This window comes from Modestobacter italicus, from assembly GCF_019799965.1.
GTDB lineage: Bacteria > Actinomycetota > Actinomycetes > Mycobacteriales > Geodermatophilaceae > Modestobacter > Modestobacter italicus_A.
In genome coordinates, this window is the sequence record NZ_JABGCJ010000011.1 from 1 (window position 1) to 47126 (window position 47126).

The following is a 47126-nucleotide window of genomic DNA, read 5'->3' on the forward strand; positions in this document are numbered from 1 at the left end:
GTGGTGCTGCTGGCGCCTTCGAGGGCGGTGAGGTCGGCGGTGATGGTCAGGTTCGCGGCCACCGCCGGCAGGCCGGAGTCGGCAGGGCGGCGGATCAGCACGGACAGCACGTGCGCGCGTAGTGCGCCGATGGGCCGTGGGTCGCCGTCGGCTTTGAGCATGCGGGCGAGTTGGTCGAGCAGGTCGTGGCACTCGGCGGCTTCGTCGGTGGGCAGGTCCGCGGCCAGGGTCGAGCGCCCGTCGACCGGTGAGGGGTGGACGCGTACGTCGGCGGTCTTGTCCGCTTCGGCTCGGCGTTCGTCGGCTGCGGCGGCATCGAGTTCGAGCATCAGGGCGGTGGCGCGCTTCTCCAGCCGGGACACCGACAGATCGCGGGCTCCAGGCAGCAGCGCGGCCTCGACCTGGCCGGCGACGGTGGGGTTGGTGTGGGTGAGGGTGTCGGCCAGTGCCTGGCCGCGGCGCTCGTCGAGGTCGCCGGCCTTCAGGGCGGCGAAGGTGGCCGGCAGCTTGGTCGACCAGGTCAGTGCCCGGCGCAGCCGCAGCGCGGCGGTGCCTCGACCGAGGTTGAGCACCGTGGCGAGCTCGGCGAGGAAGAACTCTCTGATCTCGCCGTCACCGGTGTGGCTGGTCCAGCCCGGTCGGCGGGCGCCGGGGGAGTCGGCCGGTGGATCGTCGGTGGCGGGCCGGTGGCCGGCGAGCGCGAGGATCAGTTCGGCTTCTTCGGCGGCGAGCCTGGCCCGCCGCCGTTGCATGCGGTCCAGGTCGGTGGCCAGCTGCTCGTCCGACCACGACGCGGGTTCGGCAGCCAGACGGGTGAGGGCATGAGGGCGGCCCAGGTACACGATGTCGATGACCGGCTCGAAGGGGCCTGGTGGCACCGCGGTCGTCGTCACGCATCGAACATACGTACGGGGTACGACAGTTTCTGGGCTGCCGGCCCCGGCTGCTGCTCAGCATCGCCAGAGCCTCCGGACCTGCCCGGAGACGGCGCGGTCATCGACAGTCGAGCCGTTCTCCCGTCCGAGGGGCGCTGCGGTTCGGGCAGAGTCGGACTGCAGGAGCCAGCCGCCGTGCGGACGGTCTGCCCGCGGTACGCGGAGCTCCGCTGTTCCTGACTCGGCCGTGGACTGGGCCCTGACTTCGCCCCGGTCCAGGCCCCAGCTCAGTCTTCGCTGGGTTCCGGTCCCGGTTCGTGGTCTCGGGCGGATTCTCGTCCGGTTCCGGTTCCGGTTCCGGTTCCGGTTCCGGATCCGGATCCGGCCCGGGCCCCGCCTCAGGCGGACCCGGCGTCGTCGACGTCTCGCCCCGGACCGCTGGCGAGGAGCGCCGCAGACCGGACGAGACCACCGTCCGGTGCGCCGGCCTCCCTCACCGGCGCCCCGCCGGGTGGTGCGAGGGAGCGAGGCCGGCGGCGCGTCAGTCGCGGCGGCCGGCGTCGACGAGGCGCAGGACGAGCACGCCCTCCTCGTCGGAGGCGTCCAGGTCGACCTCGGCGTCGAAGCCCCAGTCGTGGTCGCCGGCCGGGTCGTCCAGGATCTGCCGGACCCGCCACAGCCGCGGGTCGGTCTTGTCCACGACGAGCAGCGCCGGGCCGCGGGCGTCGGCGCCCGTGCCCAGCTCGGTGTGCTCGGCGAAGTAGGCCTGCACGACCTCGCCCCAGCGGTCGGCGTCCCAGCCTGCCGCGGAGTCCAGCTCGCCGAGGTCGTACCAGCGGCGCCGGGCGATGAGCTCGACCCGGCGGAACAGCGCGTTGCGGATCATCGCGGTGAACGCCCGCTCATTGCCGGTCAGCGGCCTCGGTCGCGCGGGCACCGAGACGGGCGCGTCCAGCGGCTGGTCCGCGCTGGTCAGCTGCTCCCACTCGTCCAGCAGCGAGGAGTCGACCTGGCGCACGAGCTCGCCGAGCCACTCGACGATGTCGGTGACCTCCTCGGTGCGGGCCTCGGTGGGCACGCCGGAGCGCAGCGCCTTGAACGCGTCGGACAGGTAGCGCAGCACCGCACCCTCGGAGCGGGTCAGCCCGTAGTGGTTGACCAGCTCGCGGAAGGTCATCGCCTGCTCCCACATGTCCCGGACGACGGACTTGGGGGACAGCTGCGCGTCGCGCGCCCACGGGTTGCCGGCGGAGTAGACCTCGAACGCGTGGTCGAGCAGCTCCTTGAGCGGCTGGGGGTAGGTGATCTCCTCCAGCAGCTCCATCCGCTCCTCGTACTCGATCCCCTCGGCCTTCATCTGCGCCACGGCCTCGCCCTTGGCCTTGTTCAGCTGTGCGGCGATGATCTGGCGCGGGTCGTCCAGGGTCGCCTCGATCACCGAGACGACGTCGAGTGCGTAGGTGTCGTTGCCCTCGGCGTCCGGGCCGGGGGACAGCAGGTCGATGGCGGCGAGCGCGAAGGTCGACAGCGGCTGGTTGAGCTGGAAGTCCGGCGGCAGGTCCAGGGTCAGCCGGTAGCGCCGGCCGTCGGGCTCGGGGACGTCGAGCCGCTCGATGACGCCGGCGGTGACCAGCGACCGGGCGATCCCGATGACCTCACGGATGTGCCGCAGCTGCCGGGGGCGGGGCTCGTGGTTGTCGGTCAGCAGGTGCCGCATCGCCGCCACCGGGTCGCCAGGGCGGGCCAGCACGTTGAGCACCATCCCGGTCGAGACGCGGAAGTGGCTGGTCAGCGGCTCGGGGTCGGCGTTGATCAGCCGCTGCTGGGTCGACTCGCTCCACGGCACCATGCCCTCGGGCACCTTGCGGCGGACCAGCTTGCGACGCTTCTTCGGGTCGTCGGCGACCTTGGCGAACTGCTTGAGGTTCTCCACCTCGTGCTCGGGCGCCTGGACGACGACGGTGCCGGCGGTGTCGTAGCCCGCCCGTCCGGCGCGGCCGGCGATCTGGTGGAACTCGCGGGCGTTGAGCAGCCGCATCCGGGTGCCGTCGTACTTGCTCAGCGCGGAGAACACCACCGTGCGGATCGGCACGTTGATGCCCACACCCAGGGTGTCGGTGCCGCAGATGACCTTGAGCAGACCGGCCTGGGCCAGCTGCTCGACCAGCCGCCGGTACTTGGGCAGCATCCCGGCGTGGTGCACGCCGATGCCGTGCCGCACCAGCCGGGACAGCGTCGTCCCGAAGGCGGAGGAGAAGCGGAAGCCGCCGATCATGTCGGCGATCGCCTGCTTCTCCTCCTTGGTGGAGACGTTGACGCTCATCAGGGCCTGGGCCCGCTCCAGCGCCGAGGCCTGGGTGAAGTGGACGACGTAGACCGGCGCCTGCTTGGTGTCCAGCAGCTCCTGGATCGTCTCGTGCATCGGGGTGGTCGCGTAGTAGTGGTGCAGTGGCACCGGCCGCTCGGCGTTGGCGACCAGCGCGGTCGGGCGGCCGGTGCGCCGGGTGAGGTCCTCCCGCAGCGCGGTGACGTCGCCGAGGGTCGCGGACATGAGCAGGAACTGCGCCTTCGGCAGCTCGATCAGCGGCACCTGCCAGGCCCAGCCGCGGTCGGGGTCGCCGTAGAAGTGGAACTCGTCCATCACGACGAGGCCGATGTCGGCGTCCGGGCCCTCGCGGAGCGCGATGTTGGCCAGCACCTCGGCGGTGCAGGCGATGATCGGGGCGTCGGCGTTGACCGACGCGTCGCCGGTGAGCATCCCGACGTTCTGGGCGCCGAAGACCCCGCACAGGGCGAAGAACTTCTCGCTCACCAGCGCCTTGATCGGGGCGGTGTAGAAGCTCACCTGGTCGTTGGCCAGCGCCGCGTACTGCGCGCCGGTGGCGACGAGTGACTTGCCCGAGCCCGTCGGGGTGGCGAGTACGACGTTCGCGCCGCTGACCAGCTCGATCAGCGCCTCCTCCTGCGCCGGGTAGAGGACCGTCCCGCTCTCGCCCGCCCACTCCGCGAAGTGGGTGAACAGCGCGTCGGGGTCGCCGGCCAGCGACTGCAGCTCGGTCAGGTCGTCCGGGTCGCCGATCAGCGACCGGGCGCCGGGGGCGGGCAGCGCGGCGGCGGGGGAGTCGGCCGGAGTGGCGTCGGTGCCGGCAGGAGAGAGCGTCATCGTGAGCGACAGCGTGCCTGACGCCGCAGACCTTCCCGCGCCGACGCCCGGACCGAAGGGCGAGCCGCGTCCAGGTCACGATCCGGTCACGGAGTGTTGAGGAACGTGTGAAGTGGACCGTTGGGGGAGACTAGGTGAACGGAAGATGAACGAGAGGTGGATGGAACATGCGTACAGAGTGCCCTGAGTGCCGCTGGGTGTCGGTGGTCGACGGTTCGGGTCGGCGTCGGATGGAGATGCGCTGGGACAACCCCGGCGCCTCGGTGGTGAGCCTGCCCGGTGCCCGTGCCGGCATGGCCTCCCGGGCTGCCTGAGCGGCTCGGGTTCAGCGCCGTGACGCCCGGGTAGGCGGGGGCGACGCGGCACCGGACCGGTGTGCTGGACAGCACCGGTCGCGCGAGCAGAGCGCTGAGGGTGTCGCGACCGGACCACGCAGGAGGAAGCACCGTGTCGTCACCCCGCCCCGAGTCCCAGCCCGAGCAGCAGCAAACCCCGCCCGGCACGCTCGGGAAGATGGACCCCAAGCCCGACCACGGCGAGGAGAGCTACCGCGGCTCCGGAAAGCTGACCGGGAAGCGCGCGGTCATCACCGGCGGCGACAGCGGCATCGGCCGCGCCGTCGCCATCGCCTTCGCCCGCGAGGGCGCCGACGTCCTGATCGCCTACCTCGACGAGCACGAGGACGCGCGGGAGACGGCGAAGTACGTCGAGGACGCCGGCCGCAAGTGCGTGCTCGTGCCCGGGGACCTCTCCGACCGGGCCCACCAGAAGACGATCATCCCCAAGGCGCTCGAGGAGCTGGGCGGGATCGACATCCTGGTCAACAACGCCGCCTTCCAGATGACCCACGAGACGATCGAGGAGATCTCGGACGAGGAGTGGGACCACACCGTCGCGCTGAACCTGACCGCGATGTTCACCCTCTGCAAGGACGCCATCCCGCACATGCAGCCGGGGTCGGCGATCGTGAACTCCTCGTCGGTGAACTCCGACATGCCTCGCCCGAACCTCGCGCCCTACGCGATGACCAAGGCCGGCATCGCCAACTTCACCGCCAGCCTGGCGCAGCTGTACGGGAGCAAGGGCATCCGGGCCAACAGCGTGGCCCCGGGACCGGTCTGGACCCCGCTCATCCCCGCCACCATGCCCGCGGAGAAGGTGGCCAGCTTCGGGTCCGAGGTGCCCCTGGGGCGGGCCGCGCAGCCGGCCGAGCTGGCCCCGGTCTACGTGCTGCTGGCCAGTGACGAGGCCAGCTACGTCTCCGGTGCGCGGATCGCCGTGACCGGCGGCAACCCTATCCTCTGATGGTCTTCGTCTGGGGCTGGGGCGGTGGCGGGCCGCGCCGGCGGCGGGGTGGCTGGGGTCGCCCCGGGCGCGGGTTCGGCCCCGGCTACGGGCGTGGCTACGGGCCGCCACCCGGCTACGGAGGCCACGGGCCCGGCTACGGCCGGGGGTACGGCCGGCGCGACAGCGACTCGTGCCTGCGCAACCTGTTCTTCCTCAACACCGGGTGCTGCCTGGCGCAGGCGATCGGCTGCGGCATGGACCTGTTCCTGGTCGCGCCGTCGACCATGCGCCGGGTGCGGTCCGATGCCAGGGGTGGTCGACTGGCCGACCGGCTGATCGCCGCGGTACGCGTGTACCAGCGTGAGGTCAGCCCCCGCCGGCAGCCGTGCTGCCACTTCACGCCCACCTGCTCGGCCTATGCGATCGAGGCGCTGGAGCGGCACGGGGCGCTGCGGGGCAGCTGGCTCACGGCGCGCCGGCTGGTCCGGTGCCGGCCCGGCGGTCGACGCGGCGCTGACCCGGTGCCCGACTGACGGGTCCCCGGCCGAACGGGCAGTTCCGGTCGCTGATGCCGGCGCGTCGGCGCCTGCCGGCGACCGGAACTGCTCACTCGCAGGGGGAGGTGCCCTCCATCGGGCCTGGCGTCGCCGGTCAGCCCGGGCGCCGCCAGGTCCCCGTCAGCGTCTCCGCGACCCGGGCGACGTCGGACGGGCGCACCCGGCAGCACCCACCCACCAGCCGGGCACCGGCGGACAGCCACGCGCTGACGTCGCCGACCCCCGGCTGCCCGGTCCACCTCCGGGCAGCGGCGTCCCAGCGCTCACCGCTGTTCGGGTAGGCCACCGCCAGCTTCCCGCTCGCCTGCGCCGCAGCCGACACGGCCGCGGGAACCCCGGCGGGGTCGGTGCAGTTGACGCCGACGGCGACCACCGCGTCGACGTCCCGGGCCATCGCGCAGACGTCGTCCAGCCGTTCGCCCCGCCGGGTGCGCGGAACGTTGTCCGCGCCGCGAACCGCGGTCAGCGACAGCCAGGCGGGGACGCCGAACCCGTCGAGTTCGGCCAGCAGCGCCTCCATCTCCGCGGCCGCGGGCAGCGTCTCGCAGGCCAGCACGTCGGCGCCGGCCTCGGCAAGCACGGCCAGCCGCGGCCGGTGGAACGCCCGCAGCTCGGCGACCGTCACGTCGTCCAGGTAGTCGCCGGTGTACTCCGACCCGTCCGCCAGGAACGCGCCGTACGGGCCGACCGAGGCGGCGACCCAGCCGTCGCGACCGGCCTGCGCCAGCCCGACGCGGGCCAGCCGGACCGACCGGGTCATCAGCGCCCGGGCCCCGGCGGCGTCGATGCCGGCGGCGGCGAAGCAGGGGAAGGTCGCCTGGTAGCTGGCGGTGGTGAGCACCTGGGCGCCGGCGGTGGCGAAGGCGGCGTGCGCGGCGACGACCGCCGCCGGGTCGTCGCGCAGCAGCCGCGCCGACCAGAGCGCCGAGGTCACGTCGTGCCCGCGCGACTCCAGCTCGGTGGACAGGCCGCCGTCCAGGACGACGGGCCCGTCGGCCAGCGCGGCGGCGAGGGTGGTCATCCCCCGATGGTCCGCCGGGTCAGCGGGCGGACCGCGCCCGCCGGTCGGCGGCCACGAACGCCACCGCGACGGCCAGCGGCGCAGCGGCCGCCACGCCGGTCACGGCCAGCACGTCGGCGAGGTCGGCCGTCGCGTGAGCGGAGGAGGAGAGCAGCGCCCAGCCGACCGCGGCCAGCGGCACGGTGACCAGGCCGGTGCCCAGCGCCAGCCGGACCCGGGCCGCCCGTCCGGCCCGCGACGCCAGCGCGCCGGCCAGCACGGCCGGGACGACCGGCACCAGGCAGCGGAGGAGCGTGTCGGTGGGGCGCTGGCCAGTACCGGCGAAGGAGGCCAGCGACAGGTCGGCGGACACCGTGACCAGCGCCGCGCCGGCCAGCAGCGCCCACCACAGCCGGGCGCCCGCGGTGCCGAGGACCTGGGCGGGCCGGGTCGCCCGCCCGGCGGCCCAGACGCAGAGCGCCGTGCACATCAGCAGGAAGGTGACCAGCGACTGCGGGACGTCGGTGACCCCGCCGGCGTCCCGGCCCGGCAGCTGCCACGGCTGGCGGGCCAGCAGCACGAGCAGGACGGTGAGCCCGGCGCCGACGGCGACCATGCCGGCCAGCCGGGGCGTGCGGGGGGCGGTCTCCGCGGCCACCCGGGCGTCGAGCTCCTCGGCCCGGCGCATCAGGTCGGCCATCACCGACCCGGCCGCCGGCACGTGCTCGGCGCGGCGCTCGTCCACCCGGTCGGCGCCGGCCGGACCAGGCTCGGGCACGGTCGCCACGTGGTTGTCGGTCACCAGGTGCAGCCGGGTGGAGGCGTCCTGTGTCACTCCCCGAGCGTCACACGCAGTGACCGGTTCGGCGAGGCGAGCGGGCCGCGTTCACCGCACCGGGCGACGGGGCGTCACCGGCGGGACCGTCGGTTCACCCGGCCGGGGGCGCCGGGTGCTCAGGCGGGGGACGGGGCAGCGCCGCGGGTACGCGGTGCGCGGGTGACCGCCCAGGCGATCAGGAACGGCACCCCGCCGAAGAGGGCCGCGGTGTAGAGCCCGTCGACGACCGTGCCCAGGTCGTGGTCGCTGTCGGCCAGCGGCCGGCCCAGCGCGAACAGCGGCAGCACGAGCACCGCCAGGCCCAGCGTGGCCCGCCGGTGCGCCACCGGCCCCCCGCGGCGGGCGACCAGCCCCACCAGCAGCGTGGGCAGAAAGGTGAACGCCCATGCGAACACCGGGATGATCGGGCCCTCGTCGCCGAGTGCGGCCAGGTAGAGGTCGTTCCACACCAACGCGAACGCCGAGACGACGGCCAGCCCGCACCACGCCGACGCGGTGGCGGCACCCAGCCGGTGCGGGCGGGCCAGCACCGCCGCGACGGCCAGGCACACCAGCGCGGAGACGACCAGCAGGACGAGCAGCGACTGCGGGACGTCGGCGACCTGCCAGCCCGAGGTGATCCGCCGCGGCGCCGGCCACTCCCGGCTGCCGACCACCACCGCCAGCACGGTGAGCAGGACCACCACGGCTGCCAGCCCGGTGGAGCCGGTACCGGACGATCTCGGCTCGGGAGCGGTCATGGCGGGCAGCGTGCCACGGCGATGAGCGCAAGTCGGTCGTCGACGCCCGGGCGATCCGGGAGACTGTCCCGGTGCCCGGGGACGACGCGTTCGGTGACCTGCCGGTGAGTGACCGCCTGGTCGTCCCGGCCGGGGCGCTGTCGTGGCGGTTCTCCCGGTCCTCGGGGCCCGGCGGGCAAGGGGTCAACACCGCCGACTCCCGTGTCGAGCTCGCGGTCTCGCCGCTGCAGCTGCCCGGGCTCACCGAGACCCAGCGTCGCCGGCTGACCGAGCGGCTGGGCGACCGGCTGGTCGACGGCGTGCTGACCATCGCCGCCAGTGAGCACCGCCAGCAGCTGCGCAACCGGGAGGCCGCCCGGGCCCGGCTGGCCGCCGTGCTGCGCGCCGCGATCGCCCCGCCACCGCCGTCCCGGCGCAAGACCAAGCCCTCCCGCGGCTCGCAGGAGCGGCGGATCCAGGCGAAGAAGCAGCGCGGGGACACCAAGCGGCTGCGCGGCCGGTGGGACTGAGCGCACCGGCCTGGGCAGCTGCGCCGCGGTCGGTGCGGGCCGTCGTCGGCGGGTACGTGCTGCTGCTCGGTCTCGGCACCGCCGTGCACGTCGTCCACCTGGTCGTCGGTGGGCTGGACCCCTACCCGGGACTGCCGGCCTGGCTGACCGGCTACTTCGTCAGCCTCACCGTGCTCGACCCGTTGGCCGCGCTGCTGCTGTGGCGCGGGCGGCGCTGCGGCGTACTGCTCACCGGAGCGGTGTTCGTCACCGACGCCGCTGCCAACGGCTGGGCCAACTACGCGCTGGACGCGACCGGCGGGATCACCGTGGGCCGGGTCGGGCAGGCGATGATCACCGCAGCGGCGCTGGTGTTCCTCGCGCTCGCCCCACGGCTGTGGCGGCGCGCGGGCCCACCCGCGGGCTGAGGCGTCAGCGGCGGCGGGCCACGCGGATCCCGACCAGCACGCCCATCAGCGTCCAGAACGACCCCACGCCCACGCCGGCCAGCACGACCCAGAACGGGACCCGCATCTCGTCGGTCGCCACCTGCACCAGTCGCTGCTCGGTCTGCTGTTCCATGGGCGCGAGCCTGGCCGAGCCGCCGCCGGCTCGCCAGCCCCCTCCGCCGGCCATCAGCCCGACCGCCGGCGCATCGGCAGCAGCAACACGGGAACGGGCCGCGCGCCGCCGTCGTGGTCGGGGAGCTCGTGCTCTGCGTCGCGGGCGCGCGCAGAGCACGAGCGTCGTCGACGAACCCCCACCCGCGCCGCCATGTGCTCGCCGCGGCGCGGTGGCGCCCTCGGCGGCCGGTCGCACCGCCGTCGCCCGCCGGGTGTGAGACGGACGGAACGCGACCTTGACCCGGGCGCCCCCACCGGGAAACCGGGCCCCCGCACCCTCGGGATGTGTCCGCCGCCGTCTCGTTGCCCACCCCCGGCGTCGGCACGCGCACCACCGCCACCCACTGCCCGTACTGCTCGCTGCAGTGCGGCGTCACCATGACCGCCGGCGACCGCCCGGCCACGCTCGTGCCGGCCGACTTCCCGACCAACCGGGGCGGCCTGTGCTCGAAGGGCTGGTCGGCACCCGAGCTGCTCGACCACCCCGAGCGGCTCACCCGCCCACTGGTCCGGGCCGACCCGGCCGACCGCAGCAGCCCGCTGGTGGAGTCGACCTGGGACGTCGCCCTCGACCGGGTGGTCAGCGCGCTCCGCCGCACCCAGGAGCGACACGGCCGCGACGCGGTCGGCTGCTTCGGCGGTGGTGGACTGACCAACGAGCAGGCCTACCAGTTCGGCAAGTTCGCCCGGGTCGCGCTGCGCACCAGCGCCATCGACTACAACGGCCGGTTCTGCATGTCCTCGGCGGCCGGTGCGGCGGTGAAGGCCTTCGGCCTCGACCGGGGGATGCCCTTCCCGCTGTCCGACCTGGGCGAGGCCGACGTCGTGGTGCTGGTCGGCAGCAACCCGGCCGACACCATGCCGCCGGCGATGCAGTACTTCGACGCCGGCCGTGCCCGCGGCGCCGAGCACGTCGTGGTCGACCCACGGCGCACGAACACCGCGCGCCACGCGACCCTGCACGTGCAGCCGCTGCCGGGCTCGGACCTGGCGCTGGCCAACGGCCTGCTGCACATCGCGCTGGCCGAGGGGCTGGTGGACGAGGAGTACGTCGCCGCGCGCACCACCGGCTTCGCCGCCGTCCGGGCAGGGGTGGCCGGCTACTGGCCCGACCGGGTGGAGCGGCTGACCGGGGTGCCGGTCGCCCAGCAGCGCCGGATCGTCTTCGCACTCGCCCGGGGGCAGCGGTCGATCGTGCTGACCGCGCGCGGCGCCGAGCAGCACCGCAACGGCACCGACACCGCGCTGGCCTGGATCAACCTCGCTCTGGCCCTCGGACTGCCCGGCCGCCCGGGCAGCGGCTGGGCCACCCTGACCGGCCAGGGCAACGGGCAGGGCGGCCGGGAGCACGGGCAGAAGGCCGACCAGCTGCCCGGCTACCGGAAGATCACCGACCCGGCGGCCCGCGCGCACGTCGCCGCCGTGTGGGGAGTCGACCCCGACGACCTGCCCGGCCCCGGCCGCAGCGCCTTCGAGCTGCTGGACGCCCTCGGCACCGACGGTGGGGTGCGCGCCCTGCTGGTGCTGGCCTCCAACATCGCGGTCTCCGCACCGGACGCCCGCCGGGTGATCAGCCGGCTGCGCGACCTGGACTTCCTGGCGGTCAGCGACTTCTTCCTCTCCGAGACCGCCGAGCTGGCCGACGTCGTGCTCCCCAGCGCCATGTGGGCGGAGGAGGAGGGCACGATGACCAACCTCGAGGGCCGGGTGCTCCGCCGACGCAAGGCGATGGACCCACCCGACGGCGTCCGCGACGACCTCCAGCTGCTCGCCGAGCTGGCCGCCCGGCTCGGCGTCGCGGGTTTCAGCGGGGACGCCGAGACGGTCTTCGACGAGCTCGGCCGGGCCAGCGCCGGTGGGCCGGCCGACTACTCCGGCATCACCTACCGGCGGATCGACGCCGAGCAGGGCCTGTTCTGGCCGGTCCCGCACGCCGACCACCCGGGCACGCCGCGGTTGTTCACCGAGCGGTTCGCCACCCCTGACGGGCGGGCCCGGTTCCACCGGGTCGAGCACGCGCCCGCGCACGAGCAGCCGGACGCCGACTACCCGTACGTGCTGACCACCGGCCGGGTGCTGGCCCAGTACCAGTCGGGCACCCAGACCCGGCGCTCCCGCAGCCTGCAGCTGATCGCCCCCACGCCGCGAGCCGAGCTGCACCCCGACCTGGCCCGCCGCCTGGGCGTCGGACCGGACGACGTGGTCGAGCTGGCCACCCGCCGCGGCCGGGCCCGCTTCCACGCGCTGGTCACCGACGCGATCGCACCCGACGTGGTGTTCGCGCCGTTCCACTGGGGTGGCGGGTCCAGCGCCAACGCGCTCACCGACCCGGCGCTGGACCCGACCAGCCGGATGCCGGCCTTCAAGGTCTGCGCGGTCGCCGTCCGCCGGGTCGGCGGCCCCGAGGAGCGCATCCCGCCACCGGAACCGGCCACCCAGCCACGCCCCCGACCGCACGAGCCCCCGACGGCCCACACCCCGCACGTCCCGTCCCGGAGGAGGACCACCCGCGTGAAGAGCACCCCACGCTTCCTGCACGGCGTCTACCCGATCACCGGCGAGGGGCTGGGCAAGCCCGGCCCGCTCGACCCGGCGCTGCGCTACCAGGTCCCGGAGGGGAAGACGGCGCAGGCGCTGTACTTCCGTGGCGGCAACTCCACCGACGAGCTGGTCTACGTGCTGCTGGTGCGCGACGGCGAGCCGATGCGCTGGTTCCCGATCGGCGCCAAGGGCGACTGCCACGTGCCGCTGCGGGTGGTGGAGGACCTCGACGGCGGCTCCGTCGTCGAGTTGCACGCCGCCGCGCCGCTGGGCGTGACCGGCGAGCTGGTGCTCGACCTTGGCCTGGTGGAGGTGTGACCGCCGTGCTCGGTGGGCGCCCCGCAGGCGTGAGCACGCTGCAGTTCGCCATGGACGACGCCGACGGCGTCGACACCCGGCAGCGGCTGGTCGTCGTCGGCAACGGCATGGCCGGGGCGCGGGTGGTCGAGGAGGTGCTCGAGCGCGGCGGCGGCGAGCAGTTCGCGATCACCGTCTTCGGCGAGGAGCCGCACGGCAACTACAACCGGATCATGCTCAGCCACGTGCTCGCCGGCGAGGAGCACGAGGACGACATCGTGCTCAACAGCCACGACTGGTACGCCGACCACGGCGTCACGCTGCGAGCGGGCGTCCGGGTGATGCGGATCGACACCCACGCCAAGGTCGTGCACGCCGCGGACGGGACGACGACCCCCTACGACCAGCTGGTGCTGGCCACCGGCAGCCGGTCGTTCATCCCGCCGATGACCGGGCTGTACAGCGGCGACGACGAGCTGCTCCCCGGTGTCTTCGGGTTCCGCACCATCGACGACACCCGGGCGATGCTGGCCGCCGCGGCCGAGCACGAGCGGGTGGTCGTGATCGGCGGAGGGCTGCTGGGCCTGGAGGCGGCCCGCGCGCTGCAGGGCCACGGGCTGCACGTGGAGGTCGTGCACGCCGGCACCCACCTGATGAACCAGCAGCTGGACCCCGACGGCGGGGCCATCCTCAAGCAGTCGGTCGAGTCCCTCGGCATCGTCGTCCACCTGGCCACCCGCACGACCGAGGTGGTCGGCCCGGACCGGGTGCGCGGCGTCGTCCTGGCCGACGGCCGGGTGCTGGACGCCGACCTGCTGGTGATCGCCGCCGGCATCCGGCCGGTCACCGAGGTCGCGCTGCTCAGCGGCCTGGAGGTGGAGCGCGGCGTCGTCGTGGACGACCAGCTGCGCACCGACGACCCCGACGTGTACGCGGTGGGGGAGTGCGCGCAGCACCGCGGCGAGCTCTACGGGCTGGTAGCCCCGGTCTGGGAGCAGGCCCGGGTGCTCGCCGACCTGCTCACCGGTACCGACCCCGACGCCGAGTACCACGGCTCCAGAACGGCGACGAAGCTCAAGGTCGCCGGCGTGGACGTGGCCACCATGGGCGTCAACCGGCCCGAGCGGGACACCGACGAGTTCCTGGTGATCTCCGAGCCGCGCCGTGGGGTGCACCTGTCGGTCGTCGTCCGGGACGACAAGCTGGTCGGCGCGACCCTGCTGGGCGACACCCGCAAGGTGGCGTTCCTGACCCAGGCGTTCGACCGGGGCACGCCGCTGCCGGCCGAGCGGATCCGGCTGCTGGTGGACCTCTCCGACGGCGCCGAGGAGGTGGGCGTCGCCGAGCTGCCCGGTGACTCGCAGGTCTGCAACTGCAACGGCGTCACCAAGCAGGGCATCTGCGACGCGGTGGCCGGCGGGTGCGGCAGCGTCGGCGCGGTCATGGACGCCACCCGCGCCGGCAAGGGCTGCGGCTCGTGCAAGGCCCTGGTCAAGCAGGTCGTGGAGTGGGCCGCCGACGGTGACGTCACCGAGGACCCGTCGGCCTCCTGGTACGTGCCCGGGGTCCCGCTGGCCAAGCCGGCGCTGATCGCCGCGATCCGCGAGCAGCAGCTCCGCAGCGTCTCGGCGGTCTTCGCCGCCCTCGGACCGGGCGGAGCGGAGGACGCGAAGTCGAAGATGGGCCTCACCTCGCTGCTGCGCACCGTCTGGGGTGCCGAGTACGAGCAGGAGAACGACGCCAAGTTCATCAACGACCGGGTGCACGCCAACATCCAGCGGGACGGCACGTTCTCCGTCGTCCCGCAGATGAAGGGCGGGGTGACCACCCCGGCCCAGCTGCGCCGGATCGCCGACGTGGCGGAGAAGTACGAGGTGCCGATGGTCAAGGTGACCGGCGGGCAGCGGATCGACCTGCTCGGGGTCCGCAAGGAGGACCTCCCGGGCATGTGGGCCGACCTGGGCATGCCCTCGGGTTACGCCTACGGCAAGAGCATGCGCACGGTGAAGACCTGCGTGGGCACCGACTTCTGCCGGTTCGGGCTCGGCGACTCCACCCAGCTGGGCATCGACCTGGAGACCCGGTTCCAGGGCATCGAGAGCCCGGCCAAGATCAAGATGGCCGTCGTCGGGTGCCCGCGGAACTGCGCCGAGGCCTACGTCAAGGACGTCGGCGTCGTCGCGGTCGGCAACGGCCGGTGGGAGGTGTACGTCGGCGGCGCGGCCGGGGCCAGCGTGCGCAAGGGCGACCTGCTGGCCACCGTCGACTCACCCGCCGCGGTCATGCAGCTGACCGGCCGGTTCCTGCAGTACTACCGGGAGAACGCCAACTGGCTGGAGCGCACCTACGACTTCGTGCCGCGGGTCGGGCTGGCGCAGGTCAAGGCGGTGGTGCTGGAGGGCAGCCCCGAGGTGCTCGCCGACCTGGACGCCGGCATCCAGCGCTCGATCGACGCCTACACCGACCCGTGGGGCCAGGACGGCGCGCAACCGGCCACCCCCGGCCAGTTCCGCACCGCGCTGCCGCTGGTCGACCTGCCGAAGGTGCCGGTCCGATGAGCCTCGCCCACTCCGACGCCCCTGAGGCACCCACCACGGCGCCGGCCCGCGCCGGGACGCCGGCGACCGGGGTCAGCGACGGCCCCGCTGCTCCGGGGCCGGGCGTGCCGCACGTGGTCGGCCGGGTCGACGACGTGCCGCCGGGGGAGGGGCGGGCGTTCGTCGCCGGCGGGGTGCAGGTCGCGGTCTTCCGGCTGCGCGACGGTTCCCTGCACGCCACCCAGGCCGCCTGCCCGCACGCCGGCGGCCCGCTGGCCGACGGGCAGACCGACGCCGACGTGCTGGTCTGCCCGCTGCACCTGTTCGCCTACCGGTGGTCCGACGGCGTCTCCACCAGCGGCGCCGCCCCGGTGCGGCGCTACCCCGTGCACGAGGACGCCGGCCGGCTCGTCGTCACCGTGTGAGGGGCGCCCGGCCCGATCGCGGGGGTCAGGGGTGCATGCGGGCACCCCCGAGCACCTTGGCGACGCCGTTCCTCGGGCCGTGGACGGCGAGCCCGACCAGGTCCAGGTCGATCCCGCGCACCGCCTGCACCGCCGCCCGGTTCTCCACGTCGCCGCCGGTGGCGAACAGGTCGGCGGTGAACACCGACGTCGGCAGGCCGCGGGCCAGCGCCTTGTCCCGGGCGCCGGCCAGCAGCGGCGCGGGGCCGGTGAGCACCAGCACGGGCTGGCGGAACATCGCCAGGTAGGCCGTCCCGTCGGCGTCCTCGTACGGGCGGCCGATCAGCTCGGGCACCGCAGCGGCGATCGCGCTGGACAGGAAGGCGGTCACGTTCAGCTCCTGCCACGGCAGCAGGCCCTCCCGCAGCAGGACGGCGATCTTCGTGGGCCACGGCGGGCCCGGCTCCTCCACGGTGGGCAGCGACTCCATGCCGGGCAGCATCGCGCCGGGCCGCCGGCCTGGGCTTGTACGTTCCTGACGTGAGCGAGGTGGTGGCCTGGCGGCCGGCGGTCCCGGGGCTGACCGAGGTCTTCCACGCGCACTTCACCGACCACGTCTACCCGGCGCACACCCACGACGCGTGGGCGCTGCTGCTCGTCGACGACGGTGCGGTGCGGTACGACCTCGACCGGCACGCCCACGGGGCCGGCCGGACGGCGGTGACGCTGCTGCCGCCGGGGGTGCCGCACGACGGGCGGTCACAGTCGCCCGGCGGCTTCCGCAAGCGGGTGCTCTACCTGGAGCCGGAGACGGTGGGCGCCGACCGGGTGGGCCCGCCGTGGACTCCCCGGCGTTCGCCGACCCGGTGTTGCGGGCGCGGGTCTCCCAGCTGCACGCCGCGCTGGCGCCGCACACCGAGGGGCTGGAGGCGGAGAGCCGGCTGGCGTTCGTGCTCGATCGGCTCCGGCAGCACCTGGACCGCGCGGTGCTGCCGGCTCCCGCCGTCCGCGACGACCGGCTGGCCGACCGGCTGCGTGAGCTGCTCGATGCCCGGCTGACCGAGGGGGTGTCCCTGGAGGCGGCGGCCGTGGAGTTCGGGGTGCACCCCACCCACCTGGTGCGGGCGTTCACCCGCCGGCACGGGCTGCCACCGCACCGCTACCTGACCGGCCGGCGGGTCGACCGGGCCCGCCGGCTGCTGCTCGCGGGCGCGCCGCCGGCGGAGGTGGCGACGGCGGTCGGCTTCTACGACCAGGCGCACCTGACCCGGCACGTCCGCCGGATGATCGGGACGACGCCTGCGGCCTATGCGCGGTCCGCGGTGGAGCGGGTCAGCTGAGGTGCGCCGCAGCGGCGGGTCGTGGGCGGGGGCGCCCGGTGGGTCAGGGAGCCGGCACGGTCGCCCGCGCCTCGGCCGGGCCGCCGCACTCGGTCGACCCACCCACCCGCACCCAGTCCAGGTACAGCTCGGCGACGGTCAGCACCGCGCCGTCGGCGGCGAGCACCGTGGCGGTCACCGAGTCCGGCGCGCCCATCTCGAACGAGACGGTCGTGGAGCCGCGGGCCAGTGGCCGGGTCTGGGTGTCGGGTTCGTCGTCCGGCGTGCCGAGGACCAGACCGCACGAGGTCGGGCAGCCCACCCGGACCGCGTGCGCCTGCGGCCAGTCGGCGCGGAGCTCGATGGTCAGGGTGTTGGACCAGGCGACCGCCGGGCAGACACCGGCCCCGGCGCCGAGCCGGCTCGCGAAGAGCACGACCAGCACCAGACCGAGGACGAAGGAGGCCAGCCCCTTCACGGCGCGCTGACCGTCGCGGGGAGCCGGTCGAGCGGGCGCAGCGGTGGAGGACGGCGGCGCCGTTGCGCCGATCCGCGGGCGCGGGCCTCCTCGGCCAGCTGCCGCGCGGCGATGACCGAGGCGGGTTCGGGCGTCCCCACCTCAGTCCCACCCGGCCGTGGCGCTGATGGACTCCAGGCCGTCGTAGCCCAACGGCTCGGCGCGTCCCAGTGAGCTGCCGTCCGGTGCCAGGAACGACGCCGCGGCCACGTCGTCAGCTGTCGGGCCGTCAGGGGCCGGCACCACCGCGGCACCGTCGGTGAGCGGCACCTCGGTGGCGCGGGCGCCCGAGCCGTCCACCAGCCAGGCGCTCGCGGCGGTGGCCGGGCCGATCAGCACCAGGTGGCGCCCCAGTTCGGCCCCGCCGCCGGAGGAGCCCGAGCAGTCGAGCAGGAACACCTGCTCGGACAGGGGCGTGCCGGCCGGCCGGAGGTCGGCGCCGCACCAGGTGCTCCCCGTCGTCAGGCCGTCGCCCATCTCCTGGCTGAGCAGCGCCTCGAGGTAGACCGCTCCCGACGGCAGGGTCGCGGCGAGCAGCTGCAGTCGGCCGGCAGGGCCGGCGACCGGGGGGACGTCGCCGGCCCAGACCACGGCGAAGTCGATCGCGTCGGCCGGCACCCCGGTGATCTGCAGGACGTGGTCGACCCCGCCGGACAGCACCGACCGGGCGCCCGCAGAGCCCGGTGCCCCGCGCAGCCACTCGATCGGCACGTCGGGGGTGGACCAGGTCCAGTCCGAGCGCAACGCCGTCGGCATCGCGGTGACCAGCTCGACGCCGTCCCGGAGCACCCGGTAGCGCAGCGCCTCGTCGTAGGTGCCCGCGGCCGGGTCCAGCGCCAGCACCGCCACCCCGTCGGGTGCGTCCACCGGCTCGAAGGAGCGGCTGACCGTGCCGTCGGCGGCCACCTCCGGCCGTCGGGACAGCTCGACCTCGTCACCCGGTGCGGCGACGACCACCAGCGCTCCGGTCGCCGCGTCCGTCAGCGCCACCGGGGTGCTGAGGTCGACGCCCCCGATCAGGCTGGCCGGCTGCAGCTGGTCCGCTGCCGCGCCGACCGGGCCGCTGAACCAGGCGGCCGCCAGGCCGGAGGCGGAGCCGGTCGGCTCCGAGCCCATCGTGTCCTCGGCGACCAGCAGCGCCCAGCGTCCCCCGGCCACGTCCCCGGCGAAGACCACCCGCCGGCTGTCCAGCGCCGGCTCGGTGAGCGCCGTGGGTCGGTTCGGGTCGTCGGCCTCGGTCCAGGGCAGCTGCCGCACGGCCTCGACGAACGCCGGGTCCCCGGCCAGCGAGCCGCGGGTCGGCCCGGCCAGGACGTCGGCCGCCGCGGCCGCCGGCTCCGGGCCGGCCGCGTCGGCGCCGACGGCGGTGGCCGTCTCGGCCGACGGGCCGCTGTCCAGCACGGTGGAGGTCAGGACGACGAGGCCGGCCACCGCGGCCGCGACCGCCGCCGTCCCCAGTGTCTGCCGGCGCTGACTGCGGTGCCGGGCCACGACCGCCGCGGCCAGCCCCTCGCGCGGTGGGGGAGCGGAGCTCTCGGCCAGCCGGGTCAGCCGCTGCTGCAGCTCGGTGTCGTCCATCAGGAGCGCTCCTCGGTGGTCGCCAGCACCGGCGCGGCCAGCAGCGAGCGCAGCCGCTGCAGGCCTCGGGCGGTCTGGGTGTTGACCGTGCTCTCCGAGCAGCCCATCAGCTGGGCGGTCTGCCGCTCGGAGAGGTCGGCGTAGTAGCGGAGGACCACGGCGGTGCGCATCCGCGGCGGCAGCGACCGGAGGGCGGCGCGCAGCTCCTCGTCGTCCTCGGGGGTGACCGCCGGGTCGGCCCGGTCGGGAAAGGTCTCGACGACCTGCTCGGTGGTCGACAGCCGGCGCCGCCAGCTGGTGTGGGTGGTGACCAGCACCCGCCGCACGTACGCGGTCGGCTCGCCGGTGCGGGTGATCCGGCCCCAGTGCCGGTAGGTCTTCAGCAGGGCGGTCTGCACCAGGTCCTCCGCATGTCCGCGGTCACCGGCGAGCAGGACCGCCAGCCGGAGCAGGGCAGGTTGCTCCCGGGACACGAAGTCCTCGAAGCCCGTCCCGTCCACGCCCTGGGTCCCCTCTCGCCGTCCGTCACCTCATACACGCGGTGGGACGCCCAGCGGACCCACAGCGACGGTCACGAACCGATCACGAACCGGCCCTCCCGCGGGGCCCGACGCGAGCAGGCGAGCGGGTCCCTCCTCAGGCGGGCGGGAGCTCGAGGTCGGCCAGCGCCGCGGTGACGTAGTCCTCGCGGACGAAGTCCAGCGCCAGCAGGCGGTGCACCAGCACGCCACGGCGGGTCAGCCGCAGGTCGGCGGGGCGCAGCCTCGGTCGCACCGCACCCGGGCGGGAGGCGACGAGCGGCGGGTCGAGCAGGCCGGCCTGCTGCAGGTCGGTGAGGTCCTCGCGGGCGCCCCAGGCCCGCCAGCTGCGCGGCTCGTCCTCCAGCGCGCCCACCGGAAGCGGTGCCCGGTCACGGCGGCCGACGGCGGCCAGGAACACCAGCTGCCGCCAGCTGCACGACTCGGCCAGCTGCAGGGCTCGCGCCGCCAGCGCGACGTCGACGTCGGGGGAGACGACGACCTCGGCCACCAGGTAGCCCAGGTGCCGCACCCGCCGCTCCTCCGTCGTCGCCCGGGCGGCCTGGACGACGTCCTCGACGAGGCGTTCGGCGGCCGACCGGGACGCGGTGCTCACGCTGAAGAAGCCGTCGCCGCGCACCGCACGGCCCTGGGAGGAACGGGTGACCGACAGCTCCGCGACGAAGGCCAGGACCGCGCCGGCCCGGGCGCGCTCCCAGGTCAGCGGCAGGTCGGCGGCCGAGGTGGCGGCGTCGCGGAGGCACGAGGCGATCCGCTCGTCCAGCCGCAGCGGGCTGTCCTCCGGGGCGAAGAGCAGGCCGGCGACGGCGCGGCTCATCGTCCCGGCGACCAGCTCGCCGGTCTCGACCAGGTCGCGGCCCGGTGCGCGCTCGTTGCCCAGGGAGTCCCTCACGCCGCGATCATGGCCCGGCGCGGCCGGCGACGCACCTGGCGTCCGCGGCCCCTCACCACAGCGGGGCAGAGGCCCGGGCGCCCGGGCTCGGATCAGACCCCGGCCTGCTGCATCAGCGTCCCGCGGCGCAGGTAGACGAACCAGGTGACGGCGACGCAGGCGACGTAGAAGGCGCAGAAGGCGCCCAGCGCCGTCCCCACGCCGCCGGTGGCGCTGTAGGACTCGGAGATGATCCGCGGGATGAACACCGCGCCCAGCGCGCCGACCGCCGAGATGATGCCCACCGCGGCGGCGGTGTCGCGCCGGGCGCGGTACATGGTCTGGGCCGGGGTCTCGCCGGCGCTGCCGGCGGCGGCCTCGGCCCGGTAGATGATCGGGATCATCCGGTAGGTGGAGCCGTTGGTCATGCCGACGATCGCGAAGAGCACCAGGAAGCTGAGCAGGAACCCGAGGAAGCTGCCGGCCTCGACGAAGGCGATGGCCACGCCGATGGCCAGCGCCTGGCCGACGAAGGTCACCACGGTCACCCGCGCCCCGCCCACCCGGTCGGCGAGCAGCCCGCCCAGCGGACGGGTCAGCGAGCCGACCAGCGGCCCGAGGAAGGCGTACTGGTAGGTGTTCGCGGCGAACTCGTTGGCCAGCACCAGCGGGAAGGCGCCGGAGAACCCGATGAACGAGCCGAACGCGCCGATGTAGAGGAAGGACATGAGCCAGGTCTGCTTCCGGCGGGCGATGGCCGCCTGCGCGCTCACGTTGGCCCGGGCACCGGAGAGGTTGTGCATGCCGAACCAGGCGCCGGCCACCGCCAGCAGGATGAACGGGACCCAGATCAGGGCCACGTTCTGGACGTAGCGCTCCGCTCCTGTCTCGGTGGTGCCGGTGACCCCGCCGACGACGGCGAGCGCGCCCGCTCCGGCCGCGAGCGGGCCGACCAGCTGGATGATCGCCACCCCGATGTTGCCGCCGGCGGCGTTCAGGCCGAGGGCGAAGCCCTTCTCCTTGTCCGGGTAGAAGAAGGAGATGTTGGCCATCGAGGAGGCGAAGTTGCCGCCGCCGAACCCGCAGGTGACCGCGGTGAGCACCCAGAACCAGTAGGGCTGGGCGGTGGTGGCCGCGACCACCAGCAGGGTGACCGGGACCAGCAGCAGCGCCGCGCTGACCACCGTCCAGTTGCGCCCCCCGAACAGCGCCGGCATGAACGTGTACGGCACCCGCATGATCGCCCCGACCAGGCCGGCGGTGGAGACCAGCCAGAACAGCTGGTTGCTGGTGAAGCCGTAGCCGATCGAGGCGAGCACCGCGGTGGAGATGCTGAACAGCTGCCAGACGCTGAACCCGATGTTCTCGGCGAACACCGACCAGACCAGGTTCCGGCGGGCCACCGGCCTGCCCTGCGGCGACGCCCAGAAGGCGGGGTCCTCGGGGTCGTAGTGGTCGATCCAGCGGCCGCCGACCCGGGTCACCGGGCCGTTGCCGGCCGGCGGTGCGGGTGCGACGGCGACGCCGGCGCGATCGAGCTGGGTGTCGGTCATGGCGTCATCCCCTGGTCGCGGAGCCGGCCGGCGGGGAGTCCGCCGGGCCGGGGACGACGCTAGGAACGGGCCGTTTCCGTCCGGGCGCGGAGACGTGACCGGTGCGGAACATGTGCCGCACCCCGTCGGCGGGGCGGGTGTGAGCCTCCGGCGGGGGCACGGGCACGGGGCGGCCCTCCCGTGGTGGGGGAGGACCGCCCCGGGGGTGGTCGTCGGCGCGGGGGTCAGCGCGAGCCGACGGTCGCCGTGTCTGCCGGGGCGACGATCGTCTCGCGGACCAGCGGGGCCGGCGTCCGGGGTGCGGCGGTGCGGGCGTGGGTGGCGTAGAGGGTGAGCCCGACGAAGGTGACCCCACCGACCAGGTTGCCGAGCACGGTGGGGACCTCGTTCCAGACCAGGTAGTCACCGACGGAGAAGTCGCCGCCGAGCAGCAGGCCGGAGGGGAACAGGAACATGTTCACGATCGAGTGCTCGAAGCCCATGTAGAAGAACAGCAGGATGGGCATCCACATCGCGATCACCTTGCCGGAGACCGAGGTGGACATCATCGCGGCGACCACGCCGGTGGAGACCATCCAGTTGCACAGCACCGCGCGGAGGAACAGGGTCAGCATCCCGGCTGCGCCGTGGTCGGCGTACCCGACCGTGCGGCCCTCGCCGATCGAGCCGATCGCCTGCCCCACCTCGTTCGGCGGCAGAGAGAACGCATAGGTGAAGATCACCGCCATCATCACCGCGACGGTGAACGCCCCGGCGAAGTTGCCGATGAAGACCAGCCCCCAGTTGCGCAGCATCCCGCGCACCGTGACCCCGCGGCGCCGGTCGAACAGCGCCAGCGGCACGAGGGTGAACACCCCGGTGAGCAGGTCGAAGCCGAGCAGGTAGAGCAGGCAGAAGCCGACCGGGAAGAGCAAGGCCCCGACGATCGGCTGGCCGGTCTGCACGGTGACCGTCACGGCGAACGCGGCGGCCAGCGCCAGGATCGCCCCGGCCATGAACGCCCGGATCAGGGTGTCCCGGGTGGCCATGAAGACCTTGGCCTCACCCGCGTCGATCATCTTCGTGACGAAGTCCTTCGGGGTCACGTACGACATGCGCGTGCTCCTTCGCGGCGGGGGAACGAGGGGAGGGGCGTCGGTGCGGGGGCGGGCCGGGGCGCGGTCACCAGCGGTAGTCCAGGAACTTGCCGTCGAAGGTGATGACCACCCGGTCGCCGTCCGGGTCGGGACGGCGCGCGATGTCGACCTTGAAGTTGATCGCGCTCATGATCCCGTCGCCGAACTCCTCGTGGACGAGCTCCTTGAGCGCCGGGCCGTAGACCGACAGCGCCTCCAGCAGCCGGTAGACGGTGGGGTCGCTCATCGCGGCCGGGTCGCTGCCGCGGGAGGGCTGCAGCTGCAGGCTCTCCGCGACGGCCTCGTCCAGCTCCAGCAGCCGGCACACCGCCGCGGCCTGGTCGCGGGTCATCGGGTGCTGGCCGAGCAGGGCGGCGGTGGTCCAGACCAGCGGTGCGCCGAGCTCCTCGGCGAGCTGGGCCCAGGTCAGTCCGCGCCGGATCCGGGCGGCGACCACCAGGTCGGCGGCGTCGGCCTTGGGCAGGATCGGGGTCATCGAGCTCCTCGTGCACGGACGGCGGCGCGCCGGCACCGTCGGGCCCCGCCGGGACGTCGTCCCGGGCGGACCGCAGGTCGGAGCGGCATCGCTCCCCGGGTCGCCGGACCCCTCGGGTGAGGGGTTGCCGGAACGCTAGGGAGCGGGCGTGTCGGTCACGGCTCGCCGGCGTGACCCCTGCGGAACAAGCCCCTCACCGCGCCGGGGGAGCGGCGGTGAGGGCCACGACCCGGACCTCAGACGGCCAGGCGGTAGCCGCGCTTGACCACGGTCTCCACGACCGGCGCACCCAGTGCGGCGCGCAGCCGGGTCACCGCCATCTCCACCGCGTGCGCGTCGCTGCCGCCGGAGAGCTCGGTGAGCAGGTCGGGCCGGGACACCACCACGCCGGGCCGGCGGGCCAGCGCCCGCAGCACCGCCATCGGGCCGGGTGGCAGCTCCACCAGCCGCCCGTCCAGGACGGCGGCGTGCCCGCGCACCTGCAGGGTGTGCGGCCCCAGCTGCAGCACCGGGTGCCGGGCGGGCAGCGCGGCGACCACCTCGCGGGCCAGGGCGCCGAGCCGGGCGCGTTCGGGCTGGACGGCGCGGATGCCCACCGCCTCCAGCGGGCCGGCGGTCACCGGGCCGACGGCGACCGGCAGCACGGCGTCGGCGAACGCGGCCAGCACCCCGGTGCGCACGCCCTCCTCGCCGGCCACCTGCAGCAGGCTGGCCGCGGCCGGCGCGCTGGTGAAGGTGACCGCGTCGACCCCGCGGGCGGCGATCGCCGCCACCAGCCGGCGCAGCGGCGCGGTGTCCTCGGGCAGCACCCAGCGGTAGACCGGCACGGTCAGCACGTCGGCACCGGCCCGGCGCAACCCCGCTACGAGGTCGGGCAGGGGGTCGCCGTGCAGCTGGACGGCGACCCGTCGTCCCTCGATGGGGCCCTCGGCCCCGGACAGCAGGTGCGCCAGCACCTCCGCGGAGCTCTCCGACTCCGGGGACCAGGCGTCCACCAGGCCCGCTCCGCGGATGGCGCCGCGGGCCTTCGGGCCCCGGGCCAGCACCCGGGCGCCCTGCAGGTGCTCGCGCAGCGGGAGGTCCCAGGCCTCGGCCGCCTCCAGCCAGCCGCGGAAGCCGACGCCGGTGGTGGCGACGACCAGGTCCACCGGCTCGGCGAGCACCTCCCGGGTGGCCGACACCAGGTCGGCGTCGTCGGACAGCGGGACGATCCGGATCGCCGGGGCGTGGACCACCCGGGCGCCGCGCCGGTCGAGCAGCGCGCCCAGCTCCTCGCTGCGCCGGGCGGCGGTGACCGCGACCGTGTAGCCGGCCAGCGGCAGCAGCTCGACGGCCGGGGCGGGCTCGGCCGGGTCGGAGCCGGGCCCGCGCGACTGGCGCCGGGGCGCCAGGGGCCCGGTCGTCTGGGGCTCGGTCGTGAGGGGCTCGGCCGTGAGGGGCTCGGTCGTCTGGGGCTCGGCACCCGCCGGGGCAGGGTCGACCGAGCTGTCCACCGGGAGGTCGGGCGTGCTGTCGGTCACCGGTCCATGGTGCGTCCTCGGTGTTCCAGCCGTGTGACGGCCGGGTCGACGCGTCGTGCCCGAGCCGGTGCGGGCGCGGGGGTGCGTGCCGGTGCCGGCCCGGAGCCGGCGTCCGTGTCCGTCGTCCGTGCCCGCTCAGTCCAGCCGGGTGAAGGCCCCGGGCCCGTCCGGGACGGCCGGTGCGCCGTCGACCCGCAGGTCGGCCCGGGCCCGGGTGTCCTCGGCGGCGAAGACGGCGGCCTCCTCGGCCTGCCACCGCAGCCACTGCGCCTGCAGTGCCTCGCCGTCGCGGTCCAGCCCGCGGCGCAGCCGCAGCCCGGCCGGTGCCTCCACCCAGACCCGCAGGGTGGTGAACCGGTCCCACGCGCGTGGGGCGCTGCCGCAGCCCTCGACCACCAGGGCAGGCGCGACCGGCACGACCGTGGGCTCGTCGGCGAACTCCTCCCGGGCCCAGTCGTAGCGGTGGTAGGCGCCGGGCCGGGCCTCGCGCAGTGGCCGCAGCACGCCCTCGGCCAGCCGGTCGGTCGCCCCGGCCAGCGTCCAGCCCGCGTAGACGTCGTCCATGTGGACCAGGGGCGCCGCCAGCGCCGCGGCCAGCCGGTCGCCGAACGTGGTCTTGCCCGATCCGGCCGGGCCGTCGACGCAGACCAGCCGGGTCGCCCCCAGCCGCGGCGCCGAGGCGAGGACCGTGGCCGCGAGCGCTGCGAACGTGCCGCCGGCTGCCGCTCTCACCTGCACCCCTGCACTCTGCCAGCGGGTGCGTGCAGGATGGGGACGTGCCTGCCGACCCCGCGCCCGCCCCGGTCTCCGCCGTCCCGCGCCGGCTGCGGCTGATCACCGCGCTGATGGCCGCCGGGCTCGTGCTCGCGATGACGGTGGTGGCGGTGCTGCTCAAGGAGTCGACCACCGGCGTCGTGTCCTTCCAGACCGCCGACCAGGTGGCGATGATCGGGCTCGGACTGGCGATGGGCGCCGGGGTGCTGCTGCTGGGCCGGTCCCGGGTCGACGCCGACGCCGACGGGATCCGGGTGCGCAACGTCCTCATGAACCACGACCTGCCGTGGGCGGCCGTGCGGGCGGTGCGCTTCGACGAGCACTCGCCGTGGGCCTCGTTGCTGCTGGGCAACGGCGACGAGCTGGCCGTCTCCGCCGTCCAGGCCGCCGACGGGGCCCGGGCACTGACCGCCGTCCGCGGGTTGCGGGCGCTGCTGGCCGACCACCAGGCCCGGCACGCCGTCCCCGAGCCGGACCTGCTCTACCCCGACTGAGGGGTCCGCGGACGGCGCCGGGCACCCGGGAATGACGCGGGGCACCCGGACGCTGTACTGTGAGCTCGCCTCCCCCCGCTACATCGAGGCGCGTGAACCACATGGTGGCCGGGTCCGTCCCGGTCACTGACCAAAGAGGAGCCCGCTCCCACCTGGCGCCGTCACAGGCGCCCAGGTCCCCGGTTCGCGGTGACCGGCACGTCCGGCCACCGCCGCTGCGCAGCACCCTGCCCCGGGTGACGTGCAGCGTCCGGCGAGTGGGCCCCGTGAGCAACCGCTCACGGGGCCTTTTCCGTCGGTGCCCGGGCGGGCTGACGAGCTCCTCCCCGCAGCAGCAGAGGAGAGGCCATCACCGAGCCCCGCATCAACGACCGCATCCGCGTCCCCGAGGTCCGCCTGGTCGGACCCGAGGGCGAGCAGGTCGGCGTCGTGTCGATCAACGAGGCCCTGCGCCTGGCGCAGGACTCCGAGCTCGACCTGGTCGAGGTCGCCCCCATGGCGCGACCGCCCGTGGTCAAGCTCATGGACTACGGCAAGTTCAAGTACGAGGCCGCCCAGAAGGCCCGCGAGGCCCGGCGGAACCAGGCGCTCACCGTCATCAAGGAGATGCGCCTGCGCCTCAAGATCGACCCGCACGACTACGAGACCAAGAAGGGCCACGTCGAGCGCTTCCTCAAGGGCGGCGACAAGGTCAAGATCACCGTGATGTTCCGCGGTCGCGAGCAGTCCCGCCCCGAGATGGGCTACAAGCTGCTGCAGCGGCTCGCCGGCGACGTCGCCGACCTCGGGGTGGTCGAGTCCAACCCGAAGCAGGACGGCCGGAACATGGTCATGGTGATCGCCCCGCACCGGAACCAGGCGGCGACCGACGCGGCGCGGCGGAGCGCCAAGCAGGAGAAGCAGGCCGCCAACGACGCACCGGCGGAGCAGGCACCTCCCGCCTGAGCGGTCGGCACCACCCAGACGCACCGGGCGCCGCGCAGCACACTGCTGCGCGGCGCCGGGCAGACACGAACAGGACGCAGAGATGCCGAAGAACAAGACGCACAAGGGCACTGCCAAGCGCATCCGCGTGACGGGCACCGGGAAGCTGGTGGGCGAGCACCAGAACAACCAGCACAAGTTCGAGGCCAAGTCCTCGTCCCGGAAGCGCCGCATCAGCGGCACCGGGGTGCTGTCCAAGGCCGACACCCCCCGGATGAAGAAGCTCCTCGGTCTCTGACCGCCCCTTACCTGACGAGCAGAACGGAGCTCTCACGTGGCACGCGTGAAGCGGGCGGTCAACGCCCAGAAGAAGCGTCGTACGACCCTCGAGGCGGCCAGCGGTTACCGCGGCCAGCGCTCGCGGCTGTACCGCAAGGCCAAGGAGCAGATCCTCCACTCGGCCACCTACAACTACCGCGACCGCAAGGTCCGCAAGGGTGACTTCCGCAAGCTGTGGATCACCCGGATCAACGCGGCCGCGCGGCAGAACGACATGACCTACAACCGCTTCATGCAGGGCCTCAAGCTGGCCGGCATCGAGCTGGACCGTCGTGTCCTGGCCGAGCTCGCCGTGAACGAGCCCGCCACCTTCGCCTCGCTGGTCGAGTCCGCCCGGGCCGCCCTCGTCGCGAACCCCGAGGCGACCGGCGCCGCTGCCGCCTGACGCAGCACCCAGCACCACCTCACGACGCCGTCGTGAGCAGGCCCACGGACCTGCTCACGACGGCGTCGTCGTCTGTCGCCCCAGGAGAGGAACCGCTGTGCCCGATGTGCTGACCGAGCGCTCCGCGCGGGTCGCCGCTGCCCGCAAGCTGACCCGGCGCAGCGGCCGGGACGACGCCGGCGCCTTCCTCGCCGAGGGCCGGCAGGCGGTCAGCGAGGCGCTGGCCGAGGCCGCCACCGACCCCGGCGCCGTCCGGGAGCTGTTCGTCACCGAGGCCGCCGCCGCGACGCACGGCGAGCTGCTGGCCGGCACCCGGGTGCCGGTGCACCTGGTGACCGAGCGGGCCGCGGCGTCGCTGTCGGAGACGGTCACCCCCCAGGGGCTGGTCGCCGTGTGCGCGCTGCGCGACGTGCCGGCGCAGACCCTGGTCGCCGACCCGCCGCGACTCGCGGTGGCGTTCGCCGAGCTGAACGACCCGGGCAACGCCGGGACGGTGCTGCGCACCGCCGACGCCTGCGGGGCCGGTGCGGTGGTGTTCGGCGCCGGCTCCACCGACCCGTACCACGGCAAGGTCGTGCGCAGCAGCGCCGGCAGCCTGTTCCACGTCGACGTGGTGCGCAGCACGCCGCTGGCCGAGCTCGTCCCGCAGGTGCAGGCCGCCGGGGTGACGGTGCTGGCCGCCGACGGCGGGGGAGAGGTCTCCCTGGACGCCGCCGGTGACCAGGGGCTGCTCGCCGCGCCGGTGCTCTGGCTGTTCGGCAACGAGGCCCGGGGCCTGGACCCGCAGCTGGCCGCCGCGGCCGACGCCCGGGTGCGGATCCCGATGCGCGGCCGGGCGGAGAGCCTCAACCTGTCGGTCGCCGCCTCGATCTGCCTCTACGTCACCCAGCTCGCGCAGTAGGAGGGCCCCGCTGCCCCCCACCGTTCGCAAGCTCACGGCGGGACCCTGCGGCGGGGCCGGACCGCAGGACTACACGGCTGCGTCGGCGGGGTGCTTGGCGGCGTACATCCGGGCGTCGGCGCGGTGCAGCAGCGGGCCGAACTCGGCGCCGTCCTCGGGGTGCACGCTGACCCCGATGCTGGCCGACACCTGCACCGGCGCACTACCCAGCAGCACCGGTTCCCGGACCGCGGCGCACAGCTGCCCGGCCACCTGCCGGGCCTCCGCCTCTGCGGTGGCCGGGTCCAGGCCGGGCAGCCCCACCAGGAACTCGTCCCCGCCGAGCCGGGCGAGCAGGTCACCGCGCCGGAGCCGGGCGCGCAGCCGGTCGGCCACCACCTGCAGCAGCTCGTCGCCGGCCGCGTGCCCCCGGGCGTCGTTGACCGCCTTGAAGCCGTCCAGGTCCAGGAAGAGCAGCGCCACGGCGTCCCCACCCAGCCGCGCCTGCCAGAGCGCCGCCTCCATCCGCTCCTCGAAACGGCGCCGGTTCGGCAGCCCGGTGAGCGGGTCGGTGTAGGCCAGCTCCTCGATCTGGGCCAGGTGACGCCGGGTGCGGTCGCGCTCCTGCAGCAGTTCGCGCTCGGCCGTGACCCGGGCCGTGACGTCGGTCTGCACCCCGATGTACTGCACGACGGCGCCGCCGGCGTCCAGCACCGGCGCCAGGTGGATCTCGTTCCACCACGGCTCCCGCTCCGCGCCCCGGTGGTTGAGCAGCGTCGCCCGGAACTCCGCGCCCTCGCGGACGGCCGCCCGCATCCGGGCCACCACCCCCGGGTCGGTGTCCGGGCCCTGCAGGAACCGGCAGTTGCGGCCCAGCACCTGGGCGGCGCTGAGCCCGGCGAGCTGCTCGAACGCCGCGTTCACGTAGACCAGCGGCTGGTCGGGGGCGGTCATGTCGGCGATGGTGACCCCGCTGGTCGTCGCGGCCAGGGCGCGGCGCAGCAGCACCTCCTCGACGGTCCCGCCGTCGGGGGCCACGGCGGGGACGGCGGCCGGCTGCCCGTGGTCGGCGTCCACCGGGCCGGCCGGCGCCGGTTGCGCGGCGACCCGGGCCACCAGCGCGACGCCGGCCCGCTCCACGGTGCGGCGGTCGTAGGTCAGCGCGTACTCGTAGCGTCGCTGCCGGTCGGGGCCCTCGTCGCCGAGGTCACGGGCCAGCAGCGCGGCACTGAAGTGCGGGCTCAGCACCACGACGTCCCACTCGCCGCGCACCGGGTCGGTGGGCGCCAGGTCGGCGCCGCGCACGCCGGGCACCGGCTCGACGGGCAGGTCCGCGCCGAGGGCGGCGACGAAGCCGGTGCGGGCGACCAGGTCGCGGTACCGCAGCGACGTGGCCGGCGTGAAGTGCCGGGCCTCCTGGAACGTGGCGGCGACGACGCAGGTCTCGCCGAGCCGCATCGCCTGGCGCTCCAGGTGCTTGCTCAGCTCGATCAGCAGGGCCTTGGGCGCGGTGCGCAGCTGGGTGCCCTCGGGCAGGCAGCCGAACGGCGAGTCGGTGGCGCCGGCCGTGCGCAGCTGCGCGGGGGGCAGGTCGAGCGCGCCGACGGGGCGGTCGGTGACCGCGGTCGGGCCGGGGCGCCCGAAGTACCAGCCCTGCCCGAGGCTCGCGCCCAGGGCCGAGGCCATGGCCAGGTGCTGCTCGTCCTCGATCCCCTCGGCGAGCACCAGCGCGCCGGTCCGCTCGGCATAGCCGTTGACCGCGTTCATGATCTCGGCGACCGCCGGCCCGGGACGCTGCTGCACCAGCCGCAGGTCCAGCTTCACCACGTCGGGGCGCAGCAGCGGCATGAACGCCAGCGACATCGACTCCGCGCCGACGTCGTCCAGCGCCACGCCCCAGCCCACCTCGCGCACCCGCTCGACCGCGCGCAACAGGTCGGCCGGGCGGGTCGCCAGGGCCCGTTCGGTGATCTCCACGACCACCCGCAGGCCGGCCGGCGCGGTGGTGGCGATGGCGAGCAGCTCGTCCATCGGAGCGGACTCCAGCACCTCGGGTTCGACGTTGACGAACACCGTGAGCGGTGGGCGCAGCTCGGCCGCGACCGCGCCGCGCAGCGCGGCCGAGCGGCACAGCCGGTCCAGCTCGGCGAGGCGCCCGGCGGCACGCGCGGCGGCGAAGAGGGCGTCCGGGGTGTGCAGTGGCCCCTGCGGCCCGCGGGCGAGCGCCTCGTAGGCCACCACGCGCCCGGTGTCCAGCTCGACGATGGGCTGGTAGGTGCTGTGCACCGCGCCGGTGGACAGCACCTCGTCGATCGTCGTGATGGTCTGCTGCGTGGCGGTCACCCCGGGAGGATCGGCTCGTCCCCGGCCCGGCACGCGTCGCTCGGGAGGGGAGCCACCCGGTGGGGTGAGCCCCCGCCGCGGAACCGGGGCGCGCTGCCGGCGGTGCGGCGGGCAGAATGGCCTCCCGTGTCTGGCGCCAACGACCCCTACGACCCCAAGCAGGTCGCCGCGCTGTCCGCGGAGGCCCTCGACGCCGCGGTGCAGGCGGCGATCGAGGCGTTCGCCGGGGCGGGTGACCTGGAGGCCCTCGCCGCCGTCCGGCCGGCCCACCTGGGCGACCGGGCGCCGGTGCTGCTGGCCCGCCGCGAGCTCGGTGCCCTGCCACCGGCCGCCCGCTCGGACGCCGGCAAGCGGGTGAACGCCGCCCGCGTCGCGGTCACCGAGGCGTACGCCGAGCGGCTGGCCGCGCTGGAGGCCGAGCGGGACGAGCGGGTGCTCGCCGAGGAGCGCGTCGACGTAACGCTGCCCTGGGACCGGGCGCCCCGCGGGGCCCGGCACCCGCTCACCACGCTGACCGACCGGATCGCCGACGTCTTCGTCGCCATGGGCTACGAGGTCGCCGACGGGCCCGAGCTCGAGGCGGAGTGGCTGAACTTCGACGCCCTGAACACCGGCCCCGACCACCCGGCCCGGTCGCTGGCCGACACCTTCTTCGTCGCTCCCGAGGACTCCGGCCTGGTGCTGCGCACGCACACCAGCCCGGTCCAGGCCCGCACGATGCTCGAGCGCACCCCGCCGATCTACGTGGTCGCTCCGGGCCGGGTGTACCGCACCGACGAGCTGGACGCGACGCACACCCCGGTGTTCCACCAGGTGGAGGGCCTGGCCGTCGACCGCGGGCTGACCATGGCCCATCTGCGCGGCACGCTGGACCACCTGGCCCGCTCGCTGTTCGGCGCCGATGCACAGACCCGCTGGCGCCCGCACTTCTTCCCCTTCACCGAGCCCTCGGCGGAGTTCGACGTCTGGTTCCCCGAGCACCGCGACGGCCCGCAGTGGGTCGAGTGGGGCGGCTGCGGGATGGTCAACCCGCGGGTGCTCACCGCCTGCGGCATCGACCCGGAGGTCTACACCGGGTTCGCCTTCGGCATGGGCATCGAGCGGGCCCTGCAGTTCCGCTCCGGCGTCGGCGACATGCACGACATCGTCGAGGGCGACGTCCGGTTCACCACAGCGTTCGGAGTCGAGCAGTGAAGGTCCCCGTCAGCTGGCTGTCCGAGCTCGTCGACCTCCCGGCCGGCATCACGGTCGAGGAGCTCGACGCCGCCTTCATCCGGCTCGGCCTGGAGGTCGACGCCGTCGTCCGCCCGCCGGTCACCACCGGCCCGCTGGTGGTCGGTCGGGTGCTGGAGATCGAGGAGCTCACCGGCTTCAAGAAGCCGATCCGGTACTGCCAGGTCGACGTCGGCGAGGAGTCCCCGCGCGGCATCGTCTGCGGCGCCCGCAACTTCGCCGTCGGCGACCTCGTCGTCGCCGCCCTCCCGGGTGCGGTGCTGCCCGGCGACTTCGCCATCGCCGCCCGGACGACGTACGACCACGTCTCCGACGGGATGATCTGCTCGGTCCGGGAGCTCGGCATCGGCGAGGACCACGCCGGCATCCTGGTGCTCGGCCGCGACGGGTACACCCCCGGGACGCCGGCCGCCGGCGTCCTCGGTCTGGACGACGTCGTCTTCGACCTCGAGGTGACCCCCGACCGCGGCTACGCGATGAGCCTGCGCGGCATCGCCCGCGACCTGGCCGCAGCGCTGGCCGTCGACTGGCGTGACCCGGCGGCGCTCACCCCGCCGGCGTGGTCGGGCGAGCCGGCCTGGCAGGTCACCGTCGCCGACCCCGAGCGCTGCGACCGGTTCTCCGTGGTCGCCCTGGAGGGCCTGGACCCCGCCGCACCCAGCCCGTGGGAGCTCCGCCGCCGACTGACCCAGTGCGGCGTGCGCAGCATCTCGCTGGCCGTCGACGTCACCAACTACGTGATGCTGGAGCTCGGGCAGCCGATGCACGCCTTCGACCGCGACCGGCTCACCGGCCCGGTCGAGGTGCGGCTGGCCCGTGCGGGGGAGCGGCTGACCACCCTGGACGGCGTCGACCGCGCGCTGACCGATGACGACCTGCTGATCGCCGACGGGTCCGGCCCGATCGGGCTGGCCGGGGTGATGGGCGGGGCGTCGACCGAGATCGGCGACGGGACGACGAGCGTGCTGCTGGAGGCCGCGCACTGGGCCCCCACCGGCATCTCCCGTGGCGTCCGGCGGCACAAGCTGCCCAGTGAGGCCGCCAAGCGCTTCGAGCGCGGCACCGACCCCGAGGTCACCGTGGTCGCGCTGGCCCGCGCCGCGGCACTGCTGGTCGAGCACGGCGGCGCACGCGTCGTCGGTGCGCCGGTCGACCTCGACGTCCGCGGTCCCCGACCGGTCATCGCCCTGGACGCCGCCCTTCCCGGGCGCATCGCCGGTGTCGACTACCCGGTCTCCCAGGTCGTCGACGTGCTGCGGGCCCTGGGCGCCACGGTCGACGCCGGCGGCGAGCGGCTGGCGGTGACCCCGCCGTCCTGGCGCGGCGACCTCACCGACCCGGCCGACCTGGTCGAGGAGGTCGTGCGGTCCGTGGGCCTGGACGAGATCCCCTCGGTCCTGCCCAGCGTGCCCCCCGGCCGTGGGCTGACCGAGCGCCAGCGCCGCCGGCGCAGCATCGGTCGCGCACTGGCCGAGGCCGGCTACGTCGAGGCGCCGGCGTACCCGTTCCTGGGCACGACCGTGCTCGACGACCTGGGCATCCCGGACGACGACGAGCGCCGCACGTTGATCACCCTGCGCAACCCGCTGTCGGAGGAGGCGCCGGCGCTGCGGACGACGCTGCTGCCCGGGCTGCTGGCCTCGCTGGCCCGCAACCTGGCTCGCGGCCAGCGCGACGTGGCGCTGTTCGAGCACGGCTCGGTCTTCCCCGGTGGGCTGACCGGCACCGCCCCCGTGCCCGGCGTCGATCGCCGTCCCGACGACGAGACGCTCGCCGCGCTGCTGGGCGCGGTCCCGGAGCAGCCCTGGCACGTCGCCGTGGCGCTGACCGGCAACCGTGAGCCGCGCGGCTGGTGGGGGCCGGGGCGCCAGGTCGACTGGGCCGACGCCGTGCAGGCGGCCCGGGTGGTCGCCGCTACGGCCGGGGTCGAGCTGACCGTCCGCGCCGGTGACCTGGCGCCCTGGCACCCGGGCCGCTGCGCGCAGCTGCTGGTCGGCGACCGGGTGGTCGGCCACGCCGGCGAGCTGCACCCGCGGGTGGTCGCTGCGCTGGAGCTGCCGCCGCGCACCTGCGTGATGGAGCTGGACGTCGACGGGCTGCCCCCGGCCCCGGTGCAGACCGGCCCGCACGTCTCCACCTTCCCGCCGGTGCTGGTCGACCTGGCGCTGGTCGTCCCCGACGACGTGCCGGCCGCGGCCGTCGACGCGGCGGTCCGGGAGGGGGCCGGGGAGCTGCTGGAGTCGCTGCGGCTCTTCGACGTCTACACCGGCTCCTCGGTCGCCGCCGGGTCGAAGTCGCTGGCCTACGCGCTCACCCTGCGCGCCCCGGACCGCACGCTCACCGGCGAGGAGGCCAACGCGGCACGGGACGCCGCCGCGGCACTGGCCGCCGAGCGGACGGGGGCGGTCGTCCGTGGCTGATGGAGGACCCCGTCCCCACCCTTCGCGAGCTCAGGGCGGGCCCCTGGACGGGGCCGGTGCCGACCGGGACACAGAACTGTCGGGGACCGTCGCGCTGGTCACCGGGGCCTCGGCCGGGATCGGGCGGTACCTGGCGCAGGGGCTGGCCGAGCGTGGCGCGACCGTGGCCGGGATGGCCCGCTCGGCCGACCGGCTGCGCGCCGCGATGGACGAGGTCGCCGCGGCCACCGGTGCGCGCACCCTGGCCGTGGCCGCCGACGTCACCGACCCCGACGCCGTCCAGGACGCCGTCGCCCAGGTGACCGGGGAGCTCGGGCCGGTCACCCTGCTGGTGAACAACGCCGGCCTGATCGACGCCGCCGAGGTGCCGCTGTGGGAGGCCGACCCGGACCAGTGGTGGCAGGTCGTCGAGAGCCAGGTGCGCGGTCCGTTCCTGCTCTCCCGTGCCGTCGTCCCCGGCATGATCGCCGCCGGCGGGGGCCGGGTCATCGGGCTGGCCAGTGGCCTGGGCACCCGGGGGAGCGACGTCTACAGCGCCTACTCGGCCGGCAAGACCGCGCAGATGCGGATCACCGAGGGGATCGACCTGGCCGGCGCGGCCCACGGGGTCCGGGCGTTCGACCTGGCGCCCGGGGTGATCGACACCGCGATGACCCGGGCGATGGCGATGCACGCCGGGCGCACCGAGTGGACCCGGCCGGAGGACGTCGTCGCGCTGGCCGTGGCGATCGCCGCCGGCGAGCTGGACCAGTGGTCCGGCCGGTTCTTCCGGGCGGGTGCTGACGACCTCGGCGTGCTGCGGGCCACCACCCCGGAGGGCACCGCCCGCCAGCTGCGCCTGCGCCCGTACGGAGCCGACGACCCGATCGGCTGACCGCTCAGCAGACCGCCGCGAACAGCCGTGCCGCGCCGGTGACCTCCAGCATCCGCCGGACCGTCCGGGAGGGCCGGCGGAGCTCGGGCAGCGCTCCGCCCCGGCGGGCGTGTTCGGTCTCCCGCACCAGCAGCCGCAGCGCGCGGCCGTCCAGGAACGTCGCGGCGGAGAGGTCGACTGCTCCCGCTCCGGACGCGCGCGGCCCGGCGGCGTCCCAGGCGTCGACCACGGAGCTGTCGACCTCGCCGCGCAGGGTGAGCACGGCGACGCCACCCTCCTCGACCAGGTCGATCCTGCCGGGCAGCTGCTGGACGTCGCTCATGCCGGTGTTCCTCCCCCTCCCGGCGTGGTCAGCCGGACTGGGGTGCACTGTGCCCGGCCCTGCTGACAGAACCGCTGGGCGCTGCCTGGCAGTCGGCTGGCAACGCCTCAGCCGGCCGGCTCCTCGACCACCCAGATCGTGTTGCCGTCCGGGTCGCGCAGCGCGAACAGCAGGGGCGCGCCGGGCACCCGGGTCGGGGCGGGGTCGAGGTCGACGTCCCCGCGGACCGTGAGCCGGGCGTGCTCGGCCAGCACGTCGGTGGACTCCACCCCGACGACCCCGCCGCCGGGGGAGCCGCCCATCGGCGGGTTCAGCGCCAGGCGCGCGGACGAGCCGGGCGGGGCCACCTCCAGCCAGCGGTCCGTGCCGTCCGCGCCGAAGCGCTCGTCACCGCGCACCTCGAAGCCGAGCACCCCGGTGTAGAAGTCCCGGGCGGCGTCCTGGTCGGTGACGGCGAACATCGTCACGGCGAGCTGGGTCAGCGTGGTGCTCTGCGTCTGTGTCATGCCGGTCAGACCGGCGCCGGACGCAGAACTCATCTGCCGTCGCTCGGCCGGTCAGAGCACGGTGGCCAGCGCCCGGGGCGCGATGTCGACCGAGACGGGGGTGTCGGCCGCCAGCTCCACCAGCTCGCCGTCCAGCTGCAGCGGCATCGGCACCAGCGGGGTGAACGCGTAGTGCGTGGCGCTGGGCTGCGGACCCAGCCCACGGGTGGCCGCCCGGACCGCGGTGGCCAGCACCCGCAGCTTGCCGGTGCGCTCCTGGGTGACCACCTCGAAGCGCCCGTCGTCGGGGGCGGCGCCCTCGCTCAACGTCGCGTACTTGGCCATCTGGGAGATGTTGGCGAACAGCAGGCTGTCGACCGTGCGCTGCTCCCCGTCCTCCAGCCGGACCGGGAACGGGCGGAACCGCCAGAACCCGCGGACCACCGAGACCAGCTCCCGCCAGGACCCCTTGCCGCCCTTCTCCAGGTCGACGGCCACCACGGGGGTGAGCCCGACGCCGATGTAGGAGTGGGCGTAGCGGGTCTGCGCGGTGGCACCGCTGCCGAGGGTGAGCCGGAGCAGGTCGATCCGCTGCACGTCCCCGGCCACGATGGCATCGGCCAGGTGGTGCGCCCGCGTCGTCCGGCGGTGGTCGTTGGCGTTGCCGGCGGCCCGGACGGCGCAGACGGCCCGGTCGTTGCCGGCCTCGACGACCCCGTTGACGACCTCGTTGTAGCCGCCGTCGCCGCTCACCGAGACCAGCAGCGGGCTCCCGGTGGAGGCGACCTCCCGGGCGATCTCGCGGGCGTGCCCGGCGCGCTGGGTCGGGCGGAGGTCCACCGGTACGGCCGGGAGCCGCTGCACCAGCTCGGTGCGCAGGTCCTCGGCCGACCGGGCCGCGTTCCCGGTGCTGTGCGGGTTGAAGACGATGACGATCCGGTCGAACGGGCTCACGGGTCTCCTCGGAGGCGGGTGGGCGGGTCGGCGGGCGACGGGGTGGAGAGCCCGCTGCTCACTGCCCAGCCGGCGGTGGTGGCACGCACGACCCGGTCACTGCACAGTCATGCATGACCCGGTATGGTCATGCATCGTGAGTCAACAGACGTGGACGGTCGGGGTCACCGGCGCCACCGGGTACGCAGGCGGTGAGGTGTGCCGGCTGCTGGCCGGGCACCCGCACCTCCGGCTGACCGGGGTGCACGCCAACTCGAGCGCCGGCCGACGCCTGGGCGAGCTGCAGCCGCACCTGCTGCCCTACGCGGACATGACCGTGCAGCCCAGCGACGCCGCGGCCCTGGCCGGGTACGACGTCGTGGTGCTGGCCCTGCCGCACGGGGAGTCCGCCGCGATCGCCGCGCAGCTGCCCGATGACGTCCTGGTCATCGACTGCGGCGCCGACCACCGGCTGAACGACCCGGCCGCCTGGGCGCGCTGGTACGGCGGCGAGCACGCGGGGCACTGGCCCTACGGGCTGCCCGAGCTGCCCGGCCAGCGGCAGCAGCTCACCGGCGCCCGGCGGATCGCCGTCCCCGGTTGCTACCCGACCTCGGTCACCCTGGCGATGGCCCCGGCACTCGCCGCCGGCCTGGTCACCCCGGACGTCGTCGTGGTGGCGGCCAGTGGCACCAGCGGTGCGGGCAAGTCGGCCAAGACCCACCTGCTCGGCAGCGAGGTGATGGGCTCGGCCAGCGCCTACGGCGTCGGCGGCGTGCACCGGCACACCCCGGAGATGGTGCAGAACCTGTCACAGGCCGCCGGTAGGACGGTCGGCGTGAGCTTCACCCCGACCCTGGTGCCGATGAGCCGCGGCATCCTGGCCACCTGCTCGGCGCCGCTGGCCGAGGGCGCGGACGCCGACTCCGCCCGGGCCGCCTACGTCGAGGCATACGCGGACGAGCCGTTCGTGCAGCTGCTGCCCGAGGGGCAGTGGCCGACCACCGCCGCGGTGCTGGGCGCCAACACGGTGCAGCTGCAGCTCGCGGTCGACCCGGACGCCGGCCGGCTGGTCGTCGTCGCCGCGGTCGACAACCTCACCAAGGGCACCGCCGGTGCCGCCCTGCAGTGCGCCAACCTCGCCCTGGGGCTTCCCGAGACCACCGGCCTGCCGCTCGTGGGGGTCGCACCGTGAGCGTCACCTCCCCGCGGGGCTTCCGGGCCGCCGGCGTCGCCGCCGGGCTGAAGTCCAGCGGCGACCGGGACGTCGCCCTGGTCGTCAACGACGGCCCGGACGACGCCGCGGCCGCTGTGTTCACCACCAACCGCTTCCCGGCCGCGCCGGTGCTCTGGAGCCGGCAGGTCCTCGCTGCCCACCGGCTGCGCGCCGTCGTGCTCAACTCCGGCGGCGCGAACGCCTGCACCGGGCCGGAGGGCTTCGGCGACACCCACGCCACCGCCGAGCACGTCGCGAGCGCGCTCGGGTTGGGCGCGGTCGACGTGGCGGTGGCCTCCACCGGCCTGATCGGCGTCCGGCTGCCGATGGAGCGGCTGCTGGCCGGGGTGACCGAGGCGGCCGAGGGCCTCTCGGCCGACGGTGGTCCCGACGCCGCCCGGGCGATCATGACCACCGACACGGTGCCCAAGACGACGACCCAGGCCGGGGACGGCTGGACCGTCGGGGGGATGGCGAAGGGCGCGGGCATGCTCGCCCCGTCGCTGGCCACCATGCTGGTCGTGCTCACCACCGACGCCGCCGTCGCCCCGGACGTGCTGCAGCGGGCGCTGGCGGCGGCCACCAGCGTGAGCGTGGAGCGGGTCGACTCCGACGGCTGCCTGTCCACCAACGACACCGTCATCGCGATGGCCAACGGCGCCAGCGGCGTCACCCCGTCGGAGGACGAGCTGACCGCGGCCCTGACCGCGGCCGCCACCGACCTGGCGATGCAGCTGCTGGCCGACGCCGAGGGATCGACGAAGGACATCGCGATCACCGTCCGCAACGCGGCGTCGGTGCACGACGCGCTGACCGCCGCGCGGGCCTGCGCCCGCAACAACCTGCTCAAGACGGCGCTGTTCGGCAACGACCCCAACTGGGGCCGGGTGCTCGCCGCGATCGGCACCACCGACGCCGCGTTCGAGCCCGACCAGGTCGACGTGACCATCAACGGGGTGACCGTCTGCCGCAGTGGCGCGATCGGCGACCCGCGGGAGGGCGTCGACCTGACCGGGCGGGCCGTCACCATCGACGTCGACCTCCGGGCCGGCGCCGAGCAGGCCACGATCTGGACCAACGACCTGTCCCTCGCCTACGTGCACGAGAACTCGGCCTACTCGACATGACCAGCGACACCCCGGGCGCCGCCCAGGACCCGACCCCACCCGACCTCGCCCCCGACCAGGTGGCCCCCGCCGGCCCTGCCCCCGACGAGGTGACCCCGGCCGGCCAGCAGGACCCGACGCCGCCGGACGTCCCGGTCGACGAGACGCCCCCGCGCCGGTCGATCGGCACCCACCGGGTGATGCGGGTCAACGACCCCGAGGGCGACGCGGCCAAGGTCGCCGTCCTCACCGGTGCGCTGCCCTGGCTGCGCGAGTTCCACGGCAACGTCGTGGTGGTCAAGTACGGCGGCCACGCCATGGTCGACGAGGACTGCCGCCGCGCCTTCGCCGAGGACATGGTCTTCCTCCGCACCTGCGGCATCCTCCCCGTGGTCGTGCACGGCGGCGGCCCGCAGATCAGCGGCATGCTCAACCGGCTGGGCATCGCCAGCGAGTTCCGCGGCGGGCTGCGGGTGACCACCGAGGAGACGATCGAGGTCGTCCGGATGGTGCTCACCGGTCAGGTCGGCCCCGAGGTGGTCGGCCTGATCAACTCGCACGGCCCGCTGGCCGTCGGGCTCTCCGGTGAGGACGGCGGGCTGTTCACCGCCGAGCGCACCCACGCGATCGTCGACGGCGAGCCGGTCGACGTCGGGCTGGTCGGCGACGTCGTGGCCGTCGACCCCGCCCCGGTCACCGCGCTGCTGGCCGCGGGCAAGATCCCGGTCGTGGCCACCGTGGCCCCGGACGCCGACGGCCAGGTGCACAACGTCAACGCCGACACCGCCGCCGCCGCGCTCGCGGTGGCGCTCGGCGCGGTGAAGCTCGTGGTGCTCACCGACGTCGAGGGCCTCTACGCCAACTGGCCCGACCGCGACTCGCTCGTGGAGCAGATCGACGCCACCGAGCTCGCCGAGATCCTGCCCGACCTGGACGCCGGGATGATCCCGAAGATGGCCGCCTGCCTGCGGGCGGTCGAGGGTGGGGTGAAGCGGGCGACGGTCGTCGACGGCCGGCTGCCGCACGCCCTGCTGCTGGAGATGTTCACCACCGAGGGCACCGGCACGATGGTCGTGCCTGCCGAACCGACACCGGAGGGAGTGGCAGCACCGTGACGCACACCGAGGAGCTGGCCACCCGCTGGTCGGCCGTGATGATGGGCAACTACAAGACCCCGCCGGTGGCCCTGGCCCGCGGGGCGGGTGCCACCGTCTGGGACGTCGACGGCACCGCCTACACCGACATGCTCGGTGGCATCGCCACCACGATCCTGGGCCACGCCCACCCGGCGGTGGTGCACGCGATCACCGCCCAGGCACAGCTGCTCGGCCACGTGTCGAACCTGGCGATGCACGAGCCCGGCGTCCTGCTGGCCGAGCGGCTGCTGGAGCTGGCCGGCCGGTCGGGGCGGGTGTTCTTCTGCAACTCCGGCGCCGAGGCCAACGAGGCCGCCTTCAAGATCAGCCGGTTGACCGGCCGGCCCGAGGTCGTCACCGCGATCGGCTCTTTCCACGGCCGCACCATGGGCTCCCTCGCCCTCACCGGCCAGCCGGGCAAGGCCGCGGCCTTCGCCCCGCTGCCCGGCGGTGTGCGGCATGTGCCCTATGGCGACGCCGAGGCGTTGCAGCTCACCGACGCGACCGCGATGGTGCTGCTCGAGCCGATGCTGGGGGAGGGCGGCGTGCTGCCCGCCCCGGCCGGTTACCTGGCCGCCGCCGCGTCGGCTGCCCGCGACGCCGGCGCGCTGTTCGCCCTCGACGAGGTGCAGACCGGGATGGGCCGTACCGGGCACTGGTTCGCCCACCAGGCCGACGGCCTGCAGCCCGACGTCGTCACCCTCGCGAAGGCGCTGGGGGGCGGCCTGCCGCTGGGCGCGACGCTGGCCTTCGGTCCGGCGGCCGAGCTGCTGACCGCCGGCTCACACGGCTCCACCTTCGGCGGCAACCCGATCGCTGCCGCCGCCGCCCTCGCCGTCCTGGACACCATCCGCGACGAGGGGCTGCTCGAGCGGGCCAAGGAGATCGAGCACCGGGTCACCGCCGGGATCGAGGCGCTCGGGCACCCGGGCATCGGCGGCGTGCGGGGTCAGGGGGCGCTGCTCGGCGTCGTCCTCACCGCGCCGGTCGCGGCCGCGGTGGAGGCGCAGCTGCGTGCCGCCGGCTTCCTGACCAACGGGGTGGCGGCCGACGTCGTCCGGCTCGCCCCGCCGCTGGTCGTCACCGACGCCCAGCTCGACGCCTTCGTCGCCGCGCTCCCCGCGGCCCTCGACGCCGCTCTCCAGGAGGCAGACCAGTGACGGTCCGGCACTTCACCAAGGACGACGACCTGACCCCGGCCGAACAGGCCGAGGTGCTCGCGCTGGCCTCGCAGCTCAAGGCCGGACGGCACACCGCGGAGGCACCCACCCCGCTGCGCGCGCCCAACGGCGCCCCGAAGCCGGTGGCCGTGCTCTTCGACAAGCCCTCCACCCGCACCCGGGTCAGCTTCTCGGTCGGGATCACCGAGCTCGGTGGCTTCCCGCTGGTCGTCGACGCCGGGGCCAGCCAGCTCGGCCGCGGCGAGTCGGTCGAGGACACCACCCGGGTGCTCGACCGGCAGGTGGCGGCGATCGTCTGGCGCACCTTCGGCCAGGACCGGCTGGAGACCATGGCAGCCACCAGCCGGGTGCCGGTGGTCAACGCGCTCACCGACGACTACCACCCGTGCCAGATCCTCGCCGACCTGCAGACGGTGCAGGAGCGGCACGGCCGGCTGGCCGGGCTGACCTTCAGCTACCTCGGCGACGGCGCCAACAACATGGCGCACTCCTATCTGCTGGGTGGGGCGCTGGCCGGGATGCACGTGCGGATCGGCTCGCCGGAGACCTTCCAGCCCGACCCCGCGGTGCTGAAGCGGGCCGCGGAGATCGCCTCGGAGACCGGTGGCTCGGTGCAGTGGACCGCCGACCCGGCCGCGGCCGCCGACGGTGCCGACGTGCTGGTCACCGACACCTGGGTGTCGATGGGCCAGGAGGACGAGTACGCCACCCGGATCGCGCCGTTCGAGCCCTACTCCGTCGACCAGGCCGCGCTGGCCCGGGCCGCCGCCGACGCCGTCGTGCTGCACTGCCTGCCCGCCTACCGCGGCAAGGAGATCGCCGCCGAGGTGATCGACGGACCGCAGAGCGCGGTGTGGGACGAGGCGGAGAACCGGCTGCACGCCCAGAAGGCACTGCTGGCCTGGCTGCTGGAACGGTCCGCATGACGTCCGGCGTCACCGGGCGGACGGGGCGCTCGTGACCACCGCGCTCACCCGGCAGGCGCGGCACGCGCGGATCGTCGAGCTGATCACCGCCGGACCGGTCACCTCGCAGACCCAGCTGGCCCGGCTGCTGGCCGAGTCCGGCGTCGAGGTCACCCAGGCGACGCTGTCCCGGGACCTGGAGGAGCTCGGCGCGGTGAAGCTGCGCGGGTCCGACGGCGCGCCGGCGTCCTACGTGCTGCCGCCGGAGAACGCCCCGCTCCGCCCGGCGCAGTCCGCACCGGCCCGCTTGACCCGGCTGCTGGCCGACCTGCTCACCAGCGCCGAGGGCAGCGCCAACCTGGCCGTCGTCCGCACCCCGCCGGGCGCCGCCCAGTTCCTGGCCTCCGCGCTGGACAAGGTGGGCCTGCCCGACGTGCTGGGCACCATCGCCGGGGACGACACTCTGCTGGTCGTCTCCCGCGCCCCCGACGGGGGCGCCGCGCTGGCCGACCGGCTCCGCGCGCTCGCCGAGCGCGCCCCGGTGGCCTCCCACGACCCCGACCTCACCGACGACGGAGAAGAGAGCACACCGTGACGGAGCCGAACGGCGCCAGCCAGACCCGCCTGTGGGGCGGCCGGTTCGGTGGCGGGCCCTCCCCGGCGATGGCCGCACTGTCCAAGTCCACCGACGTCGACTGGCGGCTGGCCCCCTACGACCTGGCCGGCTCTCGGGCGCACGCCCGGGTGCTGCAGCGGGCCGGGCTGCTGACCGTGGACGAGCTGGCGAAGATGATCGGCGCGCTCACCGAGCTGTCCGCCGAGGTCGCCGACGGGTCCTTCACGCCGATCGAGGCCGACGAGGACGTGCACGAGGCGCTGGAGCGCGGCCTGCTGGAGAAGCTGGGCGCCCTCGGCGGCAAGCTGCGCGCCGGCCGCAGCCGCAACGACCAGGTCGCCACCGACCTGCGGCTCTACCTGCGGCACAACGTGCGCCGCCTGGTCGGCGAGCTCGCCTCGCTGGAGTACGCGCTGATCGGCCTGGCGCTGCGCTACCGGGACGTCGCCGCGCCGGGCATGACCCACCTGCAGCACGCGCAGCCGATCCTGATCGCCCACCAGCTGCTGGCCCACGCCCACTCGCTGTCCCGGGACGTCGACCGGCTGCTGGACTGGGACAAGCGCGCCGCGGTCAGCCCGCTGGGCTCCGGCGCCCTGGCCGGCTCGTCCCTGCCCCTGGACCCCGACGGCGTCGCCGCCGAGCTCGGCTTCGACCGGGCGGCGGACAACAGCATCGACGCGGTCAGCGACCGCGACTTCGCCGCGGAGTTCTGCTTCGCCGCCGCGCTGATCGGCGTCCACCTCTCCCGGCTGGGGGAGGAGGTCGTGCTCTGGACGTCGACCGAGTTCGGCTGGGCGAAGCTGGACGACGCCTGGGCGACCGGGTCGTCGATCATGCCGCAGAAGAAGAACCCCGACATCGCCGAGCTGGCCCGCGGCAAGGCCGGCCGGTTCGTGGGCAACCTGACCGGCCTGCTCACCATGCTCAAGGGCCTGCCCCTGGCCTACGACCGTGACCTGCAGGAGGACAAGCAGCCCGTCTTCGACTCCGTCGAGCAGCTGCTCCTGCTGCTGCCCGCGGTCACCGGCATGGTCGCCACTCTGACGCTGCGACCCGAGGTCATGGAGGCGGCCGCTCCGCAGGGCTTCGCGCTGGCCACCGACGTCGCCGAGTGGCTGGTGTCCACCGGCGTCCCGTTCCGGTCCGCCCACGAGATCAGCGGGGCGATGGTCGCCTTCTGCGAGGAGGCCGGGCTCGAGCTGGACGAGCTGGACGACGAGCAGCTGGCCGGCATCGACGAGCGGCTCACCCCCGAGGTGCGCACCGTGCTGCACGTCGAGGGCGCCCTGGCTGCCCGCGGCGCGCGGGGCGGGACGGCGCCCGAGCGCGTCGCCGAGCAGCTGACGTCGCTGGCTGAGCTGGCCAAGGACCACGCCGACTGGGCAGCGCACTCGCCGGTGGCGGCGGCGCTCTGACGTCCCGGGGAGCGGGGCCGTGAACGACGCCGTGCCGCCGTCCGGCCCCGGGCCCCTCATCGCCGAGGAGGAACTGCTGGGGCCGGTCGACGAGGTGGCCCGTGCACTCCTGGGTTGCTGGGTGGTCACCGACCGGGCCGAGGGGCAGGTGGCGCTGCGGCTCACCGAGGTGGAGGCCTACTCCGGCCAGGGCGAGGACCCGGCGTCACATGCCCACCGGGGCCCGACCCCGCGGGCGGAGATCATGTTCGGGCCGCCCGGGCGGCTCTACGTCTACTTCAGCTACGGCGTGCACTGGTGCGCCAACGTCGTCGTCGGTCCGGCCGGGCGTGGGTCGGCGGTGCTGATGCGTGCCGGTGAGGTCGTGGTGGGGGAGCCGGTGGCCCGGGCCCGGCGTCCTGCCGCTCGGGTGGCGCGGGACCTGGCACGTGGCCCGGCTCGGCTCACCCAGGCCCTGGCCATCGGCCCGGACGACCGCGGAGCCCGCCTGCTCGACCCCGCGTCGTCCGTGCGGCTGCACGTCGGGACGCCGCCGTCGCGGATCTCCACCGGACCCCGGGTGGGGATCAGCGTGGCGACCGACCTGCCGTGGCGGTTCTGGGAGACCGACGCCCCGTCGGTGAGCGTCTTCCGGGCGGGTGGGAAGCCACGGCGGGGGAGTGCCAGGCAGGATGGGCGACCGTGACCTCTGCACCTCCCGGGACCGACGCGCCTTCCGTGATCGACGAACTGCACCGCCGCGGGCTGATCGCCCAGAGCACCGACGAGGACGCCCTGCGCGCCCACCTCGCGGAGGGGCCGGTCACGTACTACTGCGGCTTCGACCCGACCGCGGCGAGCCTGCACGTCGGGCACCTGATCCAGTTCATGGTGCTGCGTGCGCTGCAGCGGGCCGGTCACCAGCCGATCGTCCTGGTCGGCGGGGCCACCGGGCTGATCGGTGACCCGCGGCCGTCGTCCGAGCGGCAGCTGAACGACCCGGCCCAGGTGGCGATCTGGGTCGACCGCATCCGGCGGCGGGTGGCTCCCTTCCTCGACCAGCCGGCGGCCGAACAGGGCCTGCGGGCGCCCATCTACGTGGACAACCTGGAGTGGACGTCGCCGCTGTCGGCGATCGACTTCCTCCGGGACCTCGGCAAGCACTTCCGGGTCAACCGGATGCTGGCCAAGGAGGCGGTCTCGGCGCGGCTGAACTCCGACGCCGGGATCAGCTACACCGAGTTCAGCTACCAGATCCTGCAGGCCAACGACTTCCGGGAGCTGTTCCGGCGGCACGGCTGCACGTTGCAGAGCGGCGGCTCCGACCAGTGGGGGAACATCACCGCCGGCGCGGACCTGGTGCGGCGCACCGAGGGCGCCTCGGCCCACGCCCTGGCGACACCGCTGATCACCACCGCCGACGGGAAGAAGATCGGCAAGACCGAGGGCGCCACGATCTGGCTCGACCCCGAGCACACCAGCCCGTACGCGTTCTTCCAGTACTGGCTCAACATCGACGACGTCGACGCCCGGGCCTGGCTCCCGCTGTTCTCCGAGCGCCCCGCCGACGAGGTGGCCGCGCTGGTCCGGGAGTCGGAGGAGCGACCGGCCTCCCGGGCGCCGCAGCGTGCCCTGGCCGAGGAGCTGACCCGGCTGGTGCACGGCCCCCAGGAGCTGACCCAGGCCGAGGCCGCAGGCCGGGCCCTGTTCGGCCGGGCGGAGCTGACGGAGCTCGACCCACAGACGCTGGCCGCCGCGCTCACCGAGGCCGGCGCCGTCGAGGTCGACGACCCGGCGGTGCCGGTGGCGACGTTGCTGCAGCAGGCCGGCCTGGCCTCGTCACTGTCGGACGCGCGACGCACGGTCAAGGAGGGCGGGGCCTACGTCAACAACGTCCGGGTGACCGACGCCGAGGCCGTGCCGGCCCCGGCTGACTGGCTCCCCGGCGGATGGCTGGTGCTGCGCAAGGGCAAGCGGTCCGTGGCCGGTGTGCACTGCCCCGGGGCGGCGCCGACCGCCTGAGCAGGGCGTCCGCAGGTCCGGCCGAGACGTGTGAACGCCGGGTGACGGGGATGTTCCGGGCAGGTGGCGCGCGTCACCCGCCCCGGGTTTGACACGTCCCGCGGAGCCACGTAACTTTCTCTCTGCGCCGGGAACGACCGCGAGGCCGGGACCGGGCGCCGAAGCGAGACAACACAAGCCGGAGACGACGACCCGAGAGGGTCTGATTCGCCGCGCGTCCGCTCCTTGAGAACTCAACAGCGTGCCGAAAGTCAGTGCCAAGTAACAAATCCCTGGGCACTGC

General features: G+C 74.8%; 47 protein-coding genes and 1 pseudogene. 27 read left to right on the top strand and 21 right to left on the bottom strand.

Annotated elements, in window-relative coordinates; all coding sequences use genetic code 11:
* Together HLA93_RS19545 and HLA93_RS19550 are read right to left on the bottom strand one after the other, a co-directional pair.
* Window positions 1–893 (bottom strand): DUF222 domain-containing protein (locus HLA93_RS19545; RefSeq protein ID WP_308128249.1); only part of this gene is annotated, 893 nt, incomplete at its 3' end.
* A 523-nt stretch (window positions 894–1416) separates the two neighbouring features.
* Window positions 1417–4038, bottom strand: a complete 2622-nt coding sequence (locus tag HLA93_RS19550) for a DEAD/DEAH box helicase (RefSeq protein ID WP_246627157.1) — start codon at window positions 4036–4038, stop codon at window positions 1417–1419.
* 167 nt (window positions 4039–4205) lie between these two features.
* Between HLA93_RS19550 and HLA93_RS19555 the strand changes: the two genes are divergently transcribed.
* From HLA93_RS19555 to yidD, 3 genes are all read left to right on the top strand, one after another.
* Window positions 4206–4352 (top strand): hypothetical protein, encoded by a 147-nt coding sequence (locus HLA93_RS19555; RefSeq protein WP_222196122.1) that lies wholly within the window; start codon window positions 4206–4208, stop codon window positions 4350–4352.
* A 133-nt stretch (window positions 4353–4485) separates the two neighbouring features.
* Window positions 4486–5343, top strand: a complete 858-nt coding sequence (locus tag HLA93_RS19560; RefSeq protein WP_222196123.1) for an SDR family oxidoreductase — start codon at window positions 4486–4488, stop codon at window positions 5341–5343.
* A complete protein-coding gene (gene yidD / locus HLA93_RS21260) occupies window positions 5343–5858 on the top strand; it encodes a membrane protein insertion efficiency factor YidD (RefSeq protein ID WP_246627158.1) in 516 nt (171 codons plus the stop codon). Before HLA93_RS19560 ends, yidD begins: the two co-directional genes overlap by 1 nt.
* A 118-nt stretch (window positions 5859–5976) precedes the next feature.
* On the opposite strand, the gene mmuM is transcribed toward yidD, so the two are convergent.
* The 3 genes from mmuM to HLA93_RS19580 all read right to left on the bottom strand — a co-directional run bounded on the left by mmuM (window position 5977) and on the right by HLA93_RS19580 (window position 8460).
* A complete protein-coding gene (gene mmuM / locus HLA93_RS19570; protein WP_222196124.1) occupies window positions 5977–6903 on the bottom strand; it encodes a homocysteine S-methyltransferase in 927 nt (308 codons plus the stop codon).
* A 19-nt stretch (window positions 6904–6922) separates the two neighbouring features.
* Window positions 6923–7717, bottom strand: a complete 795-nt coding sequence (locus HLA93_RS19575) for a hypothetical protein (RefSeq protein ID WP_222196125.1) — start codon at window positions 7715–7717, stop codon at window positions 6923–6925.
* Window positions 7718–7836: 119 nt separating this feature from the next.
* The gene (locus HLA93_RS19580) at window positions 7837–8460 is read right to left on the bottom strand and encodes a hypothetical protein (protein ID WP_222196126.1); all 624 of its coding nucleotides are present in this window, start codon (window positions 8458–8460) and stop codon (window positions 7837–7839) included.
* A 71-nt stretch (window positions 8461–8531) separates the two neighbouring features.
* Here HLA93_RS19580 and arfB point away from each other — a divergent pair, with 71 nt between their 5' ends.
* A complete protein-coding gene (gene arfB / locus HLA93_RS19585) occupies window positions 8532–8969 on the top strand; it encodes an alternative ribosome rescue aminoacyl-tRNA hydrolase ArfB (protein WP_222196127.1) in 438 nt (145 codons plus the stop codon).
* Complete coding sequence (locus HLA93_RS19590; protein ID WP_222196128.1) at window positions 8960–9376, top strand: hypothetical protein; 417 nt, start codon at window positions 8960–8962, stop codon at window positions 9374–9376. The genes arfB and HLA93_RS19590 overlap by 10 nt, the downstream gene beginning before the upstream one ends.
* 4 nt (window positions 9377–9380) lie before the next feature.
* On the opposite strand, the gene HLA93_RS19595 is transcribed toward HLA93_RS19590, so the two are convergent.
* On the bottom strand, window positions 9381–9530 hold the full coding sequence (locus tag HLA93_RS19595) for a hypothetical protein (RefSeq protein ID WP_222196129.1): 150 nt from the start codon (window positions 9528–9530) through the stop codon (window positions 9381–9383).
* A 326-nt stretch (window positions 9531–9856) separates the two neighbouring features.
* Between HLA93_RS19595 and HLA93_RS19600 the strand changes: the two genes are divergently transcribed.
* Genes HLA93_RS19600 through HLA93_RS19610 form a run of 3 tightly spaced genes read left to right on the top strand, consistent with a single transcriptional unit; the run spans window position 9857 to window position 15371 of the window.
* The gene (locus HLA93_RS19600) at window positions 9857–12430 is read left to right on the top strand and encodes a molybdopterin oxidoreductase family protein (RefSeq protein ID WP_308128250.1); all 2574 of its coding nucleotides are present in this window, start codon (window positions 9857–9859) and stop codon (window positions 12428–12430) included.
* 29 nt (window positions 12431–12459) lie between these two features.
* Window positions 12460–14967, top strand: coding sequence for a nitrite reductase large subunit NirB (gene nirB, locus HLA93_RS19605; RefSeq protein WP_308128251.1), 2508 nt, complete (start codon window positions 12460–12462; stop codon window positions 14965–14967).
* Window positions 14964–15371, top strand: a complete 408-nt coding sequence (locus tag HLA93_RS19610; protein ID WP_222196130.1) for a Rieske (2Fe-2S) protein — start codon at window positions 14964–14966, stop codon at window positions 15369–15371. Before nirB ends, HLA93_RS19610 begins: the two co-directional genes overlap by 4 nt.
* A 25-nt stretch (window positions 15372–15396) precedes the next feature.
* On the opposite strand, the gene HLA93_RS19615 is transcribed toward HLA93_RS19610, so the two are convergent.
* Window positions 15397–15840, bottom strand: coding sequence for a DUF2000 domain-containing protein (locus HLA93_RS19615; RefSeq protein ID WP_222196131.1), 444 nt, complete (start codon window positions 15838–15840; stop codon window positions 15397–15399).
* A gap of 62 nt (window positions 15841–15902) precedes the next feature.
* Here HLA93_RS19615 and HLA93_RS22145 point away from each other — a divergent pair.
* A pseudogene (locus HLA93_RS22145) lies at window positions 15903–16112 on the top strand (AraC family ligand binding domain-containing protein); the annotation flags it as partial.
* Window positions 16113–16189: 77 nt separating this feature from the next.
* Window positions 16190–16690 carry an AraC family transcriptional regulator gene (locus HLA93_RS22150; protein WP_308128252.1) on the top strand — a complete coding sequence of 167 codons (501 nt, stop codon included), beginning with the start codon at window positions 16190–16192 and terminating at the stop codon, window positions 16688–16690.
* 43 nt (window positions 16691–16733) lie between these two features.
* On the opposite strand, the gene HLA93_RS19630 is transcribed toward HLA93_RS22150, so the two are convergent.
* The 10 genes from HLA93_RS19630 to HLA93_RS19675 all read right to left on the bottom strand — a co-directional run bounded on the left by HLA93_RS19630 (window position 16734) and on the right by HLA93_RS19675 (window position 25596).
* Window positions 16734–17147, bottom strand: coding sequence for a hypothetical protein (locus tag HLA93_RS19630; RefSeq protein WP_222196134.1), 414 nt, complete (start codon window positions 17145–17147; stop codon window positions 16734–16736).
* Window positions 17144–17287: a hypothetical protein gene (locus HLA93_RS19635; RefSeq protein WP_222196135.1), complete on the bottom strand. Its 144-nt coding sequence runs from the start codon at window positions 17285–17287 to the stop codon at window positions 17144–17146. Before HLA93_RS19635 ends, HLA93_RS19630 begins: the two co-directional genes overlap by 4 nt.
* A gap of 1 nt (window position 17288) precedes the next feature.
* Complete coding sequence (locus HLA93_RS19640) at window positions 17289–18764, bottom strand: hypothetical protein (protein ID WP_222196136.1); 1476 nt, start codon at window positions 18762–18764, stop codon at window positions 17289–17291.
* Window positions 18764–19264 (bottom strand): SigE family RNA polymerase sigma factor, encoded by a 501-nt coding sequence (locus tag HLA93_RS19645; RefSeq protein ID WP_222196137.1) that lies wholly within the window; start codon window positions 19262–19264, stop codon window positions 18764–18766. The genes HLA93_RS19640 and HLA93_RS19645 overlap by 1 nt, the downstream gene beginning before the upstream one ends.
* 136 nt (window positions 19265–19400) lie before the next feature.
* The gene (locus HLA93_RS19650; RefSeq protein WP_222196138.1) at window positions 19401–20195 is read right to left on the bottom strand and encodes a hypothetical protein; all 795 of its coding nucleotides are present in this window, start codon (window positions 20193–20195) and stop codon (window positions 19401–19403) included.
* A gap of 92 nt (window positions 20196–20287) precedes the next feature.
* The gene (locus HLA93_RS19655) at window positions 20288–21727 is read right to left on the bottom strand and encodes an MFS transporter (RefSeq protein WP_222196139.1); all 1440 of its coding nucleotides are present in this window, start codon (window positions 21725–21727) and stop codon (window positions 20288–20290) included.
* A gap of 224 nt (window positions 21728–21951) precedes the next feature.
* Entirely contained in the window at window positions 21952–22821 is an 870-nt protein-coding gene (locus tag HLA93_RS19660) for a formate/nitrite transporter family protein (protein WP_222196140.1), read from the bottom strand.
* Between the two features lie 67 nt (window positions 22822–22888).
* Window positions 22889–23338, bottom strand: coding sequence for a cyanase (gene cynS, locus HLA93_RS19665; protein WP_222196141.1), 450 nt, complete (start codon window positions 23336–23338; stop codon window positions 22889–22891).
* Between the two features lie 236 nt (window positions 23339–23574).
* A complete protein-coding gene (locus tag HLA93_RS19670) occupies window positions 23575–24858 on the bottom strand; it encodes a uroporphyrinogen-III synthase (protein ID WP_308128253.1) in 1284 nt (427 codons plus the stop codon).
* A gap of 135 nt (window positions 24859–24993) precedes the next feature.
* Window positions 24994–25596, bottom strand: coding sequence for a uridine kinase (locus HLA93_RS19675; RefSeq protein ID WP_246627159.1), 603 nt, complete (start codon window positions 25594–25596; stop codon window positions 24994–24996).
* 38 nt (window positions 25597–25634) lie between these two features.
* Between HLA93_RS19675 and HLA93_RS19680 the strand changes: the two genes are divergently transcribed.
* The 5 genes from HLA93_RS19680 (at window position 25635) to HLA93_RS19700 (ending at window position 28675) form a co-directional block, all read left to right on the top strand.
* On the top strand, window positions 25635–26126 hold the full coding sequence (locus HLA93_RS19680; RefSeq protein ID WP_308128254.1) for a PH domain-containing protein: 492 nt from the start codon (window positions 25635–25637) through the stop codon (window positions 26124–26126).
* Between the two features lie 363 nt (window positions 26127–26489).
* Window positions 26490–27071, top strand: coding sequence for a translation initiation factor IF-3 (infC, locus tag HLA93_RS19685; protein WP_308128258.1), 582 nt, complete (start codon window positions 26490–26492; stop codon window positions 27069–27071).
* Between the two features lie 82 nt (window positions 27072–27153).
* On the top strand, window positions 27154–27348 hold the full coding sequence (rpmI, locus tag HLA93_RS19690; protein ID WP_222196142.1) for a 50S ribosomal protein L35: 195 nt from the start codon (window positions 27154–27156) through the stop codon (window positions 27346–27348).
* 36 nt (window positions 27349–27384) lie between these two features.
* Complete coding sequence (gene rplT / locus HLA93_RS19695; protein WP_222196143.1) at window positions 27385–27774, top strand: 50S ribosomal protein L20; 390 nt, start codon at window positions 27385–27387, stop codon at window positions 27772–27774.
* A 97-nt stretch (window positions 27775–27871) separates the two neighbouring features.
* Window positions 27872–28675, top strand: coding sequence for a TrmH family RNA methyltransferase (locus HLA93_RS19700; RefSeq protein WP_222196144.1), 804 nt, complete (start codon window positions 27872–27874; stop codon window positions 28673–28675).
* Window positions 28676–28744: 69 nt separating this feature from the next.
* Here HLA93_RS19700 and HLA93_RS19705 read toward each other — a convergent pair whose 3' ends face one another.
* On the bottom strand, window positions 28745–30997 hold the full coding sequence (locus HLA93_RS19705; protein WP_222196145.1) for a diguanylate cyclase domain-containing protein: 2253 nt from the start codon (window positions 30995–30997) through the stop codon (window positions 28745–28747).
* A 126-nt stretch (window positions 30998–31123) separates the two neighbouring features.
* On the opposite strand from HLA93_RS19705, the gene pheS reads away from it, so the two are divergent.
* From pheS to HLA93_RS19720, 3 genes are read left to right on the top strand one after another with little or no spacing between them, the layout of a single operon-like run.
* Window positions 31124–32191 (top strand): phenylalanine--tRNA ligase subunit alpha, encoded by a 1068-nt coding sequence (pheS, locus tag HLA93_RS19710; protein WP_222196146.1) that lies wholly within the window; start codon window positions 31124–31126, stop codon window positions 32189–32191.
* A complete protein-coding gene (pheT, locus tag HLA93_RS19715) occupies window positions 32188–34650 on the top strand; it encodes a phenylalanine--tRNA ligase subunit beta (protein ID WP_222196147.1) in 2463 nt (820 codons plus the stop codon). The genes pheS and pheT overlap by 4 nt, the downstream gene beginning before the upstream one ends.
* Complete coding sequence (locus HLA93_RS19720) at window positions 34643–35524, top strand: SDR family NAD(P)-dependent oxidoreductase (protein ID WP_308128255.1); 882 nt, start codon at window positions 34643–34645, stop codon at window positions 35522–35524. Before pheT ends, HLA93_RS19720 begins: the two co-directional genes overlap by 8 nt.
* A 4-nt stretch (window positions 35525–35528) precedes the next feature.
* Here HLA93_RS19720 and HLA93_RS19725 read toward each other — a convergent pair whose 3' ends face one another.
* From HLA93_RS19725 to HLA93_RS19735, 3 genes are all read right to left on the bottom strand, one after another.
* Window positions 35529–35846 carry an STAS domain-containing protein gene (locus HLA93_RS19725; RefSeq protein ID WP_222196148.1) on the bottom strand — a complete coding sequence of 106 codons (318 nt, stop codon included), beginning with the start codon at window positions 35844–35846 and terminating at the stop codon, window positions 35529–35531.
* Between the two features lie 107 nt (window positions 35847–35953).
* The gene (locus HLA93_RS19730; protein WP_222196149.1) at window positions 35954–36352 is read right to left on the bottom strand and encodes a VOC family protein; all 399 of its coding nucleotides are present in this window, start codon (window positions 36350–36352) and stop codon (window positions 35954–35956) included.
* 51 nt (window positions 36353–36403) lie between these two features.
* Window positions 36404–37285 (bottom strand): diacylglycerol/lipid kinase family protein, encoded by an 882-nt coding sequence (locus HLA93_RS19735; RefSeq protein ID WP_222196150.1) that lies wholly within the window; start codon window positions 37283–37285, stop codon window positions 36404–36406.
* Window positions 37286–37421: 136 nt separating this feature from the next.
* On the opposite strand from HLA93_RS19735, the gene argC reads away from it, so the two are divergent.
* From argC to tyrS, 9 genes are read left to right on the top strand one after another with little or no spacing between them, the layout of a single operon-like run.
* Window positions 37422–38459: an N-acetyl-gamma-glutamyl-phosphate reductase gene (gene argC / locus HLA93_RS19740; protein WP_308128256.1), complete on the top strand. Its 1038-nt coding sequence runs from the start codon at window positions 37422–37424 to the stop codon at window positions 38457–38459.
* Window positions 38456–39607, top strand: coding sequence for a bifunctional glutamate N-acetyltransferase/amino-acid acetyltransferase ArgJ (gene argJ, locus HLA93_RS19745; RefSeq protein WP_222196151.1), 1152 nt, complete (start codon window positions 38456–38458; stop codon window positions 39605–39607). Before argC ends, argJ begins: the two co-directional genes overlap by 4 nt.
* Window positions 39604–40701 carry an acetylglutamate kinase gene (gene argB / locus HLA93_RS19750; protein WP_246627161.1) on the top strand — a complete coding sequence of 366 codons (1098 nt, stop codon included), beginning with the start codon at window positions 39604–39606 and terminating at the stop codon, window positions 40699–40701. The genes argJ and argB overlap by 4 nt, the downstream gene beginning before the upstream one ends.
* On the top strand, window positions 40698–41882 hold the full coding sequence (locus HLA93_RS19755) for an acetylornithine transaminase (protein WP_222196152.1): 1185 nt from the start codon (window positions 40698–40700) through the stop codon (window positions 41880–41882). Before argB ends, HLA93_RS19755 begins: the two co-directional genes overlap by 4 nt.
* Window positions 41879–42829: an ornithine carbamoyltransferase gene (gene argF, locus HLA93_RS19760; protein WP_222196153.1), complete on the top strand. Its 951-nt coding sequence runs from the start codon at window positions 41879–41881 to the stop codon at window positions 42827–42829. Before HLA93_RS19755 ends, argF begins: the two co-directional genes overlap by 4 nt.
* 31 nt (window positions 42830–42860) lie before the next feature.
* Complete coding sequence (locus HLA93_RS19765) at window positions 42861–43403, top strand: arginine repressor (protein ID WP_222196154.1); 543 nt, start codon at window positions 42861–42863, stop codon at window positions 43401–43403.
* Window positions 43400–44842 carry an argininosuccinate lyase gene (gene argH / locus HLA93_RS19770; protein WP_222196155.1) on the top strand — a complete coding sequence of 481 codons (1443 nt, stop codon included), beginning with the start codon at window positions 43400–43402 and terminating at the stop codon, window positions 44840–44842. The genes HLA93_RS19765 and argH overlap by 4 nt, the downstream gene beginning before the upstream one ends.
* A gap of 19 nt (window positions 44843–44861) precedes the next feature.
* A complete protein-coding gene (locus tag HLA93_RS19775) occupies window positions 44862–45527 on the top strand; it encodes a DNA-3-methyladenine glycosylase (RefSeq protein WP_308128257.1) in 666 nt (221 codons plus the stop codon).
* Complete coding sequence (tyrS, locus tag HLA93_RS19780) at window positions 45524–46843, top strand: tyrosine--tRNA ligase (RefSeq protein ID WP_222196156.1); 1320 nt, start codon at window positions 45524–45526, stop codon at window positions 46841–46843. The genes HLA93_RS19775 and tyrS overlap by 4 nt, the downstream gene beginning before the upstream one ends.
* Window positions 46844–47126 lie beyond the last annotated feature (283 nt).

Bases quoted from the DNA above. Each gene is read 5' to 3' on its own strand.
- argB (WP_246627161.1), top strand. From the start codon at position 39,604: ATGACCAGCGACACCCCGGGCGCCGCCCAGGACCCGACCCCACCCGAC.
- HLA93_RS19640 (WP_222196136.1), bottom strand. From the start codon at position 18,764: ATGGACGACACCGAGCTGCAGCAGCGGCTGACCCGGCTGGCCGAGAGC.
- HLA93_RS19595 (WP_222196129.1), bottom strand. From the start codon at position 9,530: ATGGAACAGCAGACCGAGCAGCGACTGGTGCAGGTGGCGACCGACGAG.
- HLA93_RS19725 (WP_222196148.1), bottom strand. From the start codon at position 35,846: ATGAGCGACGTCCAGCAGCTGCCCGGCAGGATCGACCTGGTCGAGGAG.
- HLA93_RS19615 (WP_222196131.1), bottom strand. From the start codon at position 15,840: ATGGAGTCGCTGCCCACCGTGGAGGAGCCGGGCCCGCCGTGGCCCACG.
- HLA93_RS19610 (WP_222196130.1), top strand. From the start codon at position 14,964: ATGAGCCTCGCCCACTCCGACGCCCCTGAGGCACCCACCACGGCGCCG.
- yidD (WP_246627158.1), top strand. From the start codon at position 5,343: ATGGTCTTCGTCTGGGGCTGGGGCGGTGGCGGGCCGCGCCGGCGGCGG.
- HLA93_RS19660 (WP_222196140.1), bottom strand. From the start codon at position 22,821: ATGTCGTACGTGACCCCGAAGGACTTCGTCACGAAGATGATCGACGCG.
- cynS (WP_222196141.1), bottom strand. From the start codon at position 23,338: ATGACCCCGATCCTGCCCAAGGCCGACGCCGCCGACCTGGTGGTCGCC.
- HLA93_RS19555 (WP_222196122.1), top strand. From the start codon at position 4,206: ATGCGTACAGAGTGCCCTGAGTGCCGCTGGGTGTCGGTGGTCGACGGT.
- rpmI (WP_222196142.1), top strand. From the start codon at position 27,154: ATGCCGAAGAACAAGACGCACAAGGGCACTGCCAAGCGCATCCGCGTG.
- HLA93_RS19550 (WP_246627157.1), bottom strand. From the start codon at position 4,038: ATGACGCTCTCTCCTGCCGGCACCGACGCCACTCCGGCCGACTCCCCC.
- HLA93_RS19580 (WP_222196126.1), bottom strand. From the start codon at position 8,460: ATGACCGCTCCCGAGCCGAGATCGTCCGGTACCGGCTCCACCGGGCTG.
- HLA93_RS19655 (WP_222196139.1), bottom strand. From the start codon at position 21,727: ATGACCGACACCCAGCTCGATCGCGCCGGCGTCGCCGTCGCACCCGCA.
- HLA93_RS19730 (WP_222196149.1), bottom strand. From the start codon at position 36,352: ATGACACAGACGCAGAGCACCACGCTGACCCAGCTCGCCGTGACGATG.
- mmuM (WP_222196124.1), bottom strand. From the start codon at position 6,903: ATGACCACCCTCGCCGCCGCGCTGGCCGACGGGCCCGTCGTCCTGGAC.